This window comes from Thiobacillus denitrificans DSM 12475, assembly GCF_000376425.1.
In the GTDB taxonomy this organism is placed as follows: Bacteria; Pseudomonadota; Gammaproteobacteria; order Burkholderiales; family Thiobacillaceae; genus Thiobacillus; species Thiobacillus denitrificans.
The window spans coordinates 56292-112045 of record NZ_AQWL01000001.1 but is presented as its reverse complement, the minus strand read 5'-3'; the positions used below and the strand labels follow the sequence as shown (position 1 = coordinate 112045).

Genomic DNA, 55754 nt, shown 5'->3' with positions numbered 1-55754 from the left:
ACCTCGACGTGTTCGCCATGGTGATACACGTAGACGCCACTGTAATTCTGCTGTTTGGCCGCAGCGGCGGCACGGTTGAGCCAATCGAGCGCGGTGTCCGCCCGCCCCGCTCCGGAAAATGCCATCAGTGCAGCAAAGCCCAGAATCCACCAGCCTTGCCGCCGGACCAGCACCGTCCACATCAGCGCGGCTCCACCACAACCGCCACGGTGCGCTGGTAGGGTGACGCCACCGCCATCGGGGCGAATTCCTGATGCGCCACCAGATAAGGGGCCAGACGGGCATCGTCACGCGCCGCAACCGGTTCCTGTGCAGCGTGCTGGAAGGCTGGCGCCGTCGCCAGCGGTGCGATGGACGGTGCCTGCGACATCAACCCGGTTAGCGAAATGGCGCCCCATACGGCAAGCGAGGCAAACGACGCCACCGCCACCCGTTGCGGCCATACGCTGCGGTGCGGTGCGAGCACGGTCGGTTCGGCCGCCAGCTGCGTTGAGAAGCGCGCCATGAAATCGCCCTGAACCGGCGCCACGCCACGCATCAGGTCGCCGATCAAATGGTATTCGGACCAGTTTTTCCGCAAGGCGTCGTCGCGTTTCAAGGCCGCGATGCAGGCCTCGGTTTCAACGCGTCCCGCCTCGCCGTCGAGCATAGCGGACAACATCAGTGGCATATCATCGGTCTGCCCGGCCTGGGAGGGGGTGTCTGGTTTGCGAAGTGCTGACATGGTTACCACCTTTTATCCTGACTGGTGCCCATCATCGGGCGTATTTTTTCTGCAATGGCCTCGCGCGCACGGAAAATCCGTGAGCGCACGGTGCCGATCGGACATTCCATCATCTGCGCGATTTCCTCATAGCTCATACCCTCGATTTCACGCAGAGTAATGGCTGTCCGCAATTCCTCGGGCAGCGCATCGACCGCCTCATTGACTGCTTGGGCGATCTGTTTGGTCTGGAGTTCCGCGTCCGGCGTCGCGATGTCGCGCAACAGGTCACCATCCTCGTAATTCTCCGCATCTTCGGCCAGCACATCGCTCGACACAGGCTGGCGCTTGTGCGCCACCAGATAATTCTTGGCGGTGTTCACGGCGATGCGATACAGCCAGGTGTAAAAGGCACTCTCGCCGCGAAAGCCCGGCAGCGCACGGTAGGCCTTGATAAAGGCCTCCTGTGTAATATCTTCCACCTCGGCCGCATCGCGCACCATGCGCGACAACAACCGCCCGAGCTTGCGGTGATATTTGATCACCAATAGCTCGAAAGCGCGCTTGTCACCCTGCTGGGCGCGTTCGACCAGCACCTGATCCAGTTCGCGGTCCGACATATCTCCCTGCTGCTTTTTGTTTATGTTGAAAGTATACGTGACCGCATCTTCTGGCGTATGTGAGCCGCTCACGGCAAAAAAGTTCACCCCGGGCAAGCTTATTCGGGCAGGGCTCAGGCCTGTTATTATCTGGCGACACCATGCACCACTATGACGTCCTCATTCTCGGCAGCGGCCTCGCCGCGCTGACCACCGCGCTCAAGCTGGCCGATCGGCGCCGTGTCGCCATTGTCACCAAGCGCCAGATGACCGATGGCGCCAGCGACTGGGCGCAGGGCGGCATTGCCGCCGCGGTCGACAGCGGCGACTCGATCGAGGCCCACGTCCACGACACCCTGGTTGCCGGCGCTGGCCTGTGCGACGAAGCGGTCACCCGGCGGGTAGCCAGCCAGGCGCGCGAAATGATCGCCTGGCTGACTGCCAGCGGCGTCGCCTTCACTGCCGACCCGCAGGCTGCCGGCGGCCTGCACCTGGCGCGCGAAGGAGGCCATTCCAAGCGCCGCGTGGTGCATGCGGCCGACGCCACCGGCCATGCGGTACAAACCAGCCTGCTCGCCCGCGTGCGTGCCCATCGCAACATCGACACCTTCGAGCAGCACGTTGCCATCGACCTGATCACCGGCAAGCGGGCCGGCGGTCAGGAACGTCAGATCCACGGCGCGTATGCGCTCAACAAGGGCAGCGGCGAGGTCGAAACCTTCGCCGCCGGCCACACCGTGCTGGCTACCGGCGGTGCCGGCAAGGTCTATCTCTATACTACCAACCCGGATACCGCGACCGGCGACGGCATCGCAATGGCCTGGCGCGCCGGCTGCCGTGTCGCCAACCTCGAATTCGTGCAGTTCCACCCCACCTGCCTGTATCACCCGCACGCCAAGTCCTTCCTCATTTCCGAAGCGGTGCGCGGCGAAGGGGGGTATTTGCTGCTCCCCGACGGCAGCCGCTTCATGCAATACCATGACGAGCGCGCCGAACTCGCGCCGCGCGACGTGGTGGCGCGCGCGATCGATTTCGAGATGAAAAAGCGCGGCATCGACTGCGTCTACCTCGACATCAGCCACAAACCGACCGATTTCGTGCGCGAACATTTCCCCACTATTTACCGCCGCTGCCTGGAACTCGGCATCGACATCACGCGCCAGCCGATCCCGGTGGTGCCCGCCGCGCATTACACCTGCGGCGGCGTTGTCACCGACATGGATGCGCGCACCGACCTGTGCAACCTGCATGCGGTGGGCGAAGTCACCTTTACCGGACTGCACGGCGCCAACCGGCTGGCATCGAATTCGCTGCTCGAATGCCTGGTGTTCGGCCACGCCGCCGCCGCCGACATTCTGGCCACCCCGCCCGCCCCGTCGCTCGACCTGCCGCCGTGGGACGCCTCGCGCGTCACCGACCCGGACGAGGAAGTGGTGATCTCGCACAACTGGGAAGAACTGCGCCGCTTCATGTGGGACTACGTTGGCATCGTGCGCACCAACAAGCGGCTCACGCGGGCGTCGCACCGCATCCGTCTGCTGAGCGCAGAAATCGATGAGTTCTACCGCAATTTCCGCGTCAGCAACGACCTCATCGAACTGCGCAACCTGGTGCAAAGCGCCGACCTCATCGTGCGCTGCGCGCAACTGCGGCAGGAAAGCCGCGGCCTGCACTACAGCCGCGACTACCCCGAGATGCTGCCGGTCGCCGGCAATACCGTACTCAACCCGCGTCCGGGGACGATGTGCCCGAGTGTATGCGGCGTGTCCAGCGAAGCGCTACCCTGAGCCGGCGCAAGTCGTCGGCGTCCGCGCTGTCGGACAACAAGGCCAGACTACCCACACGCTTATCCGCAAGGCGATAACGCAGCACGATCAGCGCAGGCGAAACCAGGCTGTCGCCCAGCACCTCGGCGTCGCGCCATTCGCCCGCCTCATCCAGGCATTGCAGCCGGCCGTCCGCCGCCACGCGCAATGCATCCGTACGACGCGCCTGCCACCAGCCCAGCACGCCCAGGCCGATCACGGCCACACCAAGTGCCATCCGGATCGCTCCCGGCACGGCTGCGAGATGGATGGCGACCAGTGCGAGCGCCGCCATGCCCAGCAGCAACAGCCCCAACCGGCGCGAGGGTTTGAGCTCAATCTCGCGCATCAGCGTGTACACTTTTGGGCTTCATCGCATCCCCTCTTTGAATGGAACGTATCGTGATCGATTCCTGGAAAAACTTTCTGCAATCCCAAGGTGCGGCAATCGAAGACGGCACCGTACTGCACTATGGCGACGCCGCCGCCGAGCGTTCCGCCACGGACGGCACCATTGTGGCGGATTTATCGCAGCTCGGCGTGATCGCGTTCCGCGGCGACGACACCGCCACGTTCTTGCAGGGCCAGCTTACCAACGACATGCGCGCCCTTCACGCCGACAGTGCGCAGTGGAACGGCTATTGCAGCCCCAAGGGGCGCCTGCTCGGCAATTTCCTGATGTGGCGACAGGGCGAGGATTATTGCCTGCAGTTGTCCGGCGACATCGCCGCCAGCGTACTGAAGCGCTTATCCATGTTCATCATGCGCGCCAAAGTGCAGGCGCGCGACGCCAGCGATGAAACCGTACGGCTGGTGGTGGCCGGCAAACAGGCGCAGGCAGCCGTGGCTGCAGCGATGGGCGCCGTCCCCGAGGCCGCGATGCACACCCGCGCCGGCGACGCCGGACAGGTGATCCGCGTCGGCGACGATAAATTCGTCCTGTCGCTTGCGCCCGAGCACGCCGTTGCCGTGTGGAAAATTCTGCGCGAGTCGTCGGCCACCCCGGTCGGCGCGCCGGTATGGGACTGGTTGCGACTCAACGCGGGCATTCCGATGATCGTCGCCGCCACCCAGGAGCAGTTCGTGCCGCAGATGGTCAATCTTGAAGCCATCGGCGGCGTGAGCTTTCAGAAGGGCTGCTACCCGGGCCAGGAAATCGTCGCCCGCAGCCAGTACCTGGGCAAACTCAAGCGCCGCATGTTCCTTGCGCATGTCAATGCCGAAGCCGCCGCGGGCGACAGCTTGTACAGCGCTAATATCGAGGGCCAGACCACAGGCACCGTGGTCAACGCCGCTCCGGCACCGACCGGTGGTTTCGATGTGCTGGCCGTGGCGCAGGTCGAGAGTGCAACCCAGCACACGCTGCATCTGAAAGCGCCCGACGGCGCCGTGCTGCAGCTGAAACCGCTGCCCTACGCGCTACCCGAATAGGTGAGGAACGCCTACGTCTATTACCGCATCGACCCCGCGCAAGCCCGTCTGGCCGCTGCACGGATCGATGCATTGCTGAACGCGATGGCCGTGCATTGCAGCCGTCCGCCACGACGGCTGGCCCGCTGCGACGACACATCGACGTGGATGGAGGTTTACGAGGGGATTGCCGACTTTGCAGCGTTTGTCGAGGTCTTGAATGCAGCGGTCCTGCCCCTCGACTGCGCCGCGTTCACCCGCGGCGAACGCCATCTGGAATGTTTTTCCGCACCCGACCCGGCGCCATAAAAAATGCCGGGCAAACCCGGCTTTTTCGTTCACGCCGCACTGCGCCTTTAATCCATCTCCAGCACCGGCACCCGCGCGGCCAGCGCGCACAGCAGTTCATAGCTGCTGGTGCCCGCGGCGGCGGCCACCGTCTCCACCGGCAGGCCCTCCCCCCACAGCACCACCGGACTGCCGATCCCGGCGTCGGCGTGCTCGCTCAAATCCACGCACAGCATGTCCATCGATACCCGGCCGAGCGTTCGGCTCATGCGGCCGTTGACCAGTATCGGAGTACCGGTAAGCGCATGGCGCGGATAGCCGTCGGCGTAGCCGCAGGCAACCACGCCCACCCGCATCGGGCGCTTCGCGCGGAACAGCTGGCTGTAGCCTACCCCTTCACCTGCTTGTAGGCTCTGCACACCGATGATTTCCGACTGCAGGGTCATCGCCGGTCGCAGGCCCAGTAGCTCGGCTGACGCATCGGTAAAAGGCGAGGCGCCATACAGCATCAGCCCCGGCCTGGCCCATGCGCCCAGAGTCTCCGGATAACGCAGCAGCGCCGCCGAATTGGCGCTGCTCCACGGCAGGCCGTGGCCGGCAACTTCGTGCAGAAAGGGTTGCAGCTGCCAGTCCACGCCCGCTCCCTCGTCCGCCTGGGCAAAGTGGGTCATCAGGGTGACGCCGGCCACGCCGGGCAAATTTCGCGCCCGCGCGGCTACGGCGGCGTGCTCGGCGAGCGGGAATCCCAGCCGGTGCATGCCGCTGTCGAACTTGAGAAAGACCTGAATCGGGCGGACGGGGGGTTGTCGCCGTAACCAGTCGAACTGCCCGGCATGGTGCAGCACCGGCCATAGCTCCAGTTCAGCGCAGGGAGCGATTTCATCGGCGCCAAATATCCCTTCGAGCAGCAGGATAGGTTGTTCCACGCCCATCTGCCTCAGATTGGCGGCTTCTTCCAGCGTCAGCACCGCAAAGCCGTCGGCTGCCGCCAGTCCGCGACGCGCGCGTGACAGCCCGTGACCGTAAGCATTGGCCTTGACTACGGCAAACAGGCGTGCCGCCCCCGCGTAACTGCGCGCCACACGCAGATTGTGCGCCATCGCGCCAATCGAAATCCGTGCCTGGATGGGGCGCATCGAAGCTAGTAAGTACCCGGCTGCGCCAGCGATTCGAAGCGCGTGTATTCACCGATGAAGGCCAGCCTTACCGTTCCGATAGGTCCGTTACGCTGCTTGCTGATGATGATTTCGGCGGTGCCCTTGTCCTGCGTGTCGGGGTTGTAGACTTCGTCGCGGTAGATGAACAGGATGACGTCGGCATCCTGTTCGATGGCGCCCGATTCGCGCAAGTCGGACATTACCGGGCGCTTGTTGGGGCGCTGTTCCAGCCCGCGGTTCAGCTGCGACAGCGCGATCACCGGCACGTGCAGTTCCTTCGCCAACCCCTTTAGCGCACGCGAGATTTCCGAAATTTCGGTGGCACGGTTTTCCCCGGCACTACTGGCCGACATCAACTGGATGTAGTCGATCACGATAAGGCCGAGCTTGCCGCACTGGCGCATCAGCCGGCGCGCGCGCGCGCGCAGTTCCAGCACGTTGAGTCCGGGCGATTCGTCGATGAAGACCGGCGCCTCGTTAAGCTTGCCGAGCGCGTAGGTGAGGCGCTGCCAATCGTCTTCGCCAAGCTTGCCCGTGCGCAGCCGGTGCTGGTCGAGCTTGCCGACCGAACCGATCATCCGCATCACCAGCTGCGCCCCACCCATTTCCATCGAGAACACCGCCACCGGCAGACCGGTGTCGAGCGCGACGTTTTCGGCGATGTTGATCGAGAACGCGGTCTTGCCCATGGACGGCCGCCCGGCGACGATGACCAGGTCGCCCGGCTGCAGGCCCGAGGTTTTCTGGTCAAGATCGTGGAATCCGGTGGGCACGCCAGTAATGCCGGAATCGTTGTCACGGTGATACAGCTCGTCGATGCGCTCGACCACTTCCTTCAGCAGCGGCTTGATTTCGGTGAAGCCCGCCTGCCCGCGGCTGCCCGATTCGGCTATCTCGAACACCTTGGCCTCGGCCTCGTCGAGCAACTGCGAAGCGCTGCGCCCGGCCGGCGCGTAGGCGGTATCGGCGATGCCGGTCGCCACTTCGGCCAGGCGGCGCATCACCGAGCGCTCGCGCACGATCTCGGCATAGCGGCGGATGTTGGCGGCCGACGGCGTATTGCTCGCCAGCGCGACGATGTAGGCCAGTCCGCCGACGCTTTCGAGCTGGCCGAGCGATTGCAGCGACTCGGAAACCGTCACTGCGTCCGCCGGGTGGTTCTCGGCTATCTGTCGCACGATCGCGCGCAGGATCTGGCGATGGTCCTGGCGATAGAAATCGCTTTCCGCGACCACGTCGCCGATGCGGTCCCACGCGCTGTTGTCCAGCAGCAGGCCGCCCAGCACCGCCTGCTCGGCTTCCAGCGAATGCGGCGGCAGGCGCATCTGCGCCAGTTGGGGATCGGAATTTGCAGTCAGCGAGTGGATGGCGGCCATGGCAGGATTTTAGTCTCCGGCCTTACCCCCACCAAGGGATAAGACTGTGGATAACGCGTGAACATCCGGGAATACCCCGGGGGCATAAATAAAAAAGGGAGCCGCCGGGCTCCCTTTTTGGCGTTTCCGCTGGGAATTACTGTTCGCTGGCCACCACCACCGTGATGTTGGCGGTCACATCGGTGTGCAGCGCCAGCACCACGGCGTATTCGCCGATAGCCTTGAACGGGCCGTCGGGCAAACGAACTTCTGCCTTGGCGACTTCATGGCCCTGCGCCTTCAGCGCATCGGCGATGTCGGCGTTGGTGATCGAACCGAACAGGCGGCCATCGACGCCGGCTTTCTGGCTGATCGTCACGCTGTTGCCTTCCAGCTTTTCGGCGCGACGCTGGGCGTCGGCCAGCTTTTCGGCGGCGACGCGTTCCAGTTCGGCCTTCTGCGCAGCAAACGCTTCCATGTTGGCTTGCGTGGCGCGGCGTGCACGGCCGGTGGGGATCAGAAAGTTGCGGGCAAAACCGTCTTTCACTTTGACCACGTCACCCAGATTGCCCAGGTTGACGACTTTGTCCATCAGTATCACTTGCATGGCCGTCTCCTCAATGCAGGTCGGTGTAAGGCATGAGCGCCAGGAAGCGCGCACGCTTGATCGCGGTGCCCAGCTGGCGCTGGTAGTGCGCCTTGGTGCCGGTGATGCGGGCCGGGATGATGCGGCCGTTCTCGGCGATGAATTCCTTCAGCACGTCGATGTCCTTGTAATCGACTTCGACCACTTTCTCGGCGGTGAAGCGGCAGAATTTGCGACGCTTGAAGAGACCGCGATTGCCGCTGTCGCGGCGCTTGTTGGCGAACTTGCCGCCGGATTTTCCACCCATGGGACGTGCCATGATTTATTCCTTTTCGATTCGATTCAATATCAGGATCAGTTGTCGGCTGTTCACGCTGCGTCGGTTCAACGCGCCTTCCAGCTTCACCTGCGTGCCGGTGGCCAGTTGCGCCAGTTGGCCGGCAAGCGATGCGCTCGCCTGCACCGTCAACTCGCATTCCACCTGTCGGGCTTGCGCCGCCACGGTCTGACTGCTGCGGTGCAACACCACGGCTTCGGCAATCGGCACGCCAGCCGGGCTGTAACGCACAGGATCGACCTGGATGAGGGCTCCGCTGATGACCAGCCGATTCACTCGCTCAGGCTGCGGCGGGCTGCTCGGCTGCTGCTTCCGGCTTGGCACCTTCGGCTTTGGCGCTGTCCAGCATGTCGCGCGATTTTTCTTCCTTCATCATCGGCGACGCCGTGGTCACCGCGGCGTCGCGCTTGATGGTCAGATGGCGCAGCACGGCGTCGTTGAACTTGAAGCCGTGCTCGAGTTCCTCCAGGGTTTCCTGGTCGCACTCGATGTTCATCAGCACGTAATGGGCCTTGTGGACTTTCTGGATCGGGTAGGCCATCTGCCGGCGGCCCCAGTCTTCCAGGCGGTGGACGCCGCCGCCGCGCGTGGTGATGTTGCTCTTGTAGCGTTCGATCATGGCGGGCACCTGCTCGCTCTGATCGGGATGGACGATAAATACGATTTCATAATGCCGCATCGTGTTCCTTTCGGTTCAGCCCCCCGCTGCGGTGCGGTGGAGCAAGGTTAAAAATGGCCAGGGTTTAAAACAGCCCGGGTCAAAAAACAATCCCCGGCAAACCGGGGACTGCAAATCATACGCTTTTTGCCTGGCAAATCAAGCCGCCCAGGCCGCCGGGTCAGATCACGCAATCGACGTAATAGCGCGCCTTGCCGTCGACCACGTCGCTGACCAGGCCGTGCACGTCGGTTTCGAAGCCGGGGAATTTCTCGTTGAATTCGCGGGTGAACTGCAAATAACGCACGATGGTGGCGTTGAAGCGCTCGCCCGGAATCAGGAGGGGAATTCCCGGCGGATACGGCGTCACCAGCATGGCGGTAATGCGGCCTTCGAGCTGGTCGATCTCGACGCGCTCGATCTCGCGGTGCGCCATTCTGGCAAACGCGTCGGCCGGTCTCATCGCCGGCGCCATCTCCGACAGATACATCTCGGTGGTCAGCCGCGCCACGTCGTTGGCCTTGTAGATGGTGTGAATCTGGTCGCACAGATCCTTCAGCCCGGTCTTCTCATAACGTGGATGCTGCTCCACGAACTCGGGCAGCACGCGCCACAGCGGCTGGTTCTCGTCGTAATCCGACTTGAACTGCTGCAAGGCGGTCACCAGCGTGTTCCAACGGCCCTTGGTGATGCCGATGGTGAACATGATGAAAAAGGAATACAGCCCGGTTTTCTCGACGATGACGCCGTGCTCGGCCAGATATTTGGTGACGATCGCCGCCGGAATGCCCCAGTTGGCAAAGGCGCCGTCCATGTCCAGCCCCGGTGTGATGAGGGTGGCCTTGATCGGATCGAGCATGTTGAAACCAGGCGCGATCTTGCCGAACTCGTGCCAGCGGTCGTTCGCCGTCAGCATCCAGTCTTCGCGTTCGCCGATGCCCTCGTCGGCGAGCTTTTCCGGCCCCCACACGGTGAACCACCACGAATCGCCGAACTCCTCGTCGACCTTGCGCATGGCGCGACGGAAATCGAGCGCTTCCTTGATCGATTCCTCGACCAGTGCAGTGCCGCCGGGCGGCTCCATCATCGCCGCCGCCACATCGCACGAGGCGATGATCGCGTACTGCGGACTGGTCGACATGTGCATCAGATAGGCTTCGTTGAAACGGTGGAAATCAAGTTTCCGCGTTTCGGCGTCCTGCACCAGGATCTGCGAGGCCTGGCTCAAACCGGCCAGAAGCTTGTGCGTGGACTGGGTGGCAAACACCAGCGCATCCCTGGCGCGCGGGCGATCCTTGCCGATTGCGTGCATGCCCCGATAAAAGTCATGGAAGGTCGCGTGCGGCAGCCAGGCTTCGTCAAAGTGCAGCGTATCGATGGTGTCGCCGAGCAATTCCTTGATCATGTCGACGTTGTACAGGATGCCGTCGTAGGTCGACTGGGTGATGGTGAGAATGCGCGGCCCGCCCTTCGCATCCTTGGCAAACGGGTGCGCCGCGATTTTCTTGGCGATGTTTTCGGGACGGAACTCATCCATCGGAATCGGCCCGATGATGCCGTAATGGTTGCGCGTCGGCGTCAGGAAAATGGGGATCGCGCCGCACATGATGATGGCGTGCAGGATGGACTTGTGGCAGTTGCGGTCGACCACCACGATGTCGCCCGCGGCGACGTTGGCGTGCCACACCATCTTGTTGGACGACGAGGTGCCGTTGGTGACGAAGAACAGGTGATCGCAGTTGAAAATCCGCGCGGCATTGCGCTCGGACGCCGCAACCGGGCCGGTATGGTCGAGCAGCTGCCCGAGTTCGTCTACCGCATTGCAGACGTCGGCGCGCAGCAGATTCTCGCCGAAGAACTGGTGGAACATCTGGCCGATCGGCGACTTCAGGAAGGCCACGCCGCCCGAGTGGCCGGGACAGTGCCAGGAATATGAGCCGTCCGCCGCGTAATGGGTCAACGCGCGGAAGAACGGCGGCACCAGCGAATCGAGATAGGCTCGCGCCTCGCGCAGGATATAGCGCGCAAGGAATTCCGGCGTGTCTTCCAGCATGTGGATGAAGCCGTTGAGCTCACGCAAAATGTCGTTCGGGATATGACGCGCAGTGCGCGTCTCGCCATGCAGGAAAATCGGGATCTCGGCGTTGCGGAAACGCACTTCCTCGACAAACGCGCGCAGTTTTTGCAGCGCCGTCTGCGCATCCTCGGCAGTACCCGCGAGTTCTTCGTCATCGATCGACAGCACGAATGCCGAGGCACGCGCCTGTTGCTGGGCGAATGAAGTCAGATCGCCGTAATTGGTGACGCCCAGCACTTCCATGCCTTCTTTTTCAATAGCCTCGGCAAGCGTGCGGATGCCCAGACCCGATGCATTTTCGGAACGGAAATCTTCGTCAATGATGACAACGGGAAAACGAAAGCGCATGGCCTGCTCCAGAGGGAAGCCGTCGGAATGGGCGGATTAAAAGAAGCGGATTATACGAATCCCCGGTGTCCCGGGGATTAAATTTTCGGCAGGGTCACGCCGACCTGGCCCTGATATTTGCCACCGCGGTCGCGGTACGAGGTTTCGCACACCTCGTCGGATTCGAGGAACAGCATCTGCGCCACGCCTTCGTTGGCGTAGATGCGGGCGGGCAAGGGCGTGGTATTGGAAAACTCCAGCGTCACGTGGCCCTCCCACTCGGGTTCCAGCGGCGTGACATTGACGATGATGCCGCAGCGGGCGTAGGTGCTCTTGCCGAGACAGATGGTCAGCACGTTGCGCGGGATGCGGAAATATTCCACCGTGCGCGCGAGCGCAAAGGAGTTCGGCGGAATGATGCAGGAATCGCCCTGCACCTCGACGAAGGAATTCGGATCGAACGCCTTGGGATCGACGATGGTGGTATTGATATCGGTGAACAGCTTGAATTCGCTGGCACAGCGCACATCGTAGCCGTAGCTCGACGTGCCGTACGACACGATGGACCGGCCTCCCGCCTGTTTGATCTGCCCCGGCTCGAACGGTTCGATCATGCCATGCTCAGCCGCCATACGGCGGATCCATCGGTCGGACTTGATGCTCATCAGGTATTGGAAATGACGATATTGGGGAACTTGGCAGAATGATCCACCCCGGTTTCTCCAATCTTAACAGCAACGCGTCGCGCAATCTGCTTGTAGATATCGGCCACACGGCCATTCGGATCCGACACGACCGACGGTTTGCCGGAATCGGTGTCGGCACGGATGCTGCCGTCGAGCGGCAGCGCACCGAGGAATTCGACGCTGTAGTCCTTGCACATGCGCTCGCCGCCGCCTTCGCCGAAGATGCGCTCCTCGTGGCCGCATTTCGAGCAGATGTGCAGGCTCATGTTCTCGACCACGCCGATGATGGGGATGCCCACCTTCTCGAACATCTTCAGGCCCTTGCGCGCGTCGATCAAGGCAATGTCCTGCGGCGTGGTGACGATCACAGCGCCGGTCACCGGCACGCGCTGGGCGAGTGTCAGCTGGATGTCGCCGGTGCCGGGCGGCAGGTCGACCACCAGATAGTCGAGTTCTTTCCAGTTGGTGTTGTTGAGCAGCTGCTCCAGTGCCTGGGTCACCATCGGGCCACGCCACACCATGGGCGTTTCGACGTCGATCAGGAAACCGATCGACATTGCCTGGATGCCATGACCGACGAGCGGCTCAAGATTCTTGCCGTCAGTCGATTCGGGTTTGTCGGTGATGCCGAGCATGGTCGGCTGCGACGGGCCGTAGATGTCGGCATCGAGCATGCCGACGCGAGCGCCTTCGGCGGCGAGTGCCAGCGCCAGGTTGACGGCGGTGGTGGATTTGCCGACACCGCCCTTGCCGGAAGCCACGGCGATGATGTTCTTGACGTTGGGGATCAGCTTGACGCCGCGCTGCACGCTATGCGAAACGATCTTGAAGCTGACGTTGGCGGTGGCGGCAGTCACGCCAGGAAGGGCCTTGAGCGTGTCTTCGACCTGCTGCTTGATGACGACCAGCTGGCTCTGCGCCGGGTAGCCCAGCAGGATATCGACCGAAACGGCGCCGCCGTCGATCTTGATGTTGCGGGCAGATTTGGTCGAAACGTAATCTTTGTGGGTGTTGGGATCGACCAACTCTTTCAGTGCGGTTTGCACCTGAAGTTCAGAAACGGCCATGTTTGCTCCAGCAGGTTAATTAGCAATCGCTCATTTTAACGAATTCCGCTGCTTTGGGTAAAAGGAAACACAGAAAAGACGCGGGATTCCCTGCCGTTTACAGGGACTTTGAGCCGTCACTGGCATAGTGCCCCGCTGTGCTTTTTGGCTCATGCGGCGCCTCCGACGGCCCGGGTTCGTCTGATCGACACGGCAAGGCGGCTATCGGAATTCGGCGTAATGCGCCACCAGCACGGCCTCGGGCACGCGCAGCCGGATTGCCGCCACCAGTTCGCTGATCGCCCCCTGCCGCGGGCGCAGCGAGACCCATAGCAGGTTCAGTTTCAGGTTGAGATCGGCGAACACCACATCCTGGTGCAGCGCCAGTACGGTCTGAATATCGCGCGAGGCACGTTCGATCTCGACCAGCGGCCGGCTGCGCAAACGCGGGATCAGCATCATGAAGTCGGTCAACCGCTTCCCGCTGGTATCGCGCGTAGGCGCGATCTGCCACAAGGGCACCCCCGGAGCGGGCCAGGAAGCAGTCGTCAGCGTGGTTGGGGCATGGATCCGCATCTTCATCCTGTCTCCAGTGCCTCGAACTTCAGGGCTTCAACTGTAGATCCAGCACCACGTCACGCCGGTCGCACAGACGGCGCGCACGTTGTCGTAAATAGCGTACGTCCTTGTGCAGATAGCGTTCGAGCTCCTCGAGCGCCAGACGGTAGACCTCGCGCTTGAAGTCGACCACCGCATCCATCGGCACCCAGTACTCGTTCCAGCGCCAGGCATCGAATTCGGGGTGATCGCTGGCACGCAAGGAAACGTCGCAATCGCGCCCGGTCAGCCGCAGTAAAAACCAGATCTGCTTCTGGCCGCGGTAGAGGCCACGGTTGTCACGGCGGGTCCAATGGGCGGGCACGTCGTAACGCAGCCACTCGCGCGTACGCCCCAGAATACGCACATGCTCGGCCTGCAATCCCACTTCTTCTTCAAGTTCCCGGAACATGGCCTGTTCCGGCGTTTCCCCTGCATTGATGCCGCCCTGGGGAAACTGCCAGGCGTGCTGATTGACGCGCTTGCCCCAGAAAACCTGGTTGTGCGCATTGCACAATACAATGCCTACGTTCGGGCGGTACCCTTCTCGGTCGATCATGGCCGCCACCATCTGTGAAATTCGATTACTTGCATTCTTTCACACCCGTCGGAAATTGCAAACCCGCCATGGCCGATAAACTGCTGTTAAGCATTGTTTTGATTGTTCTTTCCGCTGGGTGCTCCAACTTGATGACTGCCCCGCCGCCGGATCGGGTACTGGCAGGAATCCATGAATTCGGCACCACCGCGCTCGCCTATACGTCTGATGGGCTGCGCTTGATCAGCGGGGGCTTCCGGGGCGAACTGCGGATATGGGACACGGCAACGCAACGTCAGCTTGGCGAGGCCCACGCGCACCGTGGCGCCGTGCGGGCGATCCTGCCACTGGCCTCGGGCGATTTCGTCAGCGGCGGCGAGGACGGCCGTCTGATCCTGTGGCATGGCAGCCGGATCAAGGCACAGAGCGTACGCGCCGACGTGATTGCACTGGCGCTGTTCCAGGGCCGGGTGGTCAGCGCCCATCGCGACCGGCGGCTACGCGTCTGGTCGGCGGACACGCTGCAAGCCCTGCGCGAAATTGCCGTGGAGGATAAAGTGGTGGCCTTGAGCGCAAGCGGAAACCGGCTCGCCGTCGGCCTCGATCGCGCCATTGTGCTGATGGACACGGAGTTCAGGGCACGCCGGACTCTACCGGCACGGCACACGCCGCACGATCTGCAATTCAGTCCGGACGGCCGCATGCTGGCCGCGGGCAACTGGTTCCGCCTGAGCCTATGGGATGTCGCGAGCGGTGCCGCACGTTCCATCCCGACCGAGCATAACGGCCTGCTGACTTCGGTCGCATTCAGTCCGGACGGCCGCTACCTGGCGACGCTGGGACGCCACACCGACTCCGCAATCCGCGTCCTCGACACCACCGACTTCAAGGTCGTCCAGCGCTATCAGGCTCACGATCTGTGCGGTGCGATGATACGCTTCAGCCCGGACGGCAACATGATGGCGTCCGGCTCGGACGACGAAAGCGTACGCTTATATCGTGCTGCGTCGTTTCAATCCGGCCAGACCGGTCCTGGCAGCGCGGGACGCCCCCGCGCTCAATCCAGCAGCGGCGCCACCCCTTCGAGCCACTGAAAATCCCGCGCGAAGCCGCGCAGATCCAGCCCCCAGCGTTTCGACAACTCTGCCAACCCGGGCCGCGCCGCATCAAGCCGCACCAATGCGCCTGGCTCGTTAAAGGCAAAAACAATCACGTTGGTTTTGTACTGCACCGAAATCCAGCCGACTTCGCCGTCGAACGCGCGCGCAAGGCGCGCCAGATACTCGGGAAACGCCTTGTCGCGCCCCCATAGATTGACCACCAGCACGCCACCCGGCCTGAGCGCGCGGCGGCAGGCCGCGTAAAACGTCTGGGTCGCCAACGCCTCCACCTGATTGCCGGCGTCGAAGCCGTCGAGCAGGACAACGTCGGCGCAGGCGGGATGCTGGCGCACATACAGCGCGCCATCGGCCTCGACCACGGTGAGCGCCTCGTCATCCGGCGGCAGCTCGAAATGCGTGCGCGCAGCGGCAATCACCCGCGGATCGATCTCCACCGCGGTGATGTGCGTCTGCGGCCGCTGCCTGCGGATGAACTTGGCGAGCGAGCCGCCGCCGAGGCCGATCATCAGCACCTCCTGCGGCATCGGGTTGAACAGCAGAAAGCCCATCATCGCGCGGGTGTAAGCCAGTTCCAGATCCCACGGCCGGCTCACCCGCATCGCGCTCTGGATCGCGCGGCTGCCCAGGTGCAGCGTGCGCATGCCGCGCTCCTCGGTCACTTCCAGCCCGCCGTCGTCCGCCCGCCGTTTCCCAAACCTCAAGCGCATTGCCACCCCATCGCAAAAACCGAGCGCGAAAGATTACACGTCCGCACGCTAAAATGCCGCTTTTCGTTTTGATTGCCTCAGCATGCGCGCCAGCCAGTTCTTCATTTCCACCACCAAGGAAGCTCCGTCCGAGGCCGAGCTTGTCAGCCACAAGCTGATGCTGCGCGCCGGCCTCATCAAGCGTCTGGGCTCGGGCCTGTATACCTGGATGCCGCTCGGCCTGCGGGTGCTGCGCCGGGTCGAGGCGGTGGTGCGCGAGGAAATGAACCGCGCCGGCGCGATCGAACTGCTGATGCCGGCGGTGCAGCCCGCCGAGCTGTGGGAGGAAACCGGGCGCTGGGCGGTGTTCGGCCCGCAGATGTTGAAGATCAAGGACCGCCATCAGCGCGATTTCTGCTTCGGCCCCACCCACGAGGAAGTCATCACCGACGTCGCGCGCCGCGAAATCAAGAGCTATCGCCAGCTTCCGCTGAACTTCTACCAGATCCAGATGAAGTTCCGCGACGAGATCCGGCCGCGCTTCGGCGTCATGCGCGCGCGCGAATTCCTGATGAAGGACGCCTATTCCTTCCACGCCGGGCGCGACAGCCTCGCCGAAACCTACCAGGTGATGTACGACGCCTACACGCGGATTTTCAACCGGCTGGGGCTGACCTTCCGCGCGGTGACTGCCGACACCGGCGCCATCGGCGGCTCGGCCTCGCACGAATTCCACGTGCTGGCCGATTCCGGCGAGGACCTGATCGCGTATTGCCCCGATTCCGATTACGCCGCCAACGTCGAACTGGCCGAAGCGCTTGCCCCTGCGGCAGCGCACGCCGCGCCGCAGGAAACGATGCGCGAAGTCGACACGCCGAAACAGACCACCTGCGAGGACGTCGCCGCCCTGCTCGACATTCCGCTCGCCCGTACCGTGAAGCTCATCGCCGTCATGGCCGGCGAGCGGATGATCGTCCTGCTGCTGCGCGGCGACCACATGCTGAACGAAGTCAAACTCGGCAAGCTGGAAGGCTTCGCGGATTTCCGCCTGGCGAACGAGGCTGAAATTCGCGCGGTCTTCGACTGCCCGCCCGGTTTTCTGGGGCCGGTCGGGATCGACCGCAGCCGGATCAAGGTCATCGCCGACCGCACGGTCGCGGCGATGAGCGATTTCGTCTGCGGCGCGAACAAGCCGAAATTCCATCTGGCCGGGGTTAATTTCGGCCGCGACCTGCAGGAACCGGACAACGTGGCCGATATACGCAATGTCGTCACCGGCGACCCCAGCCCCGATGGCAGAGGCGTACTGCAACTGTGTCGCGGCATCGAGGTCGGCCATGTGTTCCAGCTTGGCAGCAAGTATTCGCAGGCGATGAACGCCACCTACCTGGATGAGGCGGGCAAGGCGCAGGCCATGGAAATGGGCTGCTATGGCATCGGCGTGTCGCGCATCGTGGCGTCGGCCATCGAGCAGTACCACGACGACCGCGGCATCATCTGGCCGAAATCCATGGCACCGTTCTTGCTGGTGATCGTGGCGATCGGCTACGGCAAGAGCGAGATGGTTAAAACCGCCGCCGAGTCGTTGTATGCTGAGTTGACCGCCGCTGGCTTCGAGGTGCTGCTGGACGACCGCGACGAGCGCCCCGGCGTGATGTTCGCCGACGCCGAGCTGATCGGCATTCCGCATCGCGTCACCGTGGGCGAGCGCGGACTGAAGGACGGCATCGTCGAATACCAGCCGCGCTTCGCCGCGCCGGGTCAGAGCGGCGAAGCGCAACAAATCGCGCTTGCCGGCGCCACGGAATTTTTGACCGGATTGTTGGGACACTGACATGAAAAAAATGACGCGCATCGCCCTGCTGCTCACCGCCATGCAGCTTGCCCTGCCCGCGCATGCAGGCGGACAGCGCGAGGAAGCGATGTCGGCCAATGTGCGCTCGTCCCTGCAGCGTGCGCTGGCGGACACCGCCGTCACCCGCACCGCATTTCGCAATGTCGCCGACGAGGCGGCCTGGCTGAAGGACATGTCGCGCCGGCTCGCCAAGCGCATGCCGGACGAGGCCGAGCGGCTGGAATTCCTCACCACCCTGCACTGGGAAGCTTCGCGTGCCGGCGTCGATCCGCAATTGATGCTCGGCCTGATCCAGGTGGAAAGCGGCTTCCGCAAATACGCCGTATCGCCGGTAGGTGCGCGCGGCTATACCCAGGTGATGCCGTTCTGGGTCAAGACTATCGGCAGTCCCGACCACAACCTGTTCCAGTTGCGCACCAATCTGCGCTACGGCGCGCTGATCCTGCGCCACTACATCGACATCGAACACGGCGACCTGTTCCGTGCGCTGGGGCGCTACAACGGCAGTCTCGGCCGCCCGGAGTACCCGAATCTGGTAGTGGGCGCCTGGAAACGCCACTGGGATTACCTCCCCAGCACCAAGTCGGCAGACGCATCCGTCGGCTCCCGCAGCTGATGCCCTCGACGCGCGGTCGGGAAACCTCTTCCGGTCGCCGCAGGAAAACACCCGATCCGACTGGCGAAATCTCAACGCTCCGTCACGTCTCCATCAACCCGGCCGTTCTCCCTTTCCCTGCCGCAGCCGCTCAAGCACGCTGAAACCCTTGTAATTCGACAAGGCCGCGCACTCGCCCTGCGCTGGCACAGGCAATGCAGCGTAACGGGTACAGGCAATGTACCTGTATCACAATAACGGAGGAGACCATGGAAATGACGATGCAATTGTCCCGCACGCTCAAGGGACAGGAGGAAATCTTCAATCTGGGCCATACGCTACGGCCCCGGCACCGGCAGATTCTGTTCAGTGTGGGAAATGGTATTTCTTTTGGCGAGTTGCGCAGCAAGCTGCCTAATTGTGCCGAACTGGAAACCATGGTGAATGAGCTGCTGCAGAATGGCTTCATCCAGTCCTTGCGCAACATGGCGGCAGTTCATGCCACAGCAGCCGTCAGCGCACCGGCGCCAAGCGCCGTCAACCTAATGGAAATACAAGCCTATGTACTGGAATTCATGGCTGGACTGGTGGGGACCAGATCCCCGGCTTACAGGCAGATGTGCGCGGTGCAGGACCTGGCCGGATTCAATGCCGCTTTACCCGTGTGCCGCAAGGTGATTGCCGCCGTGGCCTCGCCGCACCAGGCGGCGGAAATGGAAGCCGGCGTGGCGCAGCGCATGGGCGGCTGAACGCCGGACGGGTCGCCCGGCGCAAGGGGGATTACGGGCGCCCCGACTCCAGGGTGACCAGGGGCTTCGGTTGGCAGTCCGCCGCCACCACGGTGCCGGGGGCACCGGGTACCGCGCTGACCACCCCCGCAAATGGTGCCTTGAGCTCCGCATCGCTCAGGTTCTTTTGCGCAATCGTGCGGCGCGCCTGCGCGACAGATACGGCCGCCTGCGCACGCACGTGACGCAGCGTCGCCGCGTCGAGCTCGGTGGTCGACGACACGGTGCGGCTGTACAACTCCTCCGCCCGGTCGAGTTCGCGTTTGGCATCCGCTTCGTCGGCCTGCGCGCGCGCATGCTCCGCAGCCGCTTCATCGAGACGCGCCTGCAAGACAGTCCTGTCCAGCCGCAGCAGCACCGCGCCTTTCCTGACGCGCTGGCCGGGCTTGACCAGCACCTCGTCCACTACTCCGGACACACGGGTAGTGAGTTCGACCTTGTCTGCCGCCCATAGCGGGCCGGCTGCCGCCAGCCACCAGCCGGCCAACACGCCGGCCACGACGCTCTGCTTCATTTCCGTGCTCCCTCAACAGGCGGCAAGCTGCCGCCGGACAATGCCTCCAGCCGCGCCAGCGCCAGCGCCAGTCGGTATTCCACCTGCTTGCGGCGCAACTGCGCCATTTGTGTTTCAGCCATGCTAGTGCCCAGATTGGTTTTCAGTTCGAGCTCGTACTCCGCACGCGAGCGCTCCAGTGTCCAGTCGCGGTATTCGATCTGCTTGTCGGCGGCGGGACGGCCGCTATCGCGCAGCCATTCGATTTCCTGCAGGGTGGCAAGCAGGGTGTCCGCCAGGTCGAGTTTGAGCTTTTCCAGTTCGGCAATGCTGCGCTCCTTCTGCGCCAGTTCGCGCGCCACCCGGGAATCCACGCGCGCGCCCTGATACAGCGGAATGTTGAATACCAGCCCGGCACTCAGCTCGTCGCGCGTGGTCGATTCGCGGCTATAGCCGCCGCCGACCACCTCGGCGTCGAGCATCGGATTGCGCTCGGCACGAACCGCCGCAAGCCGTGCATCCGCCGCCGCCACCTGCGCCTGCAGCGCCAGCACGCGCGGATTTTTCTGCATCACCCAGGGCAGCAGGGATCCGTATTCGGGTACCGGCCGGGCATTGTCCGCCAAGGCCGGATCGGCCAGTTCGGTGGGTAATTTTCCGGGACGGTTGATCGCGTGGGCGAGTTTCTGTCGTGTGCTGCGCATGCGCTGCCGGCTGGCGTTGCGGCGCTCGCGAAGATCCTGGTAATTGGCTTCCAGACGCAGCAGGTCGGGCTGGCTGATCTGGCCCACTTCAAAGCGATCCTGCGCATCGTCCCACGACACATAGGCCACGGCGACGAATTCGTTGTCGGCGGCGGACTCCATGTCGGCCAGCAGTACATCGAAGTAGCGCGCCATGATGTCGATGCGGCGCAGACTCTCGACATTGAGCAGTTCAGCCTGGCGCGCCGCGACATCCTGATCCGCCGCCGCAATGGCCCGGCTGCTGCGGCCGAAATCGAACAGCGGCTTGCGCGCGACGACACGGCCGATGTTGTCCGGCTTCCAGTCGCCATCCGGACGCCGTCCGGTTCGAAGGCTGCCATCGAGAAACAGGCTAAAATCCTGGCGGCTCGCCGCCTGCTCGCGATCTGCGCGCGATAGCGCCAATGCGCTTTCGGCTACCCTGCGGTCGGGATGAGGCGCCGCCACGCTCGCCAGCGCCTCATCCAGCGTCAGCCGCTCGGCCGACACGGTGGCGGACAGCGCGCATGTCAGCAGAACGGCCCACGCCCCCCGCTTCATTTGCCTTGCTTGTATTTGGTGAAAGGCTGGGTGGCGTACGCGCCCTCGGCAACGTATTTCCCGAGCAGCAGGAATTCAGCCGGGTCCTTGGTGGGGCCGGTGTGGCGCGTTACCAGTTTGCCGTCGAGGTCGAAGAACAGCAGCGTCGGCGTCGCACGCACGCGGTGGCTGAGGGCAAAGGCCTTTTCGGTGGTGTGCTTGCCCTGAAAATCGGACATCTCGGTGTCGCCGTTGACGTCCATCGAATACAGCAGAAATTGTGCCCGGTAGGCATCCTGAACCTCGGACTGATTGAGGATGGTGGCTCTCATGCGCTCGCAGAACGGGCATTCATCCATCTCGAAAAACATGAAAATGCCTTTTTTTCCTTGTTGTTTGGCGACATCGAGTTCGGCCTGAAAGTCGCCGAATTTGGGCTGGAAGAAATGGTTGTTCGGATCGCGCGTTTCCGCCCAGGCCGGCATGGCGAACAGCAGCAAGAACGCGATAAGCAGTTGGCGCATGGTGTCTCCTTGGTATTGCGAACTGGGTTACTTCCCGGATTTGGCCGTTTTGCCGGCGATATAGTTCTCCACTGCGGCGCGGGTGATCGCTCCCACTTGCTGGGCAACCAGCTTGCCGTCCGGGTTGTACAGATAGGTTGTCGGCAGCCCCCGCACCGGGCCGATCTGGTTCACGATCTGCGCATTGCCCAGCACGATAGGGTAATTGACCAGCAGGCCGTCGGCAAAATCGGTCACCTGTTTGGCGTTGCGGTAATCGAGCGCCACGCCAATGACGACGAGATTGTTTTTTTTGTTCTCGTGGAGTGAAATCAGATCGGGAATTTCCTCCAGGCAGGGCGGGCACCAGGTCGCCCAGTAATTCACCAGCACCCATTTACCCTTGTAACCCGACAACGTATGCGGCTTGCCTTCGGTATCGGTCATCTTGAAATCCGCCGCCTGCGCCCACGACGCCACCAATGCCAGCACCAACCCGGCCAGCCACATCGGATAAAATCGATCTCTTTGTAACGTCTGCATTGGTTTTTCCACCATGAATGAATTCCGCATCGAGACAGACTCACTTGGCGAAGTCCAGGTTCCCCAGGATGCCTGGTATGGCGCACAAACTGCGCGCGCCGTGGTCAATTTTCCCATTTCATGCCGCCGTCCGGATAGGGATTTCGTACTAGCGCACGTACGCATCAAGCTTGCCGCTGCGCGTGCCAACTGCCAGCCGGGCTGGCTCAGCGAGGAAAAGCGCGACGCCATCGTCGCCGCCTGCGAGAAGATTCTGGCCGGCCAGCACCACGACCAATTTGTAGTAGACCGCTTCCAGGCCGGCGCCGGCACCAGCCACAACATGAACAGCAACGAGGTCATCGCCAACCTCGCCAACGTCGCGCTGGGCGGCGAAAGAGGCACGTACAAGCCGGTCAACCCCAACGACGACGTCAACATGGGGCAGTCGACCAACGACACCATCCCCACCGCGATCCGGCTCGCGGTGCTGGCCAAGCTGCCGCACCTCGTCGCCGCAGTGCACGCGATGGCCGCGGAATTCTCGCGCCTCGCCGAGCGCGAGAAGGACACGGTGAAAAGCGGCCGCACCCACCTGCAGGACGCGGTGCCGACCACGCTGGGCCAGGAATTCGCCGGCTACGCCTGGACACTGGCCCGCTGCGCCGCGGCGCTGGAGTCGGTGCGCCCCGCGCTGTGCGAAATCGGCCTAGGTGGATCTGCGGCGGGCACTGGCCTCAACACCTCGCCCGACTATCCGGCGCGTGCCGCCGCTGAACTCGCCAAGCTCACTGGCGAACCGATCAAGGTCGGCAACCTGGTCGCGCAGATGCAGTCGATGAACGACCTCGCGCGGCTCTCGGGCGAAATCCGCAACCTCGCGCTCGAACTCACGCGCATCTCCAACGACCTGCGCCTCCTGGCCTCCGGCCCGCGCACCGGGCTGGGCGAAATCCAGCTGCCGCCGGTGCAGCCGGGATCGAGCATCATGCCGGGCAAGGTCAATCCGGTGATGTTCGAGATGCTGAACCAGGTCTGCTTCCAGGTGCTGGGGCAGGACGCCGCCGTCTCCTACATGGTGCAGGCTGGCCAGATGGAGCTGAACGTGATGATGCCGGCACTGGGCAGCGCGCTGTTCGACGCCATGGACTGGCTGACCAACGCAATGAACGCCGCCACCGAGAAGAACCTCAGGGGCATCGTCGTCAACCGCGAGCGCTGCGCCTTCTTCATCCACCAGAGCGTCGCCCTCGCGACCCTGCTCAACACCCGGATCGGCTACAACCAAGCCGCCGAGGTCGCCAAGGAATCGGAAAAATCCGGCCGCCCGGTGCGCGACATCGTCGCCGAAAAAGGCCTCATGAACGCGGCCGATTTCGACGCACTGGTTCTGCAGGCCGCGCACGGCGTGGGCAGCGGCGGCGGCGCGGGCTGAAGCCGGTTCGCCTTCCCATCACCTGACACCCGAACGCCATGCCGATCCAGTGGTTCCCCGGTCACATGACCACCGCGCGCAAGAAGGCCGCGGAGACGATGGCGCAGATCGACGTGGTGGTCGAGGTGCTCGACGCGCGCCTGCCGGAAGCGGGCAGCAACCCGATGATCCACGAGCTGCGGCATTTCCGGCAGCGTCCCTGCCTCAAGGTGCTGAACAAGGTCGACCTCGCCGACCCCGAGACGACGCGCGCCTGGATCGACTATTTCAACAAGCAGCCTGGCGTGATGGCGGTGGCGATTTCGGCGAAGAAGCCGGGCGACGTCGCCAAGCTCGCAGGGCTCGCGCAGAAACTAGCGCCGCACCGCGACGACGCCTTCAAGCCGCTGCGGCTGATGATCATGGGCATCCCCAACGTCGGCAAGTCCACGCTGATGAACACCTGGGTCAAACGCCGTGTCGCGGCGGTCGGCGACGAGCCGGCGGTGACCAAGTCGCAGCAGCGCATCAACCTGTCGCCGCGGCTGATCCTGGTCGACACCCCGGGAATGACCTGGCCGAAGATCGAGCACGATGCCGACGGCTTCATGCTGGCGGCGAGCCACGCCATCGGCCGCAACGCGGTGATCGACGAGGAGGTGGCGGTGTTCCTCGCCGGCATCCTGCTCGAACGCTACCCGGCGCTGCTCAAGGCGCGCTACAAGTTCGCGCTGGAAGAGCTGGACGCAACCGGCGTGCTGGAAGCGGTGGCGAAGAAACGCGGCTGCATCCTCAAGGGACGCGGCGGCGAACTCGACCTGGAAAAGGCCGCGATGATCCTGCTCACCGACTACCGCAGCGGCACGCTCGGCCGCATCAGCCTGGAAACCCCGGCGACACGCCAGGCCATGCTGGCCGCCGCGCACCGCAAACCCGAATCCGGTAATCCCGCTTGAAGCCCTCCACGACACGCCACCCCGAACTGCTGGCACCCGCCGGCTCGCAGGCCATGCTGGAAACCGCGCTCGCCTTCGGCGCCGATGCGGTGTATGCCGGCCAGCCGCGCTACAGCCTGCGTGTCCGCAACAACAGCTTCCGCGACGAGGCGGCGCTGGGGATCGGCATCGACACTGCGCACAGCCGGGGCAAGCAGTTCTACGTCGTCAGCAACATCTTCCCGCACAACAGCAAGCTGAAGACCTACCTGGCCGACATGGCGCCGATCATCGCGCTCAAGCCGGATGCGCTGATCATGGCCGACCCGGGCCTGATCGACATGATTCGCGAAACCTGGCCCGAGATGCCCGTTCATCTCTCGGTGCAGGCCAACACCGTCAACTACGCCGCAGTGCGTTTCTGGAAAAAACTCGGCATCCGCCGCGTCATCCTGTCGCGCGAACTCTCGCTCGACCAGGTCGCCGAGATTCGCCAGGAATGCCCGGACATGGAGCTGGAAGTCTTCGTCCATGGCGCGCTGTGCATCGCCTATTCCGGACGCTGCCTGCTGTCGGGCTACTTCAACCACCGCGACCCCAACCAGGGCGCCTGCACCAACTCCTGCCGCTGGGAATACGACGTCCAGCCCGGCAAGGTCGCGCCGGACGGCGACGTGTATCTGATCGAAGAGCGGGAGCGCCCCGGCAGCCACATGCCGATCGAGGAAGACGAGCACGGCACCTACATCCTCAACTCGAAGGACCTGCGCGCTATCGAGCACGTGCAGCGGCTGACCGAAATCGGCGTCGACTCGCTCAAGATCGAAGGCCGCACCAAATCGCCCTACTACGTCGCGCGCACCTGCCAAACCTACCGCCAGGCCATCGACGACGCCGTCGCCGGCCGGCCGCTCGACCTCACCCTGTTGCGCGAGCTCGATGGCCTGGCCAACCGCGGCTATACCGGCGGCTTCTACGAACGCCACCCGGATCGCGAATACCAGAGCTACCTGCGCGGCCATTCCGAATCAAACCGCAGCCTCTATGTCGGCGATGTCATGGGGTACGACGCAGAAGGCCGGGCCGAGATCGACGTAAAGAACAGGTTCTCGGTCGGCGACCGCATCGAACTGATCCATCCCCGGGGCAACCTGGAACTGACGATCACCACCCTGCACGGCAAGGACAACACCCCGGTCGACGTCGCGCCGGGCAGCGGCCATCGTGTCAGCATCCCCCTGCCGGCGGGCTATGAGGGGGCATTCGTCGCGCGCTTTGTAGCGGAGCAGCACGCCCCTTGAGGCGGGGGATCGGGTGCCGTGATTCGGCACGCGTTTTTGTCGTTTCCAGTCTGCCTGGCGGCCCAGTCCGATGGCAGTTCAAGCAGAGCATCCGGCCGTCATGGCGAACGTCCGCTTGCCTGATGTGGATTTAACATGTGCGTGCGATTGACCCGAAGCAGCCGGTTGGCGAGAAGGTCATGGGCGGCCGGAGTTCGGCCAAAGCGGCCGGCCGTCAGGGTATATGCCGTGTCCACTACCGGCCAAGAGGAGTCATTCACCTTTCTGCGCTCAATGACAGCTCTGCATACGCACTGGCGAAGTCGCCTTGACCGCCGAATCGCAGCCGGCCCGAGCGTTCGTCCGTGATCGGCAACTGTGGCGCAGCGTGCGAACCTACAGGTGAAAATCGCCTGCGGCCTCCGGCTGATAGAGCACTTTCTCAATCCGAATATGGCGGGTCCGGTTCGTGATGCGCCAGTCGAAGGCATCGTCCTCCTTGGAGCCCAGTATCGCGGTACCAATGTCGGAGCAAACCGACAGCTTCCCGGCACTGCCATCCGCTTCCTCTGGGTAGACCAGCGCCACTTCCACTTCCTCGCCGTCCAACTGCACCAAGGCCCTGGAGTTCATCGTGACGACATCCTGCGCCACTTGGCACGAATCGACGACGATGGCTCGCTCGATCTCGTGCTCGAGTTCGAAAACAGCCGAGGGATGCTCGAACGCGAGCAGGCTCGTGAGCCGTGTCTTGTCGATTTCGGTGATGTGGATGCCACTGGCACGATCCGCAGAGCTTTCGCGCAAGAGCCGGAGATAATGCTCGGAGGTCATGGCGAAGGACTTCAGGGTAGGCGTCTGGCTTTCCAGCAGGAAGCCGCAGCGCTCGAAAGCCTTCAGCGAACGTGCGTTTTCCACGTGGATCTTGGCGATGAGCTTGTCGGCCCGCATTTCGAAGAACGCGAGCTTCATGCCTTCGCGGATGGTGCTGGCCCCGAGCTTGCGCCCCCAGTTGTCGCGGTTGCCGATGACCAGGACCATTTCGCAGTCCGGGCCTGTCTTGACGAGACGCACAAACCCCACAGGTACGTCATGCCGGTCGTAGGCCATGAAGAACCGGCCGCCCTGGTTGAACAAATGGGTCAGGATAGGTAATTGGACGCGCCCGATAACCTGTTCGATGAACCGGGAGACATGGCGCGAATCGCTCAGGTAGCGGGTGACGCACTCGTCTTCCAACCAGTCCATGAGCTTGAGCGCGTCTGCCCGAGTGATCTCGGGACACAGGGAAATGAAAGGCTCAGTCATCTTCACCACACTTGGCTGAAAGAATGAAAGCCCTTCATGGCTGCGGCCATAACGGTTCTTTCGACAGAGCCCTCATTCTAGGGCTGCGCGAATGCTAAGTCGAGGCGTTGCTTAACCCGTCGGTCTCATGCGGAAAATTGGGCCTGTTCCGACCAGGATCCGTTACTTCGTTGCAGAGACCGAATTCACCGTTTAGCGGTCGTTTGGGGGCATTTGAGCGAATGGCAGCAACGGGTCGAGAACACGCGATCATTGGCGAGAAAGCGGTCGTTCGGACTGCACTCGGCGCTTATGGCTGCTGATGATTCCAGACCGGCCGCCGGCATTGCAGGAGTCCACCGGCAGCAATGGCCGACTTTGAGACGGTCGCCACTGTGTGCTTGACCCCCCCTTCCACCCGACGCATAACAGTGCCGACACCGATAACCGGCCGCTCACGTACTAGAGAAGGTGTCTCGTAACCGGCTGCATATCCGGGCACCGAAGCATTCCCGCCGCCCTATCGGACGACCCGCTGCGGATCAGCTCGCGAAGACGGATTATTTGGCGGTCGACCAAGCGTCCTGATCCAGCCAGGCCACGGTTTCCAGCCCGCCCCGCACCCCAGACACCGGCAGCTTCGCACCCTGTCTCCAGTGCAGCAGCGCTTCGCGTTTGCCAGAACCGGTGACGACAAACCACACCCGTTGGCTGCGACTCAAGCGCGCCACCGACAGGCTCACGCGCTCGGGCGGCGGCTTGGGGGCGTCGAACACAGCCAGCGCATCCGGGCTGTCGGTCTCCGCTCCCCAGTCATGGCCGGGAAAAAGACTCGCGGTATGGCCGTCCTCGCCCATGCCGAGCAGCACGACGTCGAAATCGCCGACGCGCGCCAGCCAGTCCGCATACACCGCTGCCGCTTCACCGGCACGGAATTCGGCGGGGATCGGCCTGCGTTGTTCTTCGGGGATGTTTGACGCCGCGAGCCAGGCGGCCTCCGCCATGGCGCTGTTGCGCTCGGGATGATCGGCCGGCAGGCAGCGCTCGTCGCCGTACCAGATATGCCAGCGCGCATCGCCCGCGCCGCGCCGCGCCAGCTCGGTGTACAGCGCGCGCGGCGTGGTGCCGCCGGCCAGCACCAGGTGGAACGTGCCGCGCGCGGCGACTGCCGCTGCGGCTTCGGCGCACAGCGCGTCGGCCAGCGCCCGCACCAGCGCGTTGCCATCGGCAAACATCCGCCACTGGGTCGCCATCACAGTTCGTTGCGCCAGACCTGGTCGTCGCTGTCGAACAGGCGGTTGGCATCGGGCGGCCCCCAGCTGCCTGCGGGGTAGGTCGGGATGTATTCGCGCTCGATCGTCCAGTGCTTGAGAATGGGGTCGACCACGCGCCACGCCCACTCGACCTCGTCGAAGCGCAGGAACAGCGAACGGTCGCCCTCGATGACGTCGAGCAGCAGGGTCTCGTAGGCATCGAGCGTCTGCTCGTCGGTCTTGAGAAAGCTCGCGTTCATCTGCATCAGCCGCGTGTCCATGTCGAGCCCGGGCTGCTTGACGTGGATTTCCATGCGCATCGACTCGTCGGGCTGGATCGACAGCAGGATCCAGTTGGGGTCGACCGATTCGAGCGGGGTCTCGCGGAACAGCTGCTGCGGCGGATGGCGGAAGCGCAGCGCGATCATCGAAGTCTGGCGCGGCATGCGCTTGCCGGTGCGCAGGTAGAACGGCACCCCGCGCCAACGCCAGTTGTCGATGTAGAACTTGGCGGCGACGAAGGTCTCGGTGGCGGAGTTCGGCTCGATATTTTCCTCCTGCTGGTAGCCCGGCACGGTCTTGCCATCGATCATCCCGCGTGCGTATTGCGCACGAATGGCGTGCGCATGCACGGCGCGCTTGGCAATCGGGCGAATCGAGCGCAACACCTTCACCTTTTCGTCGTGCAGGGCGTCGGCTTCGAGCGCGGCCGGCGGTTCCATGGCGACGACGGTAAGCAGCTGCATCAGGTGATTCTGCAGCATGTCGCGCAGGGCGCCGGCGTGGTCGTAGTAGTCCGCGCGCTTCTCGATGCCGATCGACTCGGCCACGGTGATCTGCACGTGGTCGATGAAGTTGCGGTTCCACAAAGGCTCGATCAGGGTGTTGGCGAAGCGGAACACCAGCAGGTTCTGTACCGTCTCCTTGCCGAGGAAATGGTCAATGCGGTAGATCTGCTCCTCGTCGAAATGCTGGTGCAGCAGCTGGTTCAGCATGCGCGCCGACTCGATGTCCTCGCCGAAGGGCTTTTCGATCACCACGCGATTGAGACCGCGCGGCTTGTTGAGGCCGACAGCTTCGAGGTTGTGGATCACCGCCGCGAATTCCGCCGGCTTGATGGCGAGATAGAACACCGTGCTCGAACAGGCTTCTTCGGGAGGCAGGCGGCGGGCCAGCGCCTGGTACGAAGCGGCATCGTTGAGGTCGCCCTGCTGATAAGTGAAGCGGGCGATGAAGCGCTCGAACACCGGCGTATCGTGCTTGCCCTTGATCTTGTCGGGAAGCATCTCGCGCATGTATTTGCGCCATTCGCCGTCGCTCCAGGGGCGGCGCGAAAAGGCCACGATATTGAGCGACTCCGACAGGCGGGCCGATGCCTCCAGGTGATACAGCGCGGGCAGCAGTTTGTTGGTGGCCAGATTGCCGGTAGCACCGAAGATGACGAAGGTGCACGGCAGCGAGTCTTCCAGGTCGGTCATTTGCCGCCCTCCTTGATCGCGTGGCCGCCGAATCCCTGGCGCATCTTGGCGAGCATTTTCGCTGCGTAATCGTTTTTGCCCTGGCTGGCAAAACGCATCATCAAGGCCAGCGTCATCACCGGGGCGGGGATGCCCTGCTCCACCGCTTCCAGCGCAGTCCAGCGTCCCTCGCCAGAGTCGGCGACGAAGGGCTGGACGGCTTCCAGCGCCTGGTCGTGCGCCAGGAATTCCGCCGACAGGTCGAGCAGCCATGAACGCACCACGCTGCCATGCCGCCACAACTCGGCGATTTCGTCCAGCTGCAGATCGAAGCCGGCTTTGTTCTGCATCAGCGCAAAGCCTTCGGCGAAGGCCTGCATCATGCCGTACTCGATGCCGTTGTGGACCATCTTGACGAAGTGGCCGGAGCCGACCGGCCCGGTATGCAGCCAGCCTGTCGTCGGCGTCGGCGCCAGTGCTTCCATGTAGGGTTTGAGGCGTGCGGCCGCGGCGTCGCTGCCGCCGAACATGATGCAGTAGCCGTTCTCCAGCCCCCACACTCCGCCGGAGACGCCGGCATCGGCGTAATCGATCTGCTGCGCCGCCAGCATCCCGGCATGGCGCTGATCGTCCTTGTAGTAGGCATTGGCGCCGTCGACCACCAGATCGCCTGGGCTCAACAGCGGCTGCAGCGCCGTCAGCGTCGTCTCGGTGGCCTCGCCGGCAGGCAGCATCAGCCAGACGATGCGCGGGGCCTGCAATGCCGCGACCAGGTCGGCCAGGGTGGCGCAGGCGAGATGGCCGGTTTCCGCCGCGATGGCCGAGCTCACTTCATGACTGCGGTTGTTGAGCGCAATCCTGATGCCCTTGCGAGCCAGCCGTCGCGCCATGTTGCCGCCCATGCGGCCGAGTCCGACGAGTCCGAATTCCATGTTTTGCCCCTGAGTCTGGATGAATGCCTGCCCGCTGCGATTATCGCGCCGGCGCTAAATGCATGATAGGACGTGCCGGCGGCGGGCGGATTGCGTAAGGCGCGCCGCTGGCCGCTGCGCCTGCAGAGATCAGGCCAGCAAACCGGGGAACAGCTTGCCCAGTCCGCTCGCGATCATCTCGATCGAAATCGCCGCGATGATCAGCCCCATCAGGCGCGTGACGACATGAATCCCGGTTTTTCCCAGGCGCTGCGCAATTGCCGGCGCGGCGCGAAACGACAGCCACACCGACAGGGCCACCAGCGCCACCGGGATCAGCAGTGCGGCCTGATGCAGCAGTTCGCCCTTGGCCGTACCTGCCGCCACGATGACATGGGTGATCGCGCCCGGCCCGGCCAGCAGCGGAATGCCCAGCGGCACCACGCCGACCGCCTCCCTCTCTTCCGCCTCCATCGCCTCGTCCTGCGTCTGTCGCTGCGGACTGACGTGCGCCTGCACCATCGACAGGGCCAGCAGCAGCAGCAGCAAGCCGCCCGCCACCGAGAACGCGGCGAGGCGGATACCGAAAAAGCTCAGCAAAGGTTCGCCGACAAAGGTGAACAGCGTTAGCACCCCCAGCACCGTCAACGCCGCAATCCGCGCCGCCGCGCGGCTTTGCGCAAGCGTGTGGCCCTGCGTGGCGAGGAGGAAAATCGGGATGACGCCGACCGGATCGACGATGGCAAACAGCGCAAGCGCCGCCTTGGCGAGTTCGAGAATATCCATTGCCGGCATCATAGCCGCATGACGGGGCGGATCTTTAAAGCCGGCGGAACAGCAGATCCCATACCCCGTGCCCCAGGCGGATGCCGCGCTGCTCGAACTTGGTGAGCGGGCGGGTGTCGGGGCGCGGCGCGTAGTCCGCCACGGTGTTTGTCAGCAGCGGTTCGGCGGCGAGCACCGCGAGCATCTGTTCGGCGTAGTCCTGCCAGTCGGTGGCCAGATGGATGTAGCCGCCCGGCTGCAGGCGGCTGGCCAGCAGTTGCACCAGCGGCGGCTGGATCAGGCGGCGCTTGTGGTGGCGCTTCTTGTGCCAGGGGTCGGGGAAGAAGATATGGATACCGGCGAGGCTGGCCGGCGCCAGCATGCGGCTCAGCACCTCGACGGCATCATGCTGGATAACGCGCACATTGGTCAGGCCGCGTTCGCCGAGCTGCTTCAACAACGCGCCCACGCCCGGTGTATGCACCTCGACACCGAGGTAGTCGTTTTCGGGATGGGTGGCGGCAATTTCAGCCAGGCCTTCACCCATGCCGAAGCCGATTTCGAGAATGCGCGGCGCCGGGCTTGAATCAGAGGCGGCGCGGCCGAAGGCGGCGTCGAGATCGAGTACGGCAGGCCGGTACGGCAGCATGAACCGCGGCCCGATTTCGGCCAGCGCACGCGCCTGGCCGGAGCCGACGCGGCCGGCGCGCAGCACATAGGATCGGATGCGCGGCTGCGCGCCGGAGTCGGTCGTCATGCTTTATTTGCTGCCTGCGCTTCGGTTTTCAGTAATGAGGCCGCTGGTGGGCGAACTCGCGCTGGCCTGGTAGATTTTTTTCGGCATGCGCCCAGCGAGGAAGGCCTCGCGCCCGGCTTCCACCGCCTTTTTCATCGCCGACGCCATCAGTACCGGATTGCCGGCGCCGGCGATCGCGGTGTTCATCAGCACCGCGTCGCAGCCGAGTTCCATCGCGATCGTGGCGTCGCTCGCGGTGCCGACGCCGGCATCGACGATCACCGGCACCGACAGGCGGTCGATGATGATCTGCAGGTTCCACGGGTTGAGAATGCCCATGCCGGAACCGATCAGGCTCGCCAGCGGCATCACCGCGACGCAGCCGATGTCTTCCAGCTGCTTCGCGGCGATGGGGTCGTCCGAGGTGTAGACCATCACCTGGAAACCGTCCTTAACCAGCACCTCGGCCGCTTTCACCGTTTCCGCCACGTTGGGATACAGCGACTCGGCATCGCCCAGCACCTCGAGCTTGACCAGGCTGTGGCCGTCGAGCAGTTCGCGCGCCAGGCGCAGGGTGCGGATCGCGTCGTCCGCGGTATAGCAGCCCGCGGTATTCGGCAGATAGGTGTAGTGCGACGGCGGCAGCGCGTCGAGCAGGCTGGGCTGGCCGGCGTCCTGGCCGATGTTGGTGCGGCGGATGGCGACGGTGACGATTTCCGCGCCCGAGGCCTCGACCGCGAGGCGCGTTTGTTCGAAATCCTTGTATTTTCCGGTGCCCACCAGCAGGCGCGAGGCATAGGATTTTCCGGCGATGACGAGAGGTTTCATAAGTTCGGGGACTAGCTAGAGATAAAGCCGGATCAGCCGCCGCCGACCGCGACGACGATTTCCAGGCGGTCGCCGCTGGCAAGCCGGGTGTCGGCATGCTGGCTGCGCGGGACGATTTCGCCATTTTTTTCGATGGCGATGCGCTTCCCGAGCAGATCCAGCGACGCGATCAGTTGGCTCAGGGTGAGCGGGGCAGGAAAGGCACGGGGTTCGCCGTTGATGACCAGTTCAATCACGAATCACTTCTTCTATCCGGGGGACGCGAGTTTCAGTATCATGCCGAATTCTACCCTGAAGCACCCTGCAGGGCATGAAGACACCAAGTACCGCGCGGGCGTCGTATAGTGGCATTACCTGAGCTTCCCAAGCTCATGAGGAGGGTTCGATTCCCTTCGCCCGCTCCACTGCATCATTCTGCGGACTTCCGCAGAAGTCCAAGAGAGTCTGCAAGTCGTTGCCACACAAAGGCTTTTTCTCTCTTTGACGTTCTGCTGTGGTCCACTGCGATCCGCCTACAGCCGGGACTTTTAAGTCCACAAACAAGTCCATTTTTGCGGGCGCGGCTGATTCCGGATTGTTGATGGAGAGGCGAGGTCGACGTGACCAGCATCTGGTTCCTGACTCATGTTCAGGAGCAAGAGCATGGCACTCTCAGACCTGGCCGTTCGACAGGCCAAGGCAACTGGCAAGGCATACACCCTCCCTGACTTGGATGGCCTCTCCCTGGCCGTCACGGCTGCAGGGGGCAGGACTTGGCACTTCCGCTACTACTGGGCGGGCAAGCAGAAGCGGATGTCGCTCGGCACCTACCCGGAGGTGACGCTTCGCGAGGCCCGCAGCCTGCGCGACGAAGCGCGCGCCCTGCTGGCCAAAGGCACCAATCCTCGCGTTCACCGCAAGCAGAAGCGCACCGCTGTCCGGCTCGCCGACGAAAACACCTTCGAGGCGGTGTATCGCAAGTGGCTCAAGCATCGCGGGCTCAGCCTCAAGGAAGGCCGGCAGACGACCCTCTCGATACTTCCGCGCATCTTCGACAAGGATGTGCTGCCCGCCTTGGGCAAGCGGTCGGTCTATGAGATCAAGCGTCCCGACCTCTTGGAGGTGATCGCCAAGATCGAGAAGCGCAGGGCGCTCTCCGTCGCCGAGAAAGTCAGGACGTGGTTCAACCAACTGTTCCGCTACGCGCTGGTGATCGTGCCGGGCCTGGAGCAGAACCCTGCCTCCGATCTCGATGTGGTGGCGCTGCCGCTGCCACCCGTCAACCACAACCCGTTCCTGCGCATGGCCGAGCTGCCGAAGCTGTTGCAGCGGCTGCGCAGCTATCGCGGCAGGCGGCAGACCCAGCTCGGGCTGCGGCTATTGCTGCTGACCGGCGTGCGAACCGGAGAGCTGCGACAGGCGACGCCGGATCAATTCGATCTGGACCGTGGGTTGTGGATCATCCCGCCCGACGTCGTGAAGCAACTCCAGTTGGATATGCGCAAGAAGCGGCAGCAGGCGAAGGACATCCCGCCCTACATCGTGCCGCTGTCGATTCAGGCCATGGAGATCGTCCGGCACCTGCTGGATGAGTTCAAGCCGGCCCAGCGCCACCTGTTCCGGCACGACAGCGACTTGAAGAAGCGCATCAGCGAGAACACGCTCAATGGTGCGCTCAAGCGCATGGGCTATCAGGAACGCCTGACCGGACACGGCATCCGCGGCACGATGTCCACTGCGCTCAACGAGATCGGCTACCCGAAGGTCTGGGTGGATGCACAGCTCTCGCATGTCGATCCCAACAAGGTCAGCGCGACCTACAACCATGCCGAGTACGTGGAGCAGCGTCGCCGCATGATGCAGGACTGGGCCGATCGGCTCGACCTCTTCGAGCAGAACCAGGTCGAGGCGGCCAGCATGCCGCTCACCGTGCATCTGGAAGGCGTACCCGCGTTCCCGAATGAGCAAACCGCAAGCGCACCTTCCACGCCGGTTGCCGCTTCGCCAATCCTGCTGGTGACGAAGCCGGGTGACGCCATGCCGTTGGTTTCTGCCGCCACACATCGGCTGCCGGCGGTTCCGCCCCCTCGATCGGCCGCGCCGCTGGTGCCTTCGGACATTCAGCGCGAGAGGATGGAACTGTTCGATGTCTTCGAAGCGCCGCACAACCTTCCCGTCGCGGCGTTTGCCAAGATGGCGGGCAAGTCCCGCAGGTGGATCAGCTACGAGATCAAGGCGGGCAACTTGCTGGCGTTGAACGTGGGCAACCGCGGCCAGCGCGTGCCGGACTGGCACCTCGACCCACTCAAGCACGAGCTGATCCAGTCCGTCCTCAAGCTGACCAGGGGTGCGGACCCTTGGCAGCTCTACCATGCACTGCTGCAACCGCGCTCGATGCTGCGGGGGCGTTCGGCACTGGAGGGCGTGACGGCCAGCAATCTCGACAAGCTCGTCATGGCAGTGAGCACAGCCGTGAAGGAAAGCGAATGGACCCCGCTGCGAGTCGGAGTCGCCTAGCAGCAGGAATGCGGGATCGTGGCGGAACCGCGATCCCCGCGCGTCTGTCAGGACACCAAGCGCGCGCGGCGGGCGAATCTTGCCTGGGTGTCCGACAAGGAAGCATCGCGGCGGAGCAGGTAAGCCATCACGATCGTTGGTGCGCCGGCCAGCGGCCGCACGGCGACGCCTCGGCGTAGGTAGCTCGCCAGTCTCGCGGCAGGCGCAATGGCGATCCCGTACCCGGCGGCAACCAACGTCATCGCCACATCGAATGTCTCCACCGCTTGCTCTCGCTCCTGCAGCGCGTTCTCGAACACACGCTGCACGGTCATGCGCCATGGTTCATCGGCCGTGGACTGCGAGCAGATCAAGGGCTGCTTGAGCACTTCACCGCACGGCACTTCACGGTAGGCCAGCAGGTGGGAGCGCTTGGCCACGGCGACCGCCAGCGTGTCATGCCACAGCGGTTCGCATACCCAGCCAGGCCACTGCCGGGAAACCGCAGACAAGGCGAAGTCGAAGCCGTCGTCCGGCAGCTCCGCGCCTCGACCGGGATCTGTCCAGCCGGCCAGGACGGCATGAGTCTCCGGCTCTTCGGCACGCTGCAGGGCGAGCACGTCGGCGAGCTGGGGAGGCACCCATTCGCCGAGGACGGCCATGCGAATTTCGGCGGTGATGTCACTCGATTCCACGTCCAGCTCCCCCAGGCGGTGAACTCGTGGCAACTGATCTCGAAGCCGTTGGATGAGTTAAGTTTAACGTGGTTTAAATCGTGACCGTGTTCGACGCTCTTGGCAATGCCAAAGCGTTCGATCCAAAGGGGCCGCCCCACCGGCACCACTACCTACGAAGCGGAACCAGCCATCGCGTTTGGGGCTGCCGTGCGGGAAGAAAGAACCAACCAGGGCATCGCTCAGGAAACGCTGGCCCACATGGCCGGCATCGAACGGTCGCACATGGGCAAGATCGAGCGCGGCGAGCATGTCCCCACGCTCCCTCTCATCCTCAAGATTGCCCGTGCGCTGAAATGCAGTTCCGCCCACTTGATGACTCTGACCGAAGCCAAGCTGGCAGAGTCGGCCCCATCCGCGGATTGAAGCCGGCCCGCACAGCGGCCGCATGCCTACGCCTGATCGTCGTCCTTGCCCCCAAGGGCTGAATCTTCGCGCTTTGCGGCCTCGTTGACGAGCCGCAGGTATGGGTTGTCTGGCGGCGTCTCCTGGAACAGCGCATCCGGGCTGGCGAGCAGGTAGCCGTGCAGCCGGCGCGACTTGCGCGGCCCCGTGACTTCGCAGGTCCAGATGTTCAGCCCGCTCGGCTGCTTGCGGTGCTGTCCCAGCTTCTCGAAGCGTTTCTGCACCCACTGCCACCCCTCCAGCTTCTCCTGCTTGGCTAGCGCGGCGACTTGAAGGTACTCCTGCGCGTAGCGCTGGAACACGCCGGGGCTGACGAGATAGGTCGTACCGGCGACGGTATGCACCAGGGCCTTGGCGTCGTTGATGATGAGCTTGCGCGTCTGGACGCTCTGACGCAGCCAGGCCATGAAGTGCGCCCCGGAGGGCTCCGTGCGATCCTGGGAAGGCGCGAGGCTCATCTGCGGCGGGGGCACGGTCGAAGGGGCCGGCTCGGGCTCGGCAACAGGGGAACTCGGGATCTCCGGTGCCGTGGGTGGAGCGGAGTCGCCCAGCAGGTCGAGCAGCGCGGCCACGCCGGTGTCCATGGCTGCGGATGCGATCGGCGCCGTGCTCGCGGATGCAGCCTCGATGCCTTCCGCGCGCGGCCCATCGGCCACCGCCGGCGGCGTCGGCTCCGCCTGTTCCTCTTCGATCTGCACACGGCCTGCGAACGGCGCCGGCCGGTCGGCCGCATCCCAGATCATCGCCGGCGAGAGTTTCAGGAAGGTGAAGGCGTGCGACCAGCCGGCGTCGCTGGTGACAGTAGCCTTCCAGATCGCCTTGCCATCCGGCGTTGGTTGCACGATGCCGTGATCCTGCAGCACGTTGAACACCGCCGTATTGCTCGCCGGAATGCCGTCGATGCCTTGCGACAGCAGATGTGCGCGCAGCTTGTCGGAGACGGTCTTGCTCACCAGCCACAAGGCGTCCTGGGTCAGCCAACCGTCCGCCGGGCCGGCCTGGTTCAGCTTGAACGCTTCCTTGAGCAGGTAGCGCAAGCCGTCGAGCAATTTGCGTTGCAGCGCATGCTTGGGCGCCACCAGCGCCTTGCTGGGATCGCCGCCGAGTTCCTGGGCGACCGATGCCTGGTCAGCCTGCACGACCAGCTCGCCGAGCGTGCCGGCGTGCTCGTACTGGCCGGCCAGCACGTACAGCAGCGCGGCCCAGAGGTCGGGATAGCCGCTGAGCCAGTCGAAGATGTCCCGATCGAGAAGGCGCACGTAGAGCAGCCCGGTGGCGGCGCTGTGCAGGCGGTACTCGCGCTCCTTTCGGTAACGGAAGCGGTAGGGCTTTCGCAGTGGGCCGTGCCAGGGATGCCAGACGCTGCCGTCGGCATGCTCGACGTGCAGATCGACCGCAATCTTGCCGATGTCGTGCAGCAGGGCCGCGTAGGCCGTGCCTGCGGTCCAGGCTTCGGCCTGGGCCGCCTGTGCCTCCGGCGTGACGCCCGCAGGCAGCAGGTATGACTGCCGCAGCTTCAGCGCATAGGCGACGATCTCCAGACCGTGGTCCAGCATGCCGCCCGGATAGGCGTGGTGGTGGTTCTCGGAGGCCGGGAACTGCTGGACCAGCTCGGCGTAGCGCTCCAGTGGGGCGAGGTAGAGCGCGGCGAACTGTCGGCGTGAGAGCGATGTGCGCTGCCAGATGTGTTCCAGCAGTTTCTGCCGGCGCGGCGTGGCCAGCAGCGATGCGGCCGACTCCGGCCGCATCGACCCTTTTGGAGTTTCGATGCCGGAGGTGGGCGGTGTGCCGGCGGTGGGTGGCACCCGTTTGCGCTGGAACAGCGAGAGCATGGCGAACCCCGGATGACGGGCTGCTCAGGGGCGCCTTTTGGCCTTTTCAGGATAGGGCCTTTCCCCTTGGCGCCCTTCCTTTGCCCCTTCTCAGCCCTTTGGCCTTTGTCGGAAGCCTTTGGGTATAGGGCCGCTGCTGCGCGGGTGCCACGATGAATGCGGCATGGGGCAATCCCGGCAAGTGGGGCGCTGCGGGATGTTCGTCAGCTCTGGCCCAAGCCGGTGTCGAGGGCGGCGGATTGCGCTGCGAAGTCGTCGGGACGGCGCTTGCGGAAGGTTTCGAGATTGGCGAGCTTCCAGCGCAGTGCCGGCAGTTGCGCGGCGTGCTGGCACTGCACCAGCGACCAGTCCGGTTCTGCGCGCGCCAGCCCGCTCAGAAACTGCTTGTGCGCGGTGCTCAGTCGCTGTGGCAGCTCGCGCCGCATCCTGGCGCGAGCGTCGAGCAGTGTCTCCAGGGAGCAGTCCACTTCGGTCATGCCGACAAAGGCCCGCTCGTACTCGCCGGCGATGTCCTTGTCGTTGCCGAACAGCACTTCGTGGGGCGGCCGGTTGTGGCCCGCCAGATAGATCACGAAGCACTCGACCATGCCGTCGCTGATGCCGCCCGACTCAAAGAGCTGCCACACGTCGAACAGGTCGCGGGGGTGCTGCCGATCCAGCGCGGCCACCAGCTTGCTGGCGTACAGCTCGTCCGGTGCCAGAACCGGCAGCTCGAACTCGACGCCGAACAGATCGCTGGTCCTGGCGCTCAGCGGCCGCCGCTCGACGGGCAGCACACTGCCTCGGAACACGACGTTGACCTCGATCTTCACCTGGTGGGCGTCGTTCTCGACGATCAGCTTGGTGTCCCCCAGGTCCTTGGCGCGAACCAGGCGTGTCTGCACGCCCAGCGGTACAACACGCGTGGCGATGGCGGCCAGCTCCTGGTTGATGGCTTGCAGCGCTTCGTCGCGCGGCGTCTGCCACGGGAGGTACACCACGTCGATGTCCACCGACAGGCGCGGCATGTCCCGCACGAAGAGGTTGATGGCCGTGCCGCCCTTCATGGCGAAGATGTGGTTGGCGAACACGTCGGGCGCGACGGCCAGCAGCAGGCGAACGGTGTCCGCGTAGGTCTTATCCATGAGGTCTCAGGCTTAGCAAGGTGCCGTCATCGAGCCGGCTCATCCAGCGCGTGTTGCTGCCGGTGCGAACCGGGTACTGCTCCAGCAGGGCATCGACATCCACGAGGCTGGTCTCGCGCGCCCAGGTGAGGAACAGGCGCACGGCCTTCACGCTGGCGCAGCAGGACAGCAGTTGTCCGAGCAAGTCCTTGCGGGGGGAACGCAGTCCATCGAAGAGGTTGCGGGCCTCTTCGAGGCTCTGCTTGACGCCGGCTTCGTACAGCAGCTCCAGAACGGCACGCTCGGAGGCAGCCACCCGCAGATCCTCGGGCAGGCCAGGCGGCGTGGTCAGGGTCTTGCTGGCCAGCGTCGTGTCCGGCCAGTCGAACAGGCGGGCGTGGACGTAGCGGGCCGGAAAGCGCGAGGTGAACCAGGCCGGCAACGCGAAACGACCGTCGCCCCACAGCACCAGCGTCTCCCGGCTGCCCAGGTTGTGCCGCACACCCTGCAGGGCCAGGGCGCTCTTGCCGCCGACGTGCAGGCCGGGCACACGCTGTTGCAGGAACTTCAGCGCACCGTAGACCCCGAACTCATCGTTCGGGAAGGCATAGACGCCATGGGCCAGGCGCACGAGCCACCCGCCGTCGGCATAGTGGGCGGCGAGCTGGGGCGACACCCCGAACTGGCTCAGGGTGGCAAGGTCGAACGGCGCCCCACGGGAGAGTCCCGCCTGCAGTCGCTTGATTACCTGGTGCCGAGAATTTCGATCCATGTTATAAAAATAACACAGAATCCAATCGACCCCTAGAGCCATTGCAAGAACGTGCATGGAAAGTAGCATAAGGTTTGATTTGTTGTGCATAATCTAATCGACCTACGACCCGAGCCAACCCGGCTCTGCCGGGCGCAACCCGCCCTCCTGATCGCGGTCTATGCTGGAGGGCAGGCCACGACCGGCCGCTCCGCGAGGTGAGGCACCACTGAAGCCGAGGCATATGAGCATGACCGCCAACACGCACAACGGGCGCTGGAGCCACCGGCTGGGCCGGGGGGCTGGCCGTGCCTGGCGTGGATACCTGCGCCGCGAGCAGCGTGTCGCCGGCTGGCTGGTGACGCGCGGGGTGCCTGCGGGCGCGGCGACGGCGGTGCTCTGGATCGTCAAGCTCGCCGTGCTCGGTGCGCTGCTCTACTCCGCGTTCTGGCTGGCCCTGCTGCTCGCCTTTGCGGTGACTGCTGCATGGCTCGTGCAGCACGACGACCCTGATCAAGAGGAACCGCAACCCGAGTGGAGGGAAGGCCCCAACGGCTTCGGGCTTTATGACAAGAGCGACTGGCGCATCGACCCGCATGTGACCGACGACGACTGAACGGCGGTCACTTCTTCGATACGGCGCTCATTGCCATACCAGCGCCACGCCCCCCAGCGCCCTTGGCGTCCGAGGTGGCGGTGGACAACCCCTGCACGATATTTCCCGTGCGAACGCCTGCCCAAGCCAATGCCATGACCCAAAACGTCGGCAGCACGATGAACATCATCGCCATGACGAAGTTCAGCAACATGTCGCCAAAGGCGTTGTTCAAACCGATCAACGGATCGAAGTTCGTGTGAGGCCTGTCCGCGCCAAACCCCCAGCCGTAGAGCGCATCCAGGATCGTGCTGTCGATCCAGCGCGCGAGCTGGAACCAGAAGTCCACGAAGAACAGCGCGAACTGGACGCAGCTCACCGTCACCACCGTCTTCAGGTCGTAGGTGCCGATCAGCAGCACCAGCGGGATGCAGATGACGAGCGCCATCTTGAGCATGGTCAGCACCATCGGCAGCGCCTGGCGCACCACGTCCATCGCAGGAAAGAAGCCCAGCGAACCGACGGTCAGACCCAGGTCGCTCGCGCCGCGCGTGACGATGTTCGGCAGCGTCTTGTCGATCTGGCCGCCGTAGTCGGTGTAGACGGCGCCCTGGTTCATCTTCTGCTGCCTCGGCGCGACCACGGCGCGGATCACCGAGTCATTGACCTCGCTCTGCGACAGGAAGCCCACCCAGCGCCCGATGCGAGTCAGCAGGTCCGGGTCGACCTGTGCCAGCAGCCGGCTGCGCAGTCCCTGGCCGCCATCGGCCCACCACTGCCGGCAGGATGGATAGCCGCCGCCGCTGTCCACCTGTGCCAGACCCGCATCGCGGGTCGCGTCGTAGGGCCAGGCCGTGCGTGGGGTCTTGGCGCGATAGGTGTCATAGAAGCCGGGCGTGTCGAGGAAGTAACTCGACCCGATCCAGGTGACGTCGTTCATCTGCTCGTCGGAGAGCGTCGGCCGGTTCATGAACAGCTTGGCGCGCGACGGCCCGTAGCAGTCGTGCGTGAAGTCGGCGACCTCCTGTGCCAGCACCGGGTCGTCGATGCGCGTGGCATCCACATCCATGCGAATCTGACGCAGGTCCGTGCCGCAGGGAATCGCCGCCACCGCGGAGCCCGTCACGGCTTTCGACAGCGCGTGCATGAAGAACCACCACACCGGCACCAGCGCGCTCTGGTCGTTGAGTGCCGTGTAGACGTTGGACCAGCCCGTGTCGTTGGGCAGCGGGACGTTGACCTGGCATTGCGCGGAGCGCGTGGTGTCGAACTTGATCGTGGCGAGATCCACCGGGATGAACGGGATGCCGGCGAACATGATGACCACGATCGCCACCCACACCCGGTTCTCGATGCGCATCGACGACAGCACGCCCTTGTTGCCTTCGTCCGCACCTTCGCTGCGGGCCTTGAGCCATTCCTGGATCACGATGGCCACGAACGGCAGCGCTAACACGCCGCTGGCCACGAGAATGCTCCAGATGCCGTTGTTGACCACCCAAGCCACCAGGGTCAGGTAATACTCCAGGTAGTCCGTGGTGTAGAGCGTCATGCCTGCCTCCCGGTCTCAGCCGTGCTGCAACAATTGGCTGGCTTCCAGCGCGACCACGGCGATCACGGCCGCGAGCTCCGTGCGCAGCAGGCGCTGATGCGTCTCGCGGGACGGCTCCCGCCGCAACAGGCGCCGACGCATCCACCACCAGCCGTAAGCCGTCGCTCCGTAGAGGCACAGACGCCACACGAAGAAGTGGCCGGCGTGCGCCTGCAGCCAGTGCTGCCAGCCCTCGACGCCGCCGACCACGTGGATGCCGGCGATGTTCACCGCCACCGCGGCGGCGACCACCAGCAAGGTCCACAGCAGCGCCACGCCGACGCGGCGGTTGAACAGCCATGGCAGCCGCAGCCAGGCGAGCCGGCTCATGGCGTACCGCTCCGCGGCTTCTGGACTTCCCGCAGACGGTCGCGCGTGGTGTCGCCCTCGAAGACGCCGCGCGAGCCGGCAGCGCGGGTGCTGTGGCGCTGGATGATCGTCATGGCCGAGTTGCCGGCCAGCGTGCGGCGCAGCTCCAGCTCGGTCTTGAGGTTGTTGATCTCCTGCTCCAGCGCGCTGTTCTCCTGGTCGACCGCCTGCACGGCCAGCTCGTTGGCGGCGACGTTCGGCTCCTTCTTGCCGGTCAGCAACGTACGTTGCAGCAGCAGGGCCTTCTCCAGCACGCTGGACAGCGCAGCCTCGGACGCGAGGCGCCGGCCCAGCACGTCCTGGTCGGGCTCGTCACGCAGGGCCTCGATCACGCCGCGGGTGATCGGCAGCGAACTGCTGCCGGCCGCGTCGAGATTGGCCAGCGTCGTCGGCCGGGCGCCCGTCACCAGTTCCTGCAACACCTGCAGCTTGGTCTCGTACTCTTCCTGGATCATTGGCGTGAGCCCGACGCCAGGCGTGGTCTGGGTCTTCGTGCAGTTTTCGCAGGTGCGTTGCTCGCGTTCGCCCAGCACGCGGTTCGCAAAGGCCGCGGCCGCGCCAGGCGACGACCAGGTCTGGCAGGTCAGGCGGTTGCCGCAGGCGCTGCGCGCGATCGACGAGGTATCGGTGGCGTTGCGCCCGTTGAGCAGGTTGTAGCCCGCTCGCGTCACATCGCCGACCACCTTGATCGAACTCTGGCCGGAGCCGCCCGCGTTGCCGCCGCCGACCCAGGGCACGCCGTTGTTCCCTTTGTTGGACTCGGCTTGCTCGATGGCGGAGACGGCATCGGTGCTGCTGACCGCATCCCGCAGCGCCATCCCCTCGGCGAGTTGGTCCCAGCCGGCTTGGCCGCCGGCCATGTCCGCCATCCGATTGGCGATGGCCCGGCAGGTCATCTTCGAGCGGTCGAAGTCCATGCGTGCCTGGAGGATGCCGTTGGTCAGCAGGTTGTAGAGCCCCGGGTCGGCGCGCTGGATGATCAGGGCCGGCAGCGAGGCCACGGCGCTGGTGGCGTTCTGGATCACGTTGCTCATGATCGTCTGGAAGCCGTTGGTGATGCCGTTGAGCTGGTTCTGCAGCGTCGTGGTGATGCTCATGTCGCCGCAGATCAGGTTGCTGTTCCAGCCGATCCCCACGCCGATGCTCTGCATGTTGCCGGCACCACCCATCGACACGGCCCGGCCGCCGCCGATGCTGTAGAGCACGTCGTCGCCGATCACGCTGCCGCTGGCGTTCACGCCATTTGGGTCGATGCGGGTCTGCGCCCAGGCGACGCCGACGACCAGCGTGATGGCCGCCACGAGCAGCGTGGCCCGCAAGTGCGACTTCGCGCGGCGCAGGAAGTCAGGGAGGGAGGCGTTCATCGTGGGTTCCTAACATGAAATCGACGCTGCCGAGGAAGACCTGGCCACGGCGCCGGCAGCAGGAGTAAGGCCGCCACAAGGCCCAGGCGTAGTCGCCTTGCTGGGCCTGCACGCGGGTGCGGCTGTGCGGGAAGACCACGCAACTGTTCGAGAGCGTGGGCGTCAGCTCCTGCCACTTGCCCGTCGAGGCGTCGGTCTCCATCAACGCGCCGGCCGGCCAGTACCCGTCGCGGGCGTTGGCCAGCAGTGGCTGGTACACGTGAATCTGGTTGCGGCGCGTCACGATGTCGCCCGCGCGCTGCGCGACCACGGCGCCGCTCTTGTGATCGTCGGTCTGGTGCAGGAAGCCACCGCGGGGATACACGTTGCCCCAGAGGTTCAGGCCGGTGCGCGTACCGATTTCGCGCCGGCCGGGGATGAGCGCTTCGGGGTAGAACGCTTCCGGGATGTTGTAGCGCCAGGCGATCGTGTCGAGCGTGCTCAGCAGATACGGCATGAAGGCCGTGCCAGCGCCTTCGCAGGTGTAGCCGGAGGCGCTGGCGAACTGGCTGAACACCATCCCGGCCGGATGGCCGATGACATCGGCGTTCTTGAACTTGGCGAGGTTGTTCTCGTTGTCGTGATTGGTCGTGCCGTCACCGCCAGCCTTGGCGGTCGGGTTGGGCATGCTCATCGCCCTGACTTCCTGCCACGGGTTTTCGCCGGTGTTCGAGTAGCTCGACACCACCGCATCGGGGACGTAGTGGCGCACCTTGACGGAGGTGCGAACCGAGCAGCCGAAGGGCGTGCAGTACAGCCAGTAGCAGATTCCGACCACGCGGTATTCGAGGCAGTCGGGGGACAGCGCCGACGAGACGATGGTGGCGGTGTCCAGGGCGAACGTCGACGTGGCCGTGCTCAGCAGCAGCGAGGCGACGGTGGCGCGCAGGCGCCGGGATGCCAGCAGGAGGCTCATGGCTGCGTGCTCCGGTAGGCGTTGATGCGCGCGACGGCGCGGGGCACGTCGGGCTCGCCGTAGACCACGTAGCGTCGATCGACCACCACGGCGGGAATCTTGGCGATGCCCAGTCCCCAGGCATCCGCGACACCTTGGTAGGCGTGGCCGATGCGGCGTTGAAGGGCCTCGCCGCCGTCATGCAACCGCTGCCGCACCAGGGCTGCAGCCTGTTGCGGGTCGGCCGGTAGGTGCGCGGCGAGTTCGACCTCGATGCGCGTGGCCTGGTCCAGCTCGATGATCCGCACGCCGGCTGGAGCCTGCACCGGATGACGGCTGTCGGTGACGACGAGCACGTCGGCTGCTGCAGTCTGGGTAAACATGAACAGCACTGCCCACAGTCCGGGCGCAATGCTGATGGTCGGCAGCCGGGGCGAAGCCTTGAAGACGGGGGCCGGCATATCGGGCGTCCTTGGAGTCGATCAAAGTCACAGTCGACTTCAAGTGCCGATCTAGCGCGACAAAGAAACCGCATCCGGCCCCTGCCGGTTTCATACCCTATGCCGTTGTGAGCGTTGTGATTGCCTCCTGTCGGAGGCGGAGATCAGGTGCGGGACGCTGAGGTGCCCGCGAACCCAAGAAACGCATGCTGTAAGCGAATCGGCATCGACGGCTTGGAGCGTGCGTGTAGGCTCTGCCAAGTCCCGTCACTGATGTCGCTCGGGGCGAGGCGATCTACCGAGCGCGAAACTCTTCTCAAGTAAGCATTGACGCCATCCGCGGATTCCGAAGGAACGCCGGCAAGAACGTACCCCACCATGAAGCCGATAGCATGGTTCTCGCCGTACTTCTCCTGGATGAATCGATCCATGCCCTCGACGACGTACTCTCGACACAAGTGAGTGTCCGACCCGGCGATTCGTTTGCATTCGATGATCGCGTGCGGATCATGCTCCTGCGTGCGCAAGAAAATTTCGACGAACGCCAGCGGGATGTCGGTACGTCCGTCTGGCAGCATCACGTTGCTTTTAGATCGCGATTCCGTGCCAGGCAGCACCATGATCTGCTTCCACGGGGAGTTCTTCAGCGCAATGCGCATCCCGTCCCGCAGGCGCTCGGTCATGATTACCTCTCCAGCGTTGGCATTCACGTCCTCGGCTGCGCATGCTCGCTGCCAACCTGCGGCCAGTGTCAGCAGAATGACCGCCACAACCTCGGGCTCAAGTTCAATGAACTCTCTGCCCAGTGCAGGAGGTGTCTCATAGGGGATCCTCAAACTTTGCCCCCTGAAAAGCTCTCCGCGACCACTGCATCGGCATCTTCCAGTGCCGCTATGCCCATCCAGTAGCGCCGCGCTGCTGGCTTGATGATCACGACTTCGTTGCGTCCGTGTACTCGCAATTCCCGCTCTGCACTGAGCGCGGTCGCAATCTTGACTTTCAGGCGCCTGCCGATACGTGCCAGTACTTCACCCAACTCGCCTTGTGGTGCCACGACGCTCACGCTCGCATTACCCGGCCCCTCTTCCAAGACAAAGCGCACGACGCGCAAGGCCGAACTGCTTGGCAAGTCGAGCACTTCGGCGCGCATGTGCCGCTTATTGCGAACGGAAAGCCAATCCTCGATAACGGACAGGAACGTCTTGGCATACGCCGTGACCTCAGTACGACTGTCCGATGGCTCCACGGATGATTCGCGGCCGGTTTCCCATTGCCACCCGGCGCGAAGGAGGCCGTCTCGAATGACAGTTCGGTCGGCATCGTTCAGTTCGTACAGATCGAAGACAGCTTCGTCCAGTTCAGCCCATCCCCTCTCGTCGGTGCCGTTGGCGCGCAGATTCTTCTCAATCTGCAGCAGGCGCTGGCCAGCCTCAGATTTCACTGCGCTCGTGAAATTAGGCACCGGTAGGAAGCTGAGGTCGCGAGCCAGCAGCTTCCTCTTGTAGATTCCAAACTCTGCAGCGGTCAGATAGAAGAACCATGTCGCAAAAGCAGAACTCAACACGGTGGCAAGCAAATGTGCCGTCCGCGTGTGCCCTCTCGGAAGAGACACTGCGAAGTATGAGTTCGTGAAGACGAGATCCCGCTCGGAGACGGCCGCCAAGACGCGTGGACTCCCCAGAAGCATTTCCTTCACGATGAGAAGCGGGGCTTGATATATCTCCCGCGATCGTGGCCATTGTGCCTTCGATTGGCTGAAAGTCGGCAAATCATCGGGAATGTTGAAGTGCTGCATGTCTTTGACTTGCAGTACATCCAATCCTTTTAGCGGGCGAGCATCGCGCGTCTGATTCTCTGGGGCCCCGCGAATCAATCCAACCTGGAAGGTAGTGTCGAGTAATGAGAGTTGCTCGCCCAGATTTCTGTGGGCCGAAGTCAAGTCATCCAGCAATAGGAGGTCACGGCGCCGGCCAACGGCTGCTGCCTTGAGCTTCAACGGCTGTTCTTGGATTTCGTCGAGTGTCAAAGTGATGACGTCACTCGGCGCCACCTCGAACGAATGAGTCCTTGCACCGCTGGGCGTCCACGGGATCTGAACGACCGTGACCTGATCCGTTCGCTGCTTCGGTCGATGACGGGCAAAGAGAACCACTGCGGGCATGGCCGCTGTCGCGAAGAGCCAACTGCACAAATTGGACAGATTTACCAAGGTGATCGGAGCCACGGCTCGCATCACATGCTGAGCTGCTGCCATGCCGGTGCCGCTGCGGCTGAAGAACGGCATCGCGCTAAGAATGATGCCGAAACGGGTCTTCTCATGTGAGAACTCCGCCGCTCGCAACACGAAATCCAAGCCTTCACCGCGCGGTTGCGCAGGTACGCCCGCAACCCTGGTCTTGCGCCGCGCTTCGGTTCCTGTCTGCCCCCTAAAGCTCCAAGGGGGATTGCCCACGATAAGGTCGAACTGCTTCAGCCCTGTCGGCGTCGCCAGCACGGCCTTGCCATCTCCATCACGTTCGACAGTACGAGCGTCACCGACGAGCAATGTCCTGCCGATCAATGGCTGGAACTTCAGGGACTGCGGTGGTTGCGGGTCAGGGTCCAGCTCAAGCGCAGCCAGGTACAGGCTGAACGCAGCGACGCGAATCGCGGCTTCGCTAATGTCTACGCCATACACCTGCCCGTAGAGCGTCGAGCGGATCAGCTCCCTCGTGGGCGGCTGACCTTGCGAGCGAAGATGAACCAAGCGCCGCAGCGCTTCGACCAGGAAGACACCGGAGCCGCACGTCAAATCCAGCACCGACTCCCGTCCAGATAGACCATCCATGACCTCATCGAGGACCAGCGAGACGACGGACAGTCGCGTGTAGTGCACGCCGTTTCGCAACGCTTCTGTGCGCTTTCCTCCAGTCTGCGGCTCAGCATGTGCAAACTGCTCGTAGATCGAGCTGATGAGCTCGACCGGAATCACGTCGAACTGGTACGGGAAGAAGCTGAGTTGCCCGCTTTCAGGATCGACAGCCTCCAGGAACTCCGCAACCCGCGTCAAATGGTGAGCTGCTGGTGTCGTTTTCACCGACGAGGGCGGAAACATATCGCCGTTGAAGGTCTGGGCCAGCCATGCGAACAGCTTGCTGGTCGCTGGCCGGTCGTGCAGGATCGCCGGCAACGCCGTGCGGCCGCATACCCGCTTCAACCGCGCCGCACTGACGATCTCGCGGTCAATCAGGTACTGGGTGAAGATCACGCGCCCAATCAAGGCCTGCGCCGCATCGCGCGCGAGATTGCCTGCGACCAAATCGCGTTCGAGACATCCAAGGTCAGACAGGAGCTTCTGATCGACGCTGGTCTTGCGATCGATGGCCGGCACCTGGGCCCAGAATTGGCCCGTCTCGATCGCCAGTCGGCCGGCCAACTCGTCCAGTTCATGAAGCGAACCTTCGATGTTCTCGAAACGCCGAATCAAATGTCTCTGGGCATCGCCTTCTTTCGCGGGTGTGCCGAAACCGTTGTACAGGTCGATACGCTGCGGCGAGATCACCCACAGCAACGGCGCGAACCCCTCGTTCCAGACCTCTCGTCGCCACTGGCTGACCAGATCGTCTGCAGGCGCGCTTTGCTCAAACTTGAAGTAGACGGTCAACGACGACGCGCTGCGCCACAATGCGTCCGGAACAAAAACGCGGCCGTGGCGCGAGGACTGCGCCTCGGCCCCCAACCGAAGACCGGGCGCGGGTTGCCCGTCCGGCAGGTAGCCGGTTGCGGCGAGCACCTGTTCCAGCGTGGCAGTGTTCACGCCCTACTCCGGATAGCTTCGGGTGGAAACGGCAACGCTGCCTGGCTCGGCGTCGGGACGATCGGCAGCATGTGCTGCTGAAGCCGCATGATCAACGGATCGAGCGGGATGACGAGAGTCGGTTGCGTCGGCGCCGGTCCAATCCCCTCGGGGCCGATATCGCACAGGGTCGCCGAAGTGGCCGTCACGAACGCCACGGACCCATTCAGCGCCAATGCGCTACTCGTGCCCAGCAACCGAAAGAGCGCGTCAACGCCGACGCTGACGGTGGCGATGTGCACTCCCAACGAGCTGACCAACTCATTGGTAACGGCCAAGCCTAGGAGATCCGCGAAGGTGAATCGGGCAGCCTTCCCGGTCTTGGACGCCAAGTAGGGCACGGTCTTGCGCCAATGCCGCACCGTTTCGACGGACACGCCGGTTAGCGTGCGCATCTGGTCCTGAGTGTACTGGATGGCGGTGACGGCAGACATTCGCGTTGCTGGCAACTAGAAAATATGCAGATTCTGCCATGCAAAGGTGTGCTTCTCAACAGGTAAAGGCCGGTTCAGCCGCCTATCCCACAAGCCTTCCAAGCTTCCGAAAGTCGCGACCATCAGAGCGCATCGCGAACGTGTGGATAGGGGCAAGACGCAAGGCGCCCCCGGAAGGGGCGCCTGCGGACTACAACAAGCCGGCTTCGGCGAACGAGTACGGGCTGCCCTTGCCGACGATGAAGTGATCCAGCACCCGGACATCGACGGTGGCCAGGGCGCTCTTCAGCCGCTCGGTGATCACACGATCAGCGGCCGAGGGCTCGGTGTTCCCCGAGGGATGCTGATGCGCCAGGATCAGCGCCGAAGCGTTGAGCGCCAGCGCACGCTGGACCACCACCCTCGGATACACCGAAGTCTGGTCGACCGTGCCCTTGAACAGCGGCTCGTAGGCGAGCACCTGGTGCTGGTTGTCGAGAAACACGACGGCGAAGATTTCGTTCGGCTCCGCGACCAGTTTCAGGCGCAGGTAGTCGCGCACGGCGGCGGGACTGCCCAGCGCCGGACCGGCCTTGAACACGCGGTTCTCCAGCAGGGTGATGGCCTGCTGGATGATCCAGTCTTCGTGCTGGGCGGCGATCAGGGTGAGCGACTCCGGGCGGGAGTCGGCGATGGCAAGAGACATGGCGAACCTCCAATGGATGAGATCGGAGGGCGCCTGCCCCAGGAGGGCAAACCCTCCGGGGGACGATGGGGATGGAACAGGTGACGAGCGGGCATCCACCACCGCGGATGCGGTGGCTGTTCGCGTCAAGGGATGCGATGCGAACGGGTTTCGATCAACGCGGACGAGCCGCGCCGCAGCCTTGAAGATCGATGGCTACCTGGGCATGTCACCGGCGACGCCGGCGGGCATGTCTGGGGAATGGGCGGGTTCGGCCGCGGTCGTGCTGCCGGCGGCGAGCAGGTCGATGGCCGACAGCAAGGCATCGCCTTCGACGGGACCGTGCAGCAGGAGGGTCTTGCCGGACTCGCGGTCGCGCAGTTGCAGGGCCGGCGTGGCCGCGATGCCCTGCTGTGCTGCTTCCGCCGCCTGGGCACGGATGACGGCATCGGGGCGCTCGCTGTCGAGACAACCCTGCATGGCCGGCGTGAGGTCGGGATAGCGCAGGCCCTCCGGCAGGCCCTGGCCGTCGCCACGGGTGTTTGCGTAGAGCCAGGCCACTGCCTGCCAAAGCGCGGCGTGTCCGCCCGTCTCGCCCGCGCACTCGGCCAGGCGTGCCCCGGCGGTCGCGGCCGGCTCGTGCATGGACAGCGGCAGGTGGTGCCACTGCCAGTTCACCTCGGGATGGGCGTCGATCCAGCGCTTGAGTTCGGGGAAGTAGGCCCGGCAGTACGGACACTCCAGGTCGGCGTAGCCGACCACCGTGAAGCGCGCATCGGCACGGCCATACAGCCAGGGCGGGCCAGCCGGTTTCGGCCCCTCGGACCCGGCGGCGGCCAGGGGCATGGACTCGGTTGCCGGATGCGGCGCGCGCAGCAGCATCCACGAGGCAACCGCAATCGTCACCACGATCAGCAGACCGATCCAGGGATGACGGCGGGCGAATGAGGGCAGGCGCATCGTGTCGCTCCCGTCAGGCCAACGTATCCAGCGCCAGCGGTTCGATGCCCCGCGCACGGTCGATCTTCTCGGCCACGCGGAAGGCGGCGTCCAGCTCGCTGATGCCGTGCTGCTGCATCAACTGGAAGCGTTCGGCCTTCTCTTCGGGCTCGGTCATCGCCATCGCCAGGTAGAGGCTGGGCGGCACGGCGCGGAACAGCACTTCCATCGACTTGGACAGGATGACGCCCTCGCTGAACTTGCCGGCCTCCTTGCGGGCCGAGAGCATCAGCGCCTTCTGCGAAGCGTTGAGTTCGCGGAAGCGCGCGATCTTCTCGACTTCATCGGGCGGCATCGACAGGCAGATCCACCACTCGATCATGTTGAGCATGGGCTCGGCCGCTTTCGGCAGGTCGTCCAGGTTCTGCGTGGCGAGCCAGAACCAGGCGCCGAGCTTGCGCCACATCTTGGTGATCTTGACCACGTAGGGCGCGAGCAGCGGGTTCTTCGTGATGATGTGGCCTTCGTCCGTCACGTTGATGATCGGGCGGCCCAGGAACTGGTCGCGCTCGGCGATGTTGTTGACGGTGTTGATGAGCGAGATGTAGGCAATCGAGAGTTGGGCGTTGTAGCCCTCGCGCGCGAAGGTGGCGAGATCCACGATGGTGATGTCCGCCTCGGGCCACGGCGTGCCGGACCGGTCGAACATCTCGCCGTCCACGCCTTGGCAGAACATGTCCATGGCGTCGGCCATCTCCAGCAGCCGTGCGCGCCGCATCTCAGGCAGCGTGGCGTCGCGGGCGCGCTCGCGCAGCGCCTCGCGCACGTCGCGGGTCAGTACCGTGCGCTTCTCCGCTACGCAGCGCTGGGCCGCATCGAGGATGCACTGGCGGATCAGGCTGCGGTCGGCGCGCGTCATGCGCGCTTCTTCCTTGTCCTCGCCGCCGGTGATCATCAGCCGTGCAGTGATCTCCAGTTCGCCGAGCACGTCACGCTGCTCATCGCCTTCCACGGCCATGCCGGCATCGGTCTGGTCTTCGTCGAGCGCATCAGCGTCCAGCGTCTGTACCTGGCTCGGCGTATCGACCAGGCGCCAGGCGTCGGCGAACGGAGCCAGACTGACGCCCGCGCCGGGCGCGAGCTTCACCCGATGCACGGTGAGACCCAGCCGTGCGGCGAAGTCGCCGAACAGGCCGAAGCTGTTGCCCGCCTCGACGATGAACAGGCGCGGCCGATAGATCGCCGTCACCTGATTCAGGATGTTGTTGAGCGTCGCGCTCTTGCCCGAACCCGTGGGGCCGAACAGGAACAGATGCGCGTTCATCTGCCGGTCGAGGCGGTTCAACGGATCGAAGGTGATCGGCCCGCCGCCGCGGTTGAAGAACGTGATGCCCGGATGCCCCGTGCCCTGGCTGCGGCCCCAGACCGGCGCCAGGTTCGCCGCATGTTGCGCGAACATGAGCTGGGTGTACCACTGGCGCTTGTCGGCAGCCGGATCGAACACGCACGGCAGCCAGCGCAGATAGCTGTTCAGCGGCGCCACCTCGTCTTCCTCGCGCACCGGCTGCAGGCCGGCGTTGAGCATCACGTTGACGAGCTGCAGGCCGCGCGCATCGAGCTGGGCCAGGTCGCGGCCGCGCAGGTAGAACGCCAGCGCGCCGCGGTAGAGCTTGTGCGCACTGCCGATCAGGCCGCGCGCCTGCTGCACGTCCTGCCGGGTCTGCTCCGAGGCCAGGGTCTCGCCGACGGCCTTCCTGGCGAGGTGGTTGAGGTGTGCCTCCAGCACGTCCTGGGGCGTGGCGACCAGCGTCAGGCACATCACCGTGTCCTCGGGCATCTGGTCGAACAGCGCGTTCATGGCGTCGCCGCCCTTGCGCGTCTCGCCCGTCAGATGGCCCGTCACGGGTGGCGTGCGCAGGCGATCCATCACGATCACCCGATGCGGCATGCCGTCGAAGAACCACAGGCCGTTCGGCACGTCCGAGCGTGGCTGGCCGAAGAACAGGCGCTGCGCGAAGTCGGTGCCGCTGGCGAGTTCGATCTCGCCCTCCTCCCGCTCTTCCGGGTAGCGGGTCAGCGCGTAGAAGCGTTCCCGGTCTTCGGCAGTGGCGCCGAGCAAGGTCGGGTTCGGGTTGAACCAGCGCAGCAGCCAGGCGTGGATGTCCGCCGCGCCGAGACGCCGGGCCTTCACGCCGGCATTCGCCAGCCCGCCGACGAGGCGGTCGCAGATCGTGGTCAGCGCCTGCTCGGGCGACTGGCCGCGCCGCGAGGCCGGGGCGGCGGACGTGCGGCGGTAGACCACCATGCGCACGCGCCGGACCTGGCCGCGCCACGGCAGGCGCGTCACCGTGGTGTCCTCGAACAGGCCACCCGGCTTGGCGATGGCCCGCAGGTGATGGGCGAAGAAGCGCAGGTAGAAGTCGCTGAACGCGCTGCCCTGCGCACGCGGCTGCAGGTAGTTCGCCAGGGAGCGCAGATAGTTGTCCCAGTCGGCCTCGTCCTGGGCGTAGAGCTGCACCACCCAAGGGTTGTCGTCCAACTCGTCGAAGGAGTCCTGCAGGGCGTTCTCCAGCGCATCGCGCGCCTGCCATAGCCAGGCCATCTCGCGGCCCTCGGTGCCGACCGGCGCCAGTTCGAAGAAGGCCGCCACCGACTGGCCGTCTTCCAGCAACATGCACTTGCTGCCGGGCAGGTACTCGACCCAGGGCAGCAAGTCCGCGAACGACGGCGCGACGCCATAGAGCGCATCGTGGTCGGCCTGGGTGGCCGGTCTGCGCCGGCCCCGGCCGAGCGCGCTGCCCGGCTCGGCGACACCCTGTGCCGCCAAGGCCGTTACGTGCCGTGCCCAGGCATCATCGGTCGCATCCGCGGCGTCAGCAGGCGATGCGCCGGGCTTGCGTGACCACGGCAGCGACCAGGCCATCAGTAGTCCTCCACGCGCTCGCCCGGCATCGCGTACTGCACGCGCTGGTAGAGCGGGAACACCGTGCTGTAGCCGGGCACCGGAACCGGGTCGGTGCCCGCCAGGTGCGGGAACACGTACATCACCAGGTCGGGGTTCGGCAGGCGGTGGAACTGGCGGTAAATCTCGTTCTGCGCGGTACGGGTGTAGCGCGCCTGCATGCCGGGCGTTGCCTGCACAGCGGCCTCGGTCAGCGGCCGGCGCAGGCCCTGGCGCGCATCGAGCAGTTGCCGCGCGGCCTGGCCGCCGCCCGCGCTGCCGCCGGTCTCCCGATGCCAGATGTCGAGCATGGTGCTGTCGCCGTGCGGCAGCAGCTTCTCCTTGCTGGTAGCGCAGCCGCCGAGCAGGGTGGCCGCCAGCAGCACGGCGGCCGCGTCAATCCAGATCCGAGGCATGGGCTTCTCCGGTGCGGTGGTGGACCCGACGCCCCTTGGCGTCGTAGTCGATGTCGAGCGGCTGCTCCAGATGCACGGCCACCTTGGCGCCGGGCTGCACGTAGACCGCCGCGAAGGCCTGGCCGTAGAGCTTGTTGACCCAATCGGCCATGTCGCGCACGCCGCCCGCGAGGATGCGGCCCATCGCTTCGTTGCCGCTGATGCCGACGGTGCCCAGCGAGCCGTTGCTGTTGGCGACCACGGCCACGCTGCCGTTGTCGGACTTGATGAGCGAGGCCGCGCCGGCGCCGGCCGCGGTGATGAGCGCCTGACTGCCCAGGTACTGCTGGGCGTTGCTGCGCCGCTCGCCGCTGACGCAGGGAATGCCGTAGGGGTCGCTGATCCAGCCCAGGCCGCCTTGGATGCTGGCGCCGTTGTGACCCGAGTTGCCGCCGCTGCTGCCGCCCTTGCCGCTGTCCTCCGGCACCGTGCGGATGGTGCCGTCCTGGAACACGAACGTGACCGAGCGGATTTGCCCGCGCACGCACGAGAGCGTCCAGTCGCCCGAGGCCGTGCCGCTGACCACGGCGCCGGCCACGTCGGGGATGTCGATGCCGTTGGCCGTGAGGTTATCCGGGCCGATCAGCACCTTGAACGGGTACGGGTCGTTGACCGTTCCATCGATCGGCACGCGCCCGATCAGCGCCGTCATGGCAATCGAGCCCATGAGCGTCGAGTTCGACGGCACGGTGTAGACCGCCTTCGTGGATGCGCCCACCGCGCGGCTGCCGACGTCGGCGACGGATTCCACTGCGGCCGACAGGCTTTTCTGGGCCGGCCCGAAGCTCAGGGGAAAGCTCGGCTCCTTGCTGCCGTTCCTGGCGTCGACCTTGGCATCGTCGGGCTCGACCCACTGCGTGCCACTGGTGCCGCGGTTGAAGCGCTTGCCGTCACCCTCTTCCAGGCCCAGCCCGACGGGCAGGTCGGACGGGCCACCCTTGCCGGAAAGGCCGTCCAGTTGCCGCTGCAGATCCTGCAGCAGCCCCTGGGTCTGCTGCCTGTCACTGGCCACCTGGGTGCGCTCCTGCTC

Annotated in this window: 57 protein-coding genes, 1 tRNA gene and 1 pseudogene (2 of these 59 cut by a window edge); 14 read left to right on the top strand and 45 right to left on the bottom strand. The window is 64.4% G+C overall.

Annotated elements, in window-relative coordinates; all coding sequences use genetic code 11:
• The 3 genes in view from B059_RS0100575 to rpoE are tightly spaced (at most 2 nt apart) and all read right to left on the bottom strand, a layout consistent with a single transcriptional unit that may run on beyond the window.
• On the bottom strand, positions 1–182 hold the start of the coding sequence (locus B059_RS0100575; RefSeq protein WP_018076292.1) for a MucB/RseB C-terminal domain-containing protein. 775 nt of this gene lie to the left of the window's left edge; 182 of the gene's 957 nt are visible here — the first part of the coding sequence; its start codon is at positions 180–182; its stop codon lies beyond the left edge, outside the window.
• Positions 182–724: a sigma-E factor negative regulatory protein gene (locus B059_RS0100570; RefSeq protein WP_026177201.1), complete on the bottom strand. Its 543-nt coding sequence runs from the start codon at positions 722–724 to the stop codon at positions 182–184. Before B059_RS0100570 ends, B059_RS0100575 begins: the two co-directional genes overlap by 1 nt.
• Positions 725–726: 2 nt before the next feature.
• On the bottom strand, positions 727–1323 hold the full coding sequence (rpoE, locus tag B059_RS0100565; RefSeq protein WP_018076290.1) for an RNA polymerase sigma factor RpoE: 597 nt from the start codon (positions 1321–1323) through the stop codon (positions 727–729).
• A gap of 140 nt (positions 1324–1463) precedes the next feature.
• Here rpoE and nadB point away from each other — a divergent pair, with 140 nt between their 5' ends.
• Complete coding sequence (gene nadB, locus B059_RS0100560) at positions 1464–3089, top strand: L-aspartate oxidase (protein WP_018076289.1); 1626 nt, start codon at positions 1464–1466, stop codon at positions 3087–3089.
• On the opposite strand, the gene B059_RS0100555 is transcribed toward nadB, so the two are convergent.
• The gene (locus tag B059_RS0100555; protein ID WP_018076288.1) at positions 3025–3468 is read right to left on the bottom strand and encodes a protein YgfX; all 444 of its coding nucleotides are present in this window, start codon (positions 3466–3468) and stop codon (positions 3025–3027) included. The two genes, nadB and B059_RS0100555, sit on opposite strands and share 65 nt — an antisense overlap.
• 41 nt (positions 3469–3509) lie before the next feature.
• Here B059_RS0100555 and ygfZ point away from each other — a divergent pair, with 41 nt between their 5' ends.
• Positions 3510–4538 carry a CAF17-like 4Fe-4S cluster assembly/insertion protein YgfZ gene (gene ygfZ, locus B059_RS0100550; RefSeq protein ID WP_018076287.1) on the top strand — a complete coding sequence of 343 codons (1029 nt, stop codon included), beginning with the start codon at positions 3510–3512 and terminating at the stop codon, positions 4536–4538.
• A complete protein-coding gene (locus B059_RS0100545) occupies positions 4539–4826 on the top strand; it encodes a DUF4936 family protein (protein WP_018076286.1) in 288 nt (95 codons plus the stop codon). It begins immediately after the preceding gene.
• Positions 4827–4873: 47 nt separating this feature from the next.
• On the opposite strand, the gene alr is transcribed toward B059_RS0100545, so the two are convergent.
• From alr to B059_RS0100490, 11 genes are all read right to left on the bottom strand, one after another.
• Entirely contained in the window at positions 4874–5941 is a 1068-nt protein-coding gene (gene alr / locus B059_RS0100540) for an alanine racemase (RefSeq protein WP_018076285.1), read from the bottom strand.
• A gap of 5 nt (positions 5942–5946) precedes the next feature.
• On the bottom strand, positions 5947–7338 hold the full coding sequence (dnaB, locus tag B059_RS0100535; protein ID WP_018076284.1) for a replicative DNA helicase: 1392 nt from the start codon (positions 7336–7338) through the stop codon (positions 5947–5949).
• 136 nt (positions 7339–7474) lie between these two features.
• Complete coding sequence (gene rplI / locus B059_RS0100530; protein WP_018076283.1) at positions 7475–7924, bottom strand: 50S ribosomal protein L9; 450 nt, start codon at positions 7922–7924, stop codon at positions 7475–7477.
• Between the two features lie 10 nt (positions 7925–7934).
• Complete coding sequence (rpsR, locus tag B059_RS0100525) at positions 7935–8222, bottom strand: 30S ribosomal protein S18 (protein ID WP_018076282.1); 288 nt, start codon at positions 8220–8222, stop codon at positions 7935–7937.
• A 3-nt stretch (positions 8223–8225) separates the two neighbouring features.
• Positions 8226–8516: a primosomal replication protein N gene (priB, locus tag B059_RS0100520; protein ID WP_018076281.1), complete on the bottom strand. Its 291-nt coding sequence runs from the start codon at positions 8514–8516 to the stop codon at positions 8226–8228.
• Between the two features lie 4 nt (positions 8517–8520).
• Positions 8521–8919, bottom strand: a complete 399-nt coding sequence (gene rpsF, locus B059_RS0100515; RefSeq protein ID WP_018076280.1) for a 30S ribosomal protein S6 — start codon at positions 8917–8919, stop codon at positions 8521–8523.
• Between the two features lie 160 nt (positions 8920–9079).
• Positions 9080–11323 carry an arginine/lysine/ornithine decarboxylase gene (locus B059_RS0100510; protein WP_018076279.1) on the bottom strand — a complete coding sequence of 748 codons (2244 nt, stop codon included), beginning with the start codon at positions 11321–11323 and terminating at the stop codon, positions 9080–9082.
• A 77-nt stretch (positions 11324–11400) separates the two neighbouring features.
• A complete protein-coding gene (gene dcd / locus B059_RS0100505; RefSeq protein ID WP_018076278.1) occupies positions 11401–11967 on the bottom strand; it encodes a dCTP deaminase in 567 nt (188 codons plus the stop codon).
• Positions 11967–13055: an iron-sulfur cluster carrier protein ApbC gene (gene apbC, locus B059_RS0100500; protein ID WP_018076277.1), complete on the bottom strand. Its 1089-nt coding sequence runs from the start codon at positions 13053–13055 to the stop codon at positions 11967–11969. The genes dcd and apbC overlap by 1 nt, the downstream gene beginning before the upstream one ends.
• Before the next feature lie 201 nt (positions 13056–13256).
• Positions 13257–13616, bottom strand: coding sequence for a hypothetical protein (locus tag B059_RS0100495; RefSeq protein WP_018076276.1), 360 nt, complete (start codon positions 13614–13616; stop codon positions 13257–13259).
• Between the two features lie 22 nt (positions 13617–13638).
• Complete coding sequence (locus B059_RS0100490) at positions 13639–14190, bottom strand: RNA pyrophosphohydrolase (protein WP_026177198.1); 552 nt, start codon at positions 14188–14190, stop codon at positions 13639–13641.
• A gap of 131 nt (positions 14191–14321) precedes the next feature.
• Between B059_RS0100490 and B059_RS0100485 the strand changes: the two genes are divergently transcribed.
• Complete coding sequence (locus B059_RS0100485) at positions 14322–15263, top strand: WD40 repeat domain-containing protein (RefSeq protein WP_018076274.1); 942 nt, start codon at positions 14322–14324, stop codon at positions 15261–15263.
• Here the strand turns inward: B059_RS0100485 and B059_RS0100480 are convergent.
• On the bottom strand, positions 15227–15997 hold the full coding sequence (locus B059_RS0100480) for a polyamine aminopropyltransferase (RefSeq protein ID WP_051068459.1): 771 nt from the start codon (positions 15995–15997) through the stop codon (positions 15227–15229). The two genes, B059_RS0100485 and B059_RS0100480, sit on opposite strands and share 37 nt — an antisense overlap.
• 82 nt (positions 15998–16079) lie before the next feature.
• Here B059_RS0100480 and B059_RS0100475 point away from each other — a divergent pair, with 82 nt between their 5' ends.
• The 3 genes from B059_RS0100475 (at position 16080) to B059_RS0100465 (ending at position 19175) form a co-directional block, all read left to right on the top strand.
• The gene (locus tag B059_RS0100475; RefSeq protein ID WP_018076272.1) at positions 16080–17810 is read left to right on the top strand and encodes a proline--tRNA ligase; all 1731 of its coding nucleotides are present in this window, start codon (positions 16080–16082) and stop codon (positions 17808–17810) included.
• A 1-nt stretch (position 17811) separates the two neighbouring features.
• Positions 17812–18447, top strand: a complete 636-nt coding sequence (locus tag B059_RS0100470) for a lytic transglycosylase domain-containing protein (RefSeq protein ID WP_018076271.1) — start codon at positions 17812–17814, stop codon at positions 18445–18447.
• Between the two features lie 248 nt (positions 18448–18695).
• Positions 18696–19175, top strand: a complete 480-nt coding sequence (locus B059_RS0100465) for a hypothetical protein (protein WP_018076270.1) — start codon at positions 18696–18698, stop codon at positions 19173–19175.
• A 31-nt stretch (positions 19176–19206) separates the two neighbouring features.
• Here B059_RS0100465 and B059_RS0100460 read toward each other — a convergent pair whose 3' ends face one another.
• The 4 genes from B059_RS0100460 to B059_RS0100445 are packed head-to-tail and all read right to left on the bottom strand — an operon-like array spanning position 19207 to position 22018.
• On the bottom strand, positions 19207–19728 hold the full coding sequence (locus B059_RS0100460) for an efflux RND transporter periplasmic adaptor subunit (protein ID WP_018076269.1): 522 nt from the start codon (positions 19726–19728) through the stop codon (positions 19207–19209).
• Positions 19725–20993, bottom strand: coding sequence for a TolC family protein (locus B059_RS0100455; RefSeq protein ID WP_018076268.1), 1269 nt, complete (start codon positions 20991–20993; stop codon positions 19725–19727). Before B059_RS0100455 ends, B059_RS0100460 begins: the two co-directional genes overlap by 4 nt.
• The gene (locus B059_RS0100450) at positions 20990–21496 is read right to left on the bottom strand and encodes a thioredoxin family protein (protein WP_018076267.1); all 507 of its coding nucleotides are present in this window, start codon (positions 21494–21496) and stop codon (positions 20990–20992) included. Before B059_RS0100450 ends, B059_RS0100455 begins: the two co-directional genes overlap by 4 nt.
• Positions 21497–21523: 27 nt before the next feature.
• On the bottom strand, positions 21524–22018 hold the full coding sequence (locus tag B059_RS0100445; RefSeq protein ID WP_157273569.1) for a TlpA family protein disulfide reductase: 495 nt from the start codon (positions 22016–22018) through the stop codon (positions 21524–21526).
• A 13-nt stretch (positions 22019–22031) separates the two neighbouring features.
• On the opposite strand from B059_RS0100445, the gene B059_RS0100440 reads away from it, so the two are divergent.
• The 3 genes from B059_RS0100440 to B059_RS0100430 are packed head-to-tail and all read left to right on the top strand — an operon-like array spanning position 22032 to position 25647.
• Complete coding sequence (locus B059_RS0100440) at positions 22032–23432, top strand: aspartate ammonia-lyase (RefSeq protein ID WP_018076265.1); 1401 nt, start codon at positions 22032–22034, stop codon at positions 23430–23432.
• A gap of 38 nt (positions 23433–23470) precedes the next feature.
• Positions 23471–24367 (top strand): ribosome biogenesis GTPase YlqF, encoded by an 897-nt coding sequence (gene ylqF, locus B059_RS0100435; protein ID WP_018076264.1) that lies wholly within the window; start codon positions 23471–23473, stop codon positions 24365–24367.
• 53 nt (positions 24368–24420) lie between these two features.
• A complete protein-coding gene (locus tag B059_RS0100430) occupies positions 24421–25647 on the top strand; it encodes a peptidase U32 family protein (RefSeq protein WP_051068465.1) in 1227 nt (408 codons plus the stop codon).
• Positions 25648–26022: 375 nt separating this feature from the next.
• On the opposite strand, the gene B059_RS0100425 is transcribed toward B059_RS0100430, so the two are convergent.
• The 8 genes and pseudogenes from B059_RS0100425 to thiS form a co-directional block, all read right to left on the bottom strand.
• The gene (locus B059_RS0100425; RefSeq protein WP_018076262.1) at positions 26023–26934 is read right to left on the bottom strand and encodes a bifunctional GNAT family N-acetyltransferase/nucleoside diphosphate kinase regulator; all 912 of its coding nucleotides are present in this window, start codon (positions 26932–26934) and stop codon (positions 26023–26025) included.
• A gap of 539 nt (positions 26935–27473) precedes the next feature.
• Positions 27474–28166 (bottom strand): 6-phosphogluconolactonase, encoded by a 693-nt coding sequence (pgl, locus tag B059_RS0100420; RefSeq protein ID WP_018076261.1) that lies wholly within the window; start codon positions 28164–28166, stop codon positions 27474–27476.
• Positions 28166–29644, bottom strand: a complete 1479-nt coding sequence (gene zwf / locus B059_RS0100415; protein ID WP_018076260.1) for a glucose-6-phosphate dehydrogenase — start codon at positions 29642–29644, stop codon at positions 28166–28168. Before zwf ends, pgl begins: the two co-directional genes overlap by 1 nt.
• A pseudogene (gene gnd / locus B059_RS0100410) lies at positions 29641–30579 on the bottom strand (phosphogluconate dehydrogenase (NAD(+)-dependent, decarboxylating)); the annotation flags it as partial. The pseudogene gnd and the gene zwf, both read right to left, overlap by 4 nt.
• Before the next feature lie 105 nt (positions 30580–30684).
• Complete coding sequence (locus tag B059_RS0100405; protein WP_018076258.1) at positions 30685–31320, bottom strand: MarC family protein; 636 nt, start codon at positions 31318–31320, stop codon at positions 30685–30687.
• A gap of 34 nt (positions 31321–31354) precedes the next feature.
• A complete protein-coding gene (gene trmB / locus B059_RS0100400; protein ID WP_018076257.1) occupies positions 31355–32056 on the bottom strand; it encodes a tRNA (guanosine(46)-N7)-methyltransferase TrmB in 702 nt (233 codons plus the stop codon).
• 3 nt (positions 32057–32059) lie between these two features.
• Complete coding sequence (locus B059_RS0100395; protein ID WP_018076256.1) at positions 32060–32863, bottom strand: thiazole synthase; 804 nt, start codon at positions 32861–32863, stop codon at positions 32060–32062.
• A 32-nt stretch (positions 32864–32895) separates the two neighbouring features.
• Positions 32896–33099 (bottom strand): sulfur carrier protein ThiS, encoded by a 204-nt coding sequence (gene thiS, locus B059_RS0100390; protein ID WP_018076255.1) that lies wholly within the window; start codon positions 33097–33099, stop codon positions 32896–32898.
• Between the two features lie 94 nt (positions 33100–33193).
• On the opposite strand from thiS, the gene B059_RS0100385 reads away from it, so the two are divergent.
• Both B059_RS0100385 and B059_RS0100380 read left to right on the top strand, forming a co-directional pair.
• A tRNA-Gly gene (locus tag B059_RS0100385) sits at positions 33194–33267 on the top strand.
• Positions 33268–33505: 238 nt separating this feature from the next.
• Positions 33506–35359, top strand: a complete 1854-nt coding sequence (locus B059_RS0100380; RefSeq protein WP_018076254.1) for a tyrosine-type recombinase/integrase — start codon at positions 33506–33508, stop codon at positions 35357–35359.
• Positions 35360–35406: 47 nt separating this feature from the next.
• Here the strand turns inward: B059_RS0100380 and B059_RS0100375 are convergent, their stop codons facing one another.
• Positions 35407–36066, bottom strand: a complete 660-nt coding sequence (locus tag B059_RS0100375; RefSeq protein ID WP_462724068.1) for a LysR substrate-binding domain-containing protein — start codon at positions 36064–36066, stop codon at positions 35407–35409.
• 72 nt (positions 36067–36138) lie between these two features.
• On the opposite strand from B059_RS0100375, the gene B059_RS0100370 reads away from it, so the two are divergent.
• Entirely contained in the window at positions 36139–36438 is a 300-nt protein-coding gene (locus tag B059_RS0100370; RefSeq protein ID WP_003282197.1) for a helix-turn-helix domain-containing protein, read from the top strand.
• A gap of 26 nt (positions 36439–36464) precedes the next feature.
• Here the strand turns inward: B059_RS0100370 and mobH are convergent, their stop codons facing one another.
• The 3 genes from mobH to B059_RS0100355 all read right to left on the bottom strand — a co-directional run bounded on the left by mobH (position 36465) and on the right by B059_RS0100355 (position 40184).
• Entirely contained in the window at positions 36465–38309 is a 1845-nt protein-coding gene (mobH, locus tag B059_RS0100365; protein ID WP_018076252.1) for a MobH family relaxase, read from the bottom strand.
• A gap of 203 nt (positions 38310–38512) precedes the next feature.
• On the bottom strand, positions 38513–39433 hold the full coding sequence (locus B059_RS0100360; RefSeq protein WP_003292111.1) for a nucleotidyl transferase AbiEii/AbiGii toxin family protein: 921 nt from the start codon (positions 39431–39433) through the stop codon (positions 38513–38515).
• On the bottom strand, positions 39426–40184 hold the full coding sequence (locus B059_RS0100355; RefSeq protein WP_017244844.1) for a type IV toxin-antitoxin system AbiEi family antitoxin domain-containing protein: 759 nt from the start codon (positions 40182–40184) through the stop codon (positions 39426–39428). The genes B059_RS0100360 and B059_RS0100355 overlap by 8 nt, the downstream gene beginning before the upstream one ends.
• Positions 40185–40407: 223 nt before the next feature.
• Here B059_RS0100355 and B059_RS0100350 point away from each other — a divergent pair, with 223 nt between their 5' ends.
• Positions 40408–40779 carry a DUF3742 family protein gene (locus B059_RS0100350; protein WP_003292113.1) on the top strand — a complete coding sequence of 124 codons (372 nt, stop codon included), beginning with the start codon at positions 40408–40410 and terminating at the stop codon, positions 40777–40779.
• A gap of 7 nt (positions 40780–40786) precedes the next feature.
• Here the strand turns inward: B059_RS0100350 and B059_RS0100345 are convergent, their stop codons facing one another.
• From B059_RS0100345 to B059_RS0100285, 13 genes are all read right to left on the bottom strand, one after another.
• The gene (locus B059_RS0100345) at positions 40787–42310 is read right to left on the bottom strand and encodes a conjugal transfer protein TraG N-terminal domain-containing protein (protein ID WP_018076250.1); all 1524 of its coding nucleotides are present in this window, start codon (positions 42308–42310) and stop codon (positions 40787–40789) included.
• A gap of 15 nt (positions 42311–42325) precedes the next feature.
• Positions 42326–42679 (bottom strand): hypothetical protein, encoded by a 354-nt coding sequence (locus tag B059_RS0100340; RefSeq protein WP_018076249.1) that lies wholly within the window; start codon positions 42677–42679, stop codon positions 42326–42328.
• Complete coding sequence (locus B059_RS0100335) at positions 42676–44082, bottom strand: integrating conjugative element protein (protein WP_018076248.1); 1407 nt, start codon at positions 44080–44082, stop codon at positions 42676–42678. The genes B059_RS0100340 and B059_RS0100335 overlap by 4 nt, the downstream gene beginning before the upstream one ends.
• Positions 44063–45037 (bottom strand): TIGR03756 family integrating conjugative element protein, encoded by a 975-nt coding sequence (locus B059_RS0100330; protein WP_018076247.1) that lies wholly within the window; start codon positions 45035–45037, stop codon positions 44063–44065. The genes B059_RS0100335 and B059_RS0100330 overlap by 20 nt, the downstream gene beginning before the upstream one ends.
• Positions 45034–45477: a TIGR03757 family integrating conjugative element protein gene (locus B059_RS0100325; protein ID WP_016446147.1), complete on the bottom strand. Its 444-nt coding sequence runs from the start codon at positions 45475–45477 to the stop codon at positions 45034–45036. The genes B059_RS0100330 and B059_RS0100325 overlap by 4 nt, the downstream gene beginning before the upstream one ends.
• 143 nt (positions 45478–45620) lie before the next feature.
• Complete coding sequence (locus B059_RS18425; protein ID WP_013721898.1) at positions 45621–46139, bottom strand: hypothetical protein; 519 nt, start codon at positions 46137–46139, stop codon at positions 45621–45623.
• A gap of 149 nt (positions 46140–46288) precedes the next feature.
• The gene (locus B059_RS0100315) at positions 46289–49252 is read right to left on the bottom strand and encodes an HsdM family class I SAM-dependent methyltransferase (RefSeq protein ID WP_018076246.1); all 2964 of its coding nucleotides are present in this window, start codon (positions 49250–49252) and stop codon (positions 46289–46291) included.
• A complete protein-coding gene (locus B059_RS0100310) occupies positions 49249–49725 on the bottom strand; it encodes a MerR family transcriptional regulator (protein WP_016446149.1) in 477 nt (158 codons plus the stop codon). Before B059_RS0100310 ends, B059_RS0100315 begins: the two co-directional genes overlap by 4 nt.
• 190 nt (positions 49726–49915) lie before the next feature.
• Positions 49916–50410 carry a RadC family protein gene (gene radC, locus B059_RS0100305; protein WP_003140985.1) on the bottom strand — a complete coding sequence of 165 codons (495 nt, stop codon included), beginning with the start codon at positions 50408–50410 and terminating at the stop codon, positions 49916–49918.
• Between the two features lie 195 nt (positions 50411–50605).
• Entirely contained in the window at positions 50606–51349 is a 744-nt protein-coding gene (locus tag B059_RS0100300; RefSeq protein ID WP_016446150.1) for a DsbA family protein, read from the bottom strand.
• Positions 51350–51362: 13 nt separating this feature from the next.
• Complete coding sequence (locus B059_RS0100295) at positions 51363–54251, bottom strand: conjugative transfer ATPase (protein ID WP_016446151.1); 2889 nt, start codon at positions 54249–54251, stop codon at positions 51363–51365.
• Positions 54251–54685, bottom strand: a complete 435-nt coding sequence (locus B059_RS0100290; protein WP_016446152.1) for a TIGR03751 family conjugal transfer lipoprotein — start codon at positions 54683–54685, stop codon at positions 54251–54253. Before B059_RS0100290 ends, B059_RS0100295 begins: the two co-directional genes overlap by 1 nt.
• Positions 54666–55754 carry the 3' portion of a TIGR03752 family integrating conjugative element protein gene (locus B059_RS0100285; RefSeq protein ID WP_016446153.1) on the bottom strand. It continues 345 nt past the right edge of the window, so 1089 of the gene's 1434 nt are visible here — the last part of the coding sequence; its start codon lies beyond the right edge, outside the window — the gene reads right to left on this strand; its stop codon occupies positions 54666–54668. Before B059_RS0100285 ends, B059_RS0100290 begins: the two co-directional genes overlap by 20 nt.

Bases quoted from the DNA above. Each gene is read 5' to 3' on its own strand.
- B059_RS0100490 (WP_026177198.1), bottom strand. From the start codon at position 14,190: ATGATCGACCGAGAAGGGTACCGCCCGAACGTAGGCATTGTATTGTGC.
- B059_RS0100360 (WP_003292111.1), bottom strand. From the start codon at position 39,433: ATGGATAAGACCTACGCGGACACCGTTCGCCTGCTGCTGGCCGTCGCG.
- B059_RS0100380 (WP_018076254.1), top strand. From the start codon at position 33,506: ATGGCACTCTCAGACCTGGCCGTTCGACAGGCCAAGGCAACTGGCAAG.
- B059_RS0100300 (WP_016446150.1), bottom strand. From the start codon at position 51,349: ATGCGCCTGCCCTCATTCGCCCGCCGTCATCCCTGGATCGGTCTGCTG.
- rplI (WP_018076283.1), bottom strand. From the start codon at position 7,924: ATGCAAGTGATACTGATGGACAAAGTCGTCAACCTGGGCAATCTGGGT.
- mobH (WP_018076252.1), bottom strand. From the start codon at position 38,309: ATGCTCTCGCTGTTCCAGCGCAAACGGGTGCCACCCACCGCCGGCACA.
- B059_RS0100395 (WP_018076256.1), bottom strand. From the start codon at position 32,863: ATGAAACCTCTCGTCATCGCCGGAAAATCCTATGCCTCGCGCCTGCTG.
- apbC (WP_018076277.1), bottom strand. From the start codon at position 13,055: ATGGCCGTTTCTGAACTTCAGGTGCAAACCGCACTGAAAGAGTTGGTC.
- B059_RS0100425 (WP_018076262.1), bottom strand. From the start codon at position 26,934: ATGACTGAGCCTTTCATTTCCCTGTGTCCCGAGATCACTCGGGCAGAC.
- rpsF (WP_018076280.1), bottom strand. From the start codon at position 8,919: ATGCGGCATTATGAAATCGTATTTATCGTCCATCCCGATCAGAGCGAG.
- B059_RS0100470 (WP_018076271.1), top strand. From the start codon at position 17,812: ATGAAAAAAATGACGCGCATCGCCCTGCTGCTCACCGCCATGCAGCTT.
- B059_RS0100465 (WP_018076270.1), top strand. From the start codon at position 18,696: ATGGAAATGACGATGCAATTGTCCCGCACGCTCAAGGGACAGGAGGAA.
- B059_RS0100440 (WP_018076265.1), top strand. From the start codon at position 22,032: ATGAATGAATTCCGCATCGAGACAGACTCACTTGGCGAAGTCCAGGTT.
- B059_RS0100430 (WP_051068465.1), top strand. From the start codon at position 24,421: ATGCTGGAAACCGCGCTCGCCTTCGGCGCCGATGCGGTGTATGCCGGC.
- dnaB (WP_018076284.1), bottom strand. From the start codon at position 7,338: ATGGCCGCCATCCACTCGCTGACTGCAAATTCCGATCCCCAACTGGCG.
- B059_RS0100370 (WP_003282197.1), top strand. From the start codon at position 36,139: ATGCCAAAGCGTTCGATCCAAAGGGGCCGCCCCACCGGCACCACTACC.
- dcd (WP_018076278.1), bottom strand. From the start codon at position 11,967: ATGAGCATCAAGTCCGACCGATGGATCCGCCGTATGGCGGCTGAGCAT.
- alr (WP_018076285.1), bottom strand. From the start codon at position 5,941: ATGCGCCCCATCCAGGCACGGATTTCGATTGGCGCGATGGCGCACAAT.
- B059_RS0100570 (WP_026177201.1), bottom strand. From the start codon at position 724: ATGTCAGCACTTCGCAAACCAGACACCCCCTCCCAGGCCGGGCAGACC.
- B059_RS0100485 (WP_018076274.1), top strand. From the start codon at position 14,322: ATGACTGCCCCGCCGCCGGATCGGGTACTGGCAGGAATCCATGAATTC.
- B059_RS18425 (WP_013721898.1), bottom strand. From the start codon at position 46,139: ATGACCGAGCGCCTGCGGGACGGGATGCGCATTGCGCTGAAGAACTCC.
- B059_RS0100295 (WP_016446151.1), bottom strand. From the start codon at position 54,251: ATGGCCTGGTCGCTGCCGTGGTCACGCAAGCCCGGCGCATCGCCTGCT.
- B059_RS0100510 (WP_018076279.1), bottom strand. From the start codon at position 11,323: ATGCGCTTTCGTTTTCCCGTTGTCATCATTGACGAAGATTTCCGTTCC.
- B059_RS0100290 (WP_016446152.1), bottom strand. From the start codon at position 54,685: ATGCCTCGGATCTGGATTGACGCGGCCGCCGTGCTGCTGGCGGCCACC.
- rpoE (WP_018076290.1), bottom strand. From the start codon at position 1,323: ATGTCGGACCGCGAACTGGATCAGGTGCTGGTCGAACGCGCCCAGCAG.
- B059_RS0100325 (WP_016446147.1), bottom strand. From the start codon at position 45,477: ATGCCGGCCCCCGTCTTCAAGGCTTCGCCCCGGCTGCCGACCATCAGC.
- zwf (WP_018076260.1), bottom strand. From the start codon at position 29,644: ATGACCGACCTGGAAGACTCGCTGCCGTGCACCTTCGTCATCTTCGGT.
- B059_RS0100350 (WP_003292113.1), top strand. From the start codon at position 40,408: ATGAGCATGACCGCCAACACGCACAACGGGCGCTGGAGCCACCGGCTG.
- nadB (WP_018076289.1), top strand. From the start codon at position 1,464: ATGCACCACTATGACGTCCTCATTCTCGGCAGCGGCCTCGCCGCGCTG.
- B059_RS0100355 (WP_017244844.1), bottom strand. From the start codon at position 40,184: ATGGATCGAAATTCTCGGCACCAGGTAATCAAGCGACTGCAGGCGGGA.
- B059_RS0100460 (WP_018076269.1), bottom strand. From the start codon at position 19,728: ATGAAGCAGAGCGTCGTGGCCGGCGTGTTGGCCGGCTGGTGGCTGGCG.
- B059_RS0100330 (WP_018076247.1), bottom strand. From the start codon at position 45,037: ATGAGCCTCCTGCTGGCATCCCGGCGCCTGCGCGCCACCGTCGCCTCG.
- B059_RS0100335 (WP_018076248.1), bottom strand. From the start codon at position 44,082: ATGAACGCCTCCCTCCCTGACTTCCTGCGCCGCGCGAAGTCGCACTTG.
- B059_RS0100310 (WP_016446149.1), bottom strand. From the start codon at position 49,725: ATGTCTGCCGTCACCGCCATCCAGTACACTCAGGACCAGATGCGCACG.
- B059_RS0100480 (WP_051068459.1), bottom strand. From the start codon at position 15,997: ATGCGCTTGAGGTTTGGGAAACGGCGGGCGGACGACGGCGGGCTGGAA.
- B059_RS0100345 (WP_018076250.1), bottom strand. From the start codon at position 42,310: ATGACGCTCTACACCACGGACTACCTGGAGTATTACCTGACCCTGGTG.
- B059_RS0100340 (WP_018076249.1), bottom strand. From the start codon at position 42,679: ATGAGCCGGCTCGCCTGGCTGCGGCTGCCATGGCTGTTCAACCGCCGC.
- B059_RS0100475 (WP_018076272.1), top strand. From the start codon at position 16,080: ATGCGCGCCAGCCAGTTCTTCATTTCCACCACCAAGGAAGCTCCGTCC.
- pgl (WP_018076261.1), bottom strand. From the start codon at position 28,166: ATGGCGACCCAGTGGCGGATGTTTGCCGATGGCAACGCGCTGGTGCGG.
- rpsR (WP_018076282.1), bottom strand. From the start codon at position 8,222: ATGGCACGTCCCATGGGTGGAAAATCCGGCGGCAAGTTCGCCAACAAG.
- B059_RS0100450 (WP_018076267.1), bottom strand. From the start codon at position 21,496: ATGCGCCAACTGCTTATCGCGTTCTTGCTGCTGTTCGCCATGCCGGCC.
- trmB (WP_018076257.1), bottom strand. From the start codon at position 32,056: ATGACGACCGACTCCGGCGCGCAGCCGCGCATCCGATCCTATGTGCTG.
- radC (WP_003140985.1), bottom strand. From the start codon at position 50,410: ATGTCTCTTGCCATCGCCGACTCCCGCCCGGAGTCGCTCACCCTGATC.
- B059_RS0100495 (WP_018076276.1), bottom strand. From the start codon at position 13,616: ATGAAGATGCGGATCCATGCCCCAACCACGCTGACGACTGCTTCCTGG.
- ylqF (WP_018076264.1), top strand. From the start codon at position 23,471: ATGCCGATCCAGTGGTTCCCCGGTCACATGACCACCGCGCGCAAGAAG.
- B059_RS0100445 (WP_157273569.1), bottom strand. From the start codon at position 22,018: ATGCAGACGTTACAAAGAGATCGATTTTATCCGATGTGGCTGGCCGGG.
- B059_RS0100455 (WP_018076268.1), bottom strand. From the start codon at position 20,993: ATGAAGCGGGGGGCGTGGGCCGTTCTGCTGACATGCGCGCTGTCCGCC.
- B059_RS0100405 (WP_018076258.1), bottom strand. From the start codon at position 31,320: ATGGATATTCTCGAACTCGCCAAGGCGGCGCTTGCGCTGTTTGCCATC.